The organism is Skermanella mucosa (assembly GCF_016765655.2).
In the GTDB taxonomy this organism is placed as follows: Bacteria; Pseudomonadota; Alphaproteobacteria; order Azospirillales; family Azospirillaceae; genus Skermanella; species Skermanella mucosa.
On the sequence record NZ_CP086108.1, the window covers coordinates 282,501 to 338,322 of the forward strand.

Annotated in this window: 56 protein-coding genes (2 of these 56 only partly in view); 37 read left to right on the plus strand and 19 right to left on the minus strand. The window is 67.4% G+C overall.

Features of this window, described 5'->3' with window-relative positions:
* The 3 genes in view from JL100_RS34260 to JL100_RS34270 are tightly spaced (at most 58 nt apart) and all read left to right on the plus strand, a layout consistent with a single transcriptional unit that may run on beyond the window.
* Positions 1 to 906, plus strand: the 3' portion of a protein-coding gene (locus JL100_RS34260; RefSeq protein ID WP_202683222.1) for a ring-cleaving dioxygenase. The gene continues 39 nt to the left of window position 1, outside the view; only the last 906 of its 945 coding nucleotides appear in the window; its start codon lies beyond the left edge, outside the window; the stop codon is at positions 904 to 906.
* 58 nt (positions 907 to 964) lie between these two features.
* Positions 965 to 1,597, plus strand: coding sequence for an alpha/beta hydrolase (locus JL100_RS34265; protein ID WP_202683223.1), 633 nt, complete (start codon positions 965 to 967; stop codon positions 1,595 to 1,597).
* A gap of 32 nt (positions 1,598 to 1,629) precedes the next feature.
* On the plus strand, positions 1,630 to 2,574 hold the full coding sequence (locus JL100_RS34270) for a ring-cleaving dioxygenase (RefSeq protein WP_202683224.1): 945 nt from the start codon (positions 1,630 to 1,632) through the stop codon (positions 2,572 to 2,574).
* A 21-nt stretch (positions 2,575 to 2,595) separates the two neighbouring features.
* On the opposite strand, the gene JL100_RS34275 is transcribed toward JL100_RS34270, so the two are convergent.
* A complete protein-coding gene (locus tag JL100_RS34275) occupies positions 2,596 to 2,784 on the minus strand; it encodes a hypothetical protein (protein ID WP_202683225.1) in 189 nt (62 codons plus the stop codon).
* Positions 2,785 to 2,853: 69 nt separating this feature from the next.
* On the opposite strand from JL100_RS34275, the gene JL100_RS34280 reads away from it, so the two are divergent.
* The gene (locus JL100_RS34280; protein ID WP_202683226.1) at positions 2,854 to 3,123 is read left to right on the plus strand and encodes a hypothetical protein; all 270 of its coding nucleotides are present in this window, start codon (positions 2,854 to 2,856) and stop codon (positions 3,121 to 3,123) included.
* Between the two features lie 152 nt (positions 3,124 to 3,275).
* Complete coding sequence (locus JL100_RS34285) at positions 3,276 to 3,473, plus strand: hypothetical protein (RefSeq protein ID WP_202683227.1); 198 nt, start codon at positions 3,276 to 3,278, stop codon at positions 3,471 to 3,473.
* A gap of 54 nt (positions 3,474 to 3,527) precedes the next feature.
* On the opposite strand, the gene JL100_RS34290 is transcribed toward JL100_RS34285, so the two are convergent.
* Entirely contained in the window at positions 3,528 to 4,934 is a 1,407-nt protein-coding gene (locus JL100_RS34290; protein ID WP_202683228.1) for an Nramp family divalent metal transporter, read from the minus strand.
* Positions 4,935 to 5,325: 391 nt separating this feature from the next.
* On the opposite strand from JL100_RS34290, the gene JL100_RS34295 reads away from it, so the two are divergent.
* Complete coding sequence (locus JL100_RS34295) at positions 5,326 to 6,222, plus strand: ParA family protein (protein ID WP_202683229.1); 897 nt, start codon at positions 5,326 to 5,328, stop codon at positions 6,220 to 6,222.
* A 3-nt stretch (positions 6,223 to 6,225) separates the two neighbouring features.
* Positions 6,226 to 7,119: a ParB/RepB/Spo0J family partition protein gene (locus JL100_RS34300; RefSeq protein ID WP_202683230.1), complete on the plus strand. Its 894-nt coding sequence runs from the start codon at positions 6,226 to 6,228 to the stop codon at positions 7,117 to 7,119.
* Between the two features lie 84 nt (positions 7,120 to 7,203).
* Here JL100_RS34300 and JL100_RS34305 read toward each other — a convergent pair whose 3' ends face one another.
* The 4 genes from JL100_RS34305 to JL100_RS34320 form a co-directional block, all read right to left on the minus strand.
* Entirely contained in the window at positions 7,204 to 8,799 is a 1,596-nt protein-coding gene (locus JL100_RS34305) for a GMC oxidoreductase (protein WP_202683231.1), read from the minus strand.
* An 8-nt stretch (positions 8,800 to 8,807) separates the two neighbouring features.
* Positions 8,808 to 9,083 carry a hypothetical protein gene (locus JL100_RS34310; protein WP_202683232.1) on the minus strand — a complete coding sequence of 92 codons (276 nt, stop codon included), beginning with the start codon at positions 9,081 to 9,083 and terminating at the stop codon, positions 8,808 to 8,810.
* Between the two features lie 80 nt (positions 9,084 to 9,163).
* Positions 9,164 to 9,439, minus strand: a complete 276-nt coding sequence (locus tag JL100_RS34315) for a hypothetical protein (RefSeq protein ID WP_202683233.1) — start codon at positions 9,437 to 9,439, stop codon at positions 9,164 to 9,166.
* A gap of 31 nt (positions 9,440 to 9,470) precedes the next feature.
* Complete coding sequence (locus tag JL100_RS34320; RefSeq protein ID WP_202683234.1) at positions 9,471 to 9,683, minus strand: hypothetical protein; 213 nt, start codon at positions 9,681 to 9,683, stop codon at positions 9,471 to 9,473.
* 232 nt (positions 9,684 to 9,915) lie between these two features.
* Between JL100_RS34320 and JL100_RS34325 the strand changes: the two genes are divergently transcribed.
* The 9 genes from JL100_RS34325 (at position 9,916) to JL100_RS34365 (ending at position 18,153) form a co-directional block, all read left to right on the plus strand.
* The gene (locus tag JL100_RS34325) at positions 9,916 to 11,004 is read left to right on the plus strand and encodes an NAD(P)H-dependent flavin oxidoreductase (protein WP_202683235.1); all 1,089 of its coding nucleotides are present in this window, start codon (positions 9,916 to 9,918) and stop codon (positions 11,002 to 11,004) included.
* Positions 11,005 to 11,181: 177 nt separating this feature from the next.
* Positions 11,182 to 12,030: an ABC transporter permease gene (locus JL100_RS34330; RefSeq protein ID WP_202683236.1), complete on the plus strand. Its 849-nt coding sequence runs from the start codon at positions 11,182 to 11,184 to the stop codon at positions 12,028 to 12,030.
* Positions 12,031 to 12,032: 2 nt separating this feature from the next.
* The gene (locus tag JL100_RS34335; protein ID WP_202683237.1) at positions 12,033 to 12,953 is read left to right on the plus strand and encodes an ABC transporter permease; all 921 of its coding nucleotides are present in this window, start codon (positions 12,033 to 12,035) and stop codon (positions 12,951 to 12,953) included.
* Positions 12,954 to 13,010: 57 nt separating this feature from the next.
* Entirely contained in the window at positions 13,011 to 14,639 is a 1,629-nt protein-coding gene (locus JL100_RS34340) for an ABC transporter substrate-binding protein (RefSeq protein ID WP_202683238.1), read from the plus strand.
* A complete protein-coding gene (locus tag JL100_RS34345; protein WP_202683239.1) occupies positions 14,629 to 15,597 on the plus strand; it encodes an acetamidase/formamidase family protein in 969 nt (322 codons plus the stop codon). Before JL100_RS34340 ends, JL100_RS34345 begins: the two co-directional genes overlap by 11 nt.
* Positions 15,598 to 15,599: 2 nt before the next feature.
* Entirely contained in the window at positions 15,600 to 16,598 is a 999-nt protein-coding gene (locus tag JL100_RS34350) for an ABC transporter ATP-binding protein (RefSeq protein ID WP_202683240.1), read from the plus strand.
* Positions 16,598 to 17,581, plus strand: coding sequence for an ABC transporter ATP-binding protein (locus tag JL100_RS34355; RefSeq protein WP_202683241.1), 984 nt, complete (start codon positions 16,598 to 16,600; stop codon positions 17,579 to 17,581). The genes JL100_RS34350 and JL100_RS34355 overlap by 1 nt, the downstream gene beginning before the upstream one ends.
* A 76-nt stretch (positions 17,582 to 17,657) precedes the next feature.
* On the plus strand, positions 17,658 to 17,930 hold the full coding sequence (locus JL100_RS34360; RefSeq protein ID WP_202683340.1) for a ribbon-helix-helix domain-containing protein: 273 nt from the start codon (positions 17,658 to 17,660) through the stop codon (positions 17,928 to 17,930).
* A complete protein-coding gene (locus JL100_RS34365; protein ID WP_202683242.1) occupies positions 17,917 to 18,153 on the plus strand; it encodes a hypothetical protein in 237 nt (78 codons plus the stop codon). Before JL100_RS34360 ends, JL100_RS34365 begins: the two co-directional genes overlap by 14 nt.
* Before the next feature lie 127 nt (positions 18,154 to 18,280).
* Here JL100_RS34365 and JL100_RS34370 read toward each other — a convergent pair whose 3' ends face one another.
* The gene (locus tag JL100_RS34370; RefSeq protein WP_202683243.1) at positions 18,281 to 19,360 is read right to left on the minus strand and encodes an FUSC family protein; all 1,080 of its coding nucleotides are present in this window, start codon (positions 19,358 to 19,360) and stop codon (positions 18,281 to 18,283) included.
* A gap of 151 nt (positions 19,361 to 19,511) precedes the next feature.
* Here JL100_RS34370 and JL100_RS34375 point away from each other — a divergent pair, with 151 nt between their 5' ends.
* The gene (locus JL100_RS34375; protein WP_202683244.1) at positions 19,512 to 20,279 is read left to right on the plus strand and encodes an HAD family hydrolase; all 768 of its coding nucleotides are present in this window, start codon (positions 19,512 to 19,514) and stop codon (positions 20,277 to 20,279) included.
* Here JL100_RS34375 and JL100_RS34380 read toward each other — a convergent pair.
* The gene (locus tag JL100_RS34380; RefSeq protein WP_202683245.1) at positions 20,246 to 21,742 is read right to left on the minus strand and encodes an FGGY-family carbohydrate kinase; all 1,497 of its coding nucleotides are present in this window, start codon (positions 21,740 to 21,742) and stop codon (positions 20,246 to 20,248) included. The genes JL100_RS34375 and JL100_RS34380 overlap by 34 nt on opposite strands.
* Before the next feature lie 43 nt (positions 21,743 to 21,785).
* Positions 21,786 to 22,898: an ABC transporter ATP-binding protein gene (locus JL100_RS34385; protein WP_202683246.1), complete on the minus strand. Its 1,113-nt coding sequence runs from the start codon at positions 22,896 to 22,898 to the stop codon at positions 21,786 to 21,788.
* A gap of 165 nt (positions 22,899 to 23,063) precedes the next feature.
* Here JL100_RS34385 and JL100_RS34390 point away from each other — a divergent pair, with 165 nt between their 5' ends.
* From JL100_RS34390 to JL100_RS34415, 6 genes are read left to right on the plus strand one after another with little or no spacing between them, the layout of a single operon-like run.
* Positions 23,064 to 24,095, plus strand: a complete 1,032-nt coding sequence (locus JL100_RS34390) for a zinc-dependent alcohol dehydrogenase (protein WP_202683247.1) — start codon at positions 23,064 to 23,066, stop codon at positions 24,093 to 24,095.
* A gap of 48 nt (positions 24,096 to 24,143) precedes the next feature.
* Positions 24,144 to 25,481, plus strand: a complete 1,338-nt coding sequence (locus tag JL100_RS34395; RefSeq protein ID WP_202683248.1) for an ABC transporter substrate-binding protein — start codon at positions 24,144 to 24,146, stop codon at positions 25,479 to 25,481.
* A gap of 57 nt (positions 25,482 to 25,538) precedes the next feature.
* Entirely contained in the window at positions 25,539 to 26,447 is a 909-nt protein-coding gene (locus JL100_RS34400; RefSeq protein WP_202683249.1) for a carbohydrate ABC transporter permease, read from the plus strand.
* Positions 26,448 to 26,450: 3 nt separating this feature from the next.
* Entirely contained in the window at positions 26,451 to 27,320 is an 870-nt protein-coding gene (locus JL100_RS34405; protein WP_202683250.1) for a carbohydrate ABC transporter permease, read from the plus strand.
* Positions 27,321 to 27,362: 42 nt separating this feature from the next.
* A complete protein-coding gene (locus JL100_RS34410) occupies positions 27,363 to 28,340 on the plus strand; it encodes a sugar-binding transcriptional regulator (protein ID WP_201083333.1) in 978 nt (325 codons plus the stop codon).
* Between the two features lie 37 nt (positions 28,341 to 28,377).
* Complete coding sequence (locus JL100_RS34415; RefSeq protein ID WP_202683251.1) at positions 28,378 to 28,944, plus strand: SIS domain-containing protein; 567 nt, start codon at positions 28,378 to 28,380, stop codon at positions 28,942 to 28,944.
* 278 nt (positions 28,945 to 29,222) lie between these two features.
* Here JL100_RS34415 and JL100_RS34420 read toward each other — a convergent pair whose 3' ends face one another.
* Positions 29,223 to 29,855 carry a terminase small subunit gene (locus JL100_RS34420; RefSeq protein WP_202683252.1) on the minus strand — a complete coding sequence of 211 codons (633 nt, stop codon included), beginning with the start codon at positions 29,853 to 29,855 and terminating at the stop codon, positions 29,223 to 29,225.
* A 227-nt stretch (positions 29,856 to 30,082) separates the two neighbouring features.
* Positions 30,083 to 31,054, minus strand: coding sequence for a DMT family transporter (locus JL100_RS34425; RefSeq protein WP_202683253.1), 972 nt, complete (start codon positions 31,052 to 31,054; stop codon positions 30,083 to 30,085).
* A 96-nt stretch (positions 31,055 to 31,150) separates the two neighbouring features.
* Here JL100_RS34425 and JL100_RS34430 point away from each other — a divergent pair, with 96 nt between their 5' ends.
* Together JL100_RS34430 and JL100_RS34435 are read left to right on the plus strand one after the other, a co-directional pair.
* On the plus strand, positions 31,151 to 32,014 hold the full coding sequence (locus JL100_RS34430) for a LysR substrate-binding domain-containing protein (protein ID WP_202683254.1): 864 nt from the start codon (positions 31,151 to 31,153) through the stop codon (positions 32,012 to 32,014).
* A gap of 294 nt (positions 32,015 to 32,308) precedes the next feature.
* Complete coding sequence (locus JL100_RS34435; protein ID WP_202683255.1) at positions 32,309 to 32,692, plus strand: nuclear transport factor 2 family protein; 384 nt, start codon at positions 32,309 to 32,311, stop codon at positions 32,690 to 32,692.
* Positions 32,693 to 32,877: 185 nt separating this feature from the next.
* Here JL100_RS34435 and JL100_RS34440 read toward each other — a convergent pair whose 3' ends face one another.
* A complete protein-coding gene (locus JL100_RS34440; RefSeq protein ID WP_202683256.1) occupies positions 32,878 to 33,315 on the minus strand; it encodes a hypothetical protein in 438 nt (145 codons plus the stop codon).
* A 1-nt stretch (position 33,316) separates the two neighbouring features.
* Entirely contained in the window at positions 33,317 to 33,580 is a 264-nt protein-coding gene (locus JL100_RS34445) for a type II toxin-antitoxin system Phd/YefM family antitoxin (protein ID WP_202683257.1), read from the minus strand.
* Between the two features lie 401 nt (positions 33,581 to 33,981).
* Between JL100_RS34445 and JL100_RS34450 the strand changes: the two genes are divergently transcribed.
* A complete protein-coding gene (locus tag JL100_RS34450) occupies positions 33,982 to 34,425 on the plus strand; it encodes a DUF29 domain-containing protein (protein ID WP_202683258.1) in 444 nt (147 codons plus the stop codon).
* A 163-nt stretch (positions 34,426 to 34,588) separates the two neighbouring features.
* Here the strand turns inward: JL100_RS34450 and JL100_RS34455 are convergent, their stop codons facing one another.
* Positions 34,589 to 34,822, minus strand: a complete 234-nt coding sequence (locus tag JL100_RS34455) for a hypothetical protein (protein WP_202683259.1) — start codon at positions 34,820 to 34,822, stop codon at positions 34,589 to 34,591.
* A 729-nt stretch (positions 34,823 to 35,551) separates the two neighbouring features.
* Here JL100_RS34455 and JL100_RS34460 point away from each other — a divergent pair.
* The 4 genes from JL100_RS34460 (at position 35,552) to JL100_RS34475 (ending at position 38,154) form a co-directional block, all read left to right on the plus strand.
* The gene (locus JL100_RS34460) at positions 35,552 to 36,223 is read left to right on the plus strand and encodes a hypothetical protein (RefSeq protein WP_202683260.1); all 672 of its coding nucleotides are present in this window, start codon (positions 35,552 to 35,554) and stop codon (positions 36,221 to 36,223) included.
* A gap of 389 nt (positions 36,224 to 36,612) precedes the next feature.
* On the plus strand, positions 36,613 to 37,074 hold the full coding sequence (locus tag JL100_RS34465; protein ID WP_202683261.1) for a hypothetical protein: 462 nt from the start codon (positions 36,613 to 36,615) through the stop codon (positions 37,072 to 37,074).
* Positions 37,064 to 37,225 carry a hypothetical protein gene (locus tag JL100_RS34470; protein WP_202683262.1) on the plus strand — a complete coding sequence of 54 codons (162 nt, stop codon included), beginning with the start codon at positions 37,064 to 37,066 and terminating at the stop codon, positions 37,223 to 37,225. The genes JL100_RS34465 and JL100_RS34470 overlap by 11 nt, the downstream gene beginning before the upstream one ends.
* Before the next feature lie 209 nt (positions 37,226 to 37,434).
* Positions 37,435 to 38,154: an SDR family oxidoreductase gene (locus JL100_RS34475; RefSeq protein ID WP_202683263.1), complete on the plus strand. Its 720-nt coding sequence runs from the start codon at positions 37,435 to 37,437 to the stop codon at positions 38,152 to 38,154.
* Here JL100_RS34475 and JL100_RS34480 read toward each other — a convergent pair.
* The 3 genes from JL100_RS34480 to JL100_RS34490 form a co-directional block, all read right to left on the minus strand.
* Entirely contained in the window at positions 38,141 to 39,661 is a 1,521-nt protein-coding gene (locus tag JL100_RS34480; protein ID WP_202683264.1) for a xylulokinase, read from the minus strand. The genes JL100_RS34475 and JL100_RS34480 overlap by 14 nt on opposite strands.
* A gap of 82 nt (positions 39,662 to 39,743) precedes the next feature.
* Positions 39,744 to 41,345, minus strand: a complete 1,602-nt coding sequence (locus tag JL100_RS34485) for an acyl-CoA synthetase (protein ID WP_228421710.1) — start codon at positions 41,343 to 41,345, stop codon at positions 39,744 to 39,746.
* The gene (locus JL100_RS34490) at positions 41,342 to 42,514 is read right to left on the minus strand and encodes an acetyl-CoA acetyltransferase (RefSeq protein ID WP_201083317.1); all 1,173 of its coding nucleotides are present in this window, start codon (positions 42,512 to 42,514) and stop codon (positions 41,342 to 41,344) included. The genes JL100_RS34485 and JL100_RS34490 overlap by 4 nt, the downstream gene beginning before the upstream one ends.
* Positions 42,515 to 42,685: 171 nt before the next feature.
* Between JL100_RS34490 and JL100_RS34495 the strand changes: the two genes are divergently transcribed.
* The 6 genes from JL100_RS34495 (at position 42,686) to JL100_RS34520 (ending at position 50,656) form a co-directional block, all read left to right on the plus strand.
* Positions 42,686 to 43,180, plus strand: a complete 495-nt coding sequence (locus JL100_RS34495; protein WP_202683265.1) for a TRAP transporter small permease — start codon at positions 42,686 to 42,688, stop codon at positions 43,178 to 43,180.
* Positions 43,173 to 44,504 (plus strand): TRAP transporter large permease, encoded by a 1,332-nt coding sequence (locus JL100_RS34500; RefSeq protein WP_202683266.1) that lies wholly within the window; start codon positions 43,173 to 43,175, stop codon positions 44,502 to 44,504. The genes JL100_RS34495 and JL100_RS34500 overlap by 8 nt, the downstream gene beginning before the upstream one ends.
* 29 nt (positions 44,505 to 44,533) lie before the next feature.
* On the plus strand, positions 44,534 to 45,538 hold the full coding sequence (locus tag JL100_RS34505) for a DctP family TRAP transporter solute-binding subunit (protein ID WP_202683267.1): 1,005 nt from the start codon (positions 44,534 to 44,536) through the stop codon (positions 45,536 to 45,538).
* 154 nt (positions 45,539 to 45,692) lie between these two features.
* Positions 45,693 to 47,318 carry a sensor histidine kinase gene (locus JL100_RS34510; RefSeq protein ID WP_202683268.1) on the plus strand — a complete coding sequence of 542 codons (1,626 nt, stop codon included), beginning with the start codon at positions 45,693 to 45,695 and terminating at the stop codon, positions 47,316 to 47,318.
* Positions 47,319 to 47,490: 172 nt separating this feature from the next.
* Entirely contained in the window at positions 47,491 to 48,870 is a 1,380-nt protein-coding gene (locus JL100_RS34515; RefSeq protein WP_202683269.1) for a tetratricopeptide repeat protein, read from the plus strand.
* A 34-nt stretch (positions 48,871 to 48,904) separates the two neighbouring features.
* The gene (locus tag JL100_RS34520) at positions 48,905 to 50,656 is read left to right on the plus strand and encodes a tetratricopeptide repeat protein (RefSeq protein ID WP_202683270.1); all 1,752 of its coding nucleotides are present in this window, start codon (positions 48,905 to 48,907) and stop codon (positions 50,654 to 50,656) included.
* An 87-nt stretch (positions 50,657 to 50,743) separates the two neighbouring features.
* On the opposite strand, the gene JL100_RS34525 is transcribed toward JL100_RS34520, so the two are convergent.
* The gene (locus JL100_RS34525) at positions 50,744 to 54,526 is read right to left on the minus strand and encodes a BTAD domain-containing putative transcriptional regulator (RefSeq protein WP_202683271.1); all 3,783 of its coding nucleotides are present in this window, start codon (positions 54,524 to 54,526) and stop codon (positions 50,744 to 50,746) included.
* Between the two features lie 148 nt (positions 54,527 to 54,674).
* Between JL100_RS34525 and JL100_RS34530 the strand changes: the two genes are divergently transcribed.
* Entirely contained in the window at positions 54,675 to 54,872 is a 198-nt protein-coding gene (locus JL100_RS34530) for a hypothetical protein (RefSeq protein ID WP_202683272.1), read from the plus strand.
* Positions 54,873 to 55,598: 726 nt separating this feature from the next.
* On the opposite strand, the gene JL100_RS34535 is transcribed toward JL100_RS34530, so the two are convergent.
* Positions 55,599 to 55,822, minus strand: the 3' portion of a protein-coding gene (locus JL100_RS34535) for a hypothetical protein (RefSeq protein ID WP_202683273.1). It continues 4 nt past the right edge of the window; the window shows 224 of its 228 coding nt (coding positions 5-228); its start codon lies beyond the right edge, outside the window; its stop codon occupies positions 55,599 to 55,601.

Sequence of the window (55,822 nt, forward strand, 5' to 3'; positions counted from 1 at the left end):
ACGGCGATCGCGGGATCGACGCATCGCAACCTGGACTTCTACGGCCGTACTCTCGGGCTGCGGCTGGTCAAGAAGACGGTCAACTTCGACGACCCGGGAACCTATCACTTCTATTACGGCGACGAGGTCGGCCAACCCGGATCGATACTGACCTTCTTCCCATGGGACCATGCGGCGCCCGGCCGGCTGGGCATCGGGGAAACCCAGGAGACCGTGTTCCGGGTTCCCGAGCAGTCCCTGGGCTTCTGGACCCATAGGCTGATCGAACGCGGCGTGCGCCACGAGGCCCCGGAGAAGCGCTTCGGCGAGACGGTGCTGCCGTTCCGCGATCCCGACGGCATGCGCCTGGCGCTGGCCGCCGTTCCCGGAATCGTCACCGAGGCCGCCTGGGCCGGCGGGGAAGTCCCGGCGGAGCACGCGATCCGCGGCTTCCACGGCGTCAGCCTGCTGCTGAAGGAGGAGGCGCCGACCGGCGCGATCCTGACCGACGTGCTCGGTTTCGACCGGGTCGGGCAGGAAGGATCGGTCGTCCGCTTCAAGGCCGAGGGCACTCCCGTCGGCGGCATCGTGGACATCCGGGTGGCGGGAGGCTTCCTGCCGGCACGGATGGGGGCCGGGTCGGTGCATCACGTCGCTTTCCGGGCCACCGACGATGCGGCGCAGGCCGCGATGGTCTCGCAGCTGGCGGGCAACCACGGCATCTGCACGACGGAGCAGAAGGACCGCAACTATTTCCGCTCGGTCTATTTCCGCGAGCCGGGCGGCGTGCTGTTCGAGATCGCGACCGACGAGCCGGGCTTCGCCGTCGACGAGCCGGCAACGGAGCTGGGCCGCTCGCTGAAGCTGCCGGACTTCCTGGAGCCGCGCCGGGCCTCGATCGAGGCCGTCCTGCCGGAAGTCGCCTGACGTATTTTCGACCGTCGATGTCACCGGAAGCCGGACCGGCTTCCCGAAGAGGTTCGCCATGACCACCGCCTTGTCCTTCATCCACCGGTTCGAACCCGCCACCGCGCCGGGGAAGCCGCCGATCCTGCTGCTCCACGGCACCGGCGGCGACGAGAACGACCTGATGCCCCTGGGCGGCATGATCGCTCCCGGCTCGGCCCTGCTGTCCCCGCGCGGCAAGGTGCTGGAGGGCGGCATGCCCCGGTTCTTCCGCCGCCTGGCGGAAGGCGTGTTCGACGAGGCGGACGTCCGGCACCGCGCCCATGAGCTTGCCGATTTCGTCGCCGCCGCGCGGGAGGCCCACGGTCTGGCGGCGCCGGTGGCGGTGGGCTTCTCCAACGGGGCGAACATCGCCGCCGCCATGCTGATGCTGCGGCCGGAGGCATTGGCCGGGGCCGTGCTGCTGCGGGCCATGGTGCCGCTGAGCGACGCACCGGCGGCGGGCGGGCTGGGGGGCAAACCGGTGCTTCTGCTCTCCGGCGCGATGGACCCGATCGTCCCGGCCGATAACGCCGCGCGTCTCGCGGCGCTGCTGGGCGCTGCCGGCGCCGAAGTCGAGCAGAAGGTCCTGCCGGCGGGGCACGGGCTGTCGCAGGCGGACGTCAACCTGGCCAGGGACTGGATCGGCCGGCTCGCCCCGGCCTCCGCCTAGTCCATCCATTCAAATCGCAAGAGAGAACCACCATGCAGCTCACCGGAATCCATCACCTGACCGCCGTCTCGGCCGACGCGCCGGGCAACCATGCCTTCTATACGCGGACTTTGGGCATGCGGTTGGTCAAGAAGACTGTCAACCAGGACGACGTCAGCGCGTACCACCTGTTCTACGCGGACGCCCTCGCCTCCCCCGGCTCTGACATCACCTTTTTCGACTGGCCGGTCCGGCGCGAGCGGCGCGGCAACCACAGCATCACCCGCACCGGCCTTCGGGTCGCCGGTCAGGACACGCTGGCCTGGTGGAAGCGGCACTTCGCCGAAACCGGCGTCTCGCATGGGGAGATCACCGAGCGGGACGGCCGCCCGACCCTGGATTTCGAGGATTTCGAAGGACAGCGGCTGAGCCTGATCGATGACGGCGGAGCCGGTGCCGCCCATCCCTGGGACCGCAGCCCGGTCCCCGCGGAACATCAGATCCGGGGTCTGGGGCCGATCACGATGACCGTGCCGGACCTGAAGCCCACCGACCTGGTGCTGACCCGGGTGCTGAACATGGCGCAGGTCCGCGACTATGCGGCACCGGATGCGCCGTCGTCCCGCGTTCATGTCTATAGCATGGGCGACGGCGGGGCGGCTGCCGAACTCCACGTGGCGGTGCGGCCCGACCTCCCGGCGGCCCAGCCGGGCGCCGGGAGTGTCCACCACGTGGCGTTCCGCATCCCGGACGCGGATTATGAAGCCTGGGCCGACCGGTTGGACCGGGTGCGGATGCCGTCGAGCGGGCCGGTCGACCGCTTCTATTTCCGCAGCCTGTATTTCCGGGAGCCCAACGGCGTGCTGTTCGAGATCGCGACCGACGGTCCGGGCTTTGCGACCGACGAGGCGCTGGATGCGCTCGGCGAGAAGCTCTCCCTGCCTCCCTTCCTGGAAGGCCGGCGCAGGGAGATCGAAGCCAACCTGAAGCCGCTCTGACGCGGCTTCGGTGAACGAAAGCTAACGGTCGGACTTCTTGTCCTTCGGGTCCGGCTTGCCGTCGCCGCCGGCAACCGCCCCGCCGGGCATTTCGTCGGCGCCCATCCCGGGTGCGCCCATATCCGGGAGACCCGCAGGGGGATCCCGAGTATCGGTGACGGCGGCGTCCTTTTCCTTCGCCCGGTCACCCGGCTTGTTGTTCTGGGTCATCGGATCGCTCCCATTGTTTGATTTCCGAAGATACCAACAGCGGGCCGCGTTACCTGTCTCGCGCCGAAGATGCCGGACCAAAAAGAAGGGCCGCCCAGCTGCGGCGGCCCCAGTCACACGGAATGTGAAGCCGATGCAAGCAACTCCACGGCGTCTATTTTTCTGCGAGACATCAAGATTCAAGTGCTTGGATCAACGACTTTCGAAAAACTCGGCAGCAACTTGATTGCTGCTGAACCTGCGAAGCATAGTCCTCCTCAAGGCAAAGGTGTATCCTCGCCTTTCCCGGACATCCATGAACATGCGCCGGGAGAGCTTCCCGGCGTGCAGGTGAACTGAGACGCGGATCGGCGGACGCGGATCGGGGGGCACGGCAACCCGCCCTGTGCAATCCAGGGCTACGTATCTGGCATACCAAATACCATGATCGGATCTTGCGTCGCGGGATACCGCCCTTATCTTGGTTGCAACGCACCAAAGGAGATCGAAACATGCTGACCGACGCCCCGATCGAATTCGCCCTTCTGGTCGTCGTGGCGACCCTGGCCGCGACCGTCTTCGCCTCCGTGATGAATGCCGTCCTCGTGAAGGCCTCCGCACCCGAGTTCGCGCCGGCCGCCAACAGCAACAATCCGTCCGGCAAGGCCCCTTACGGCACCCGCCAGCCCAAGCTGAAGGTCGTAGCCTGATCCGTCGTACCGACCGGCGGTCCGGGCCGGCCGGTACGATCGGTCACGGCAGGATCAGGCCAGGAACTGCAGGTAGAGCACGTAGGCGCTGATCATGGCCAGGGCGGCGACGCCGCTCCAGGCCCATGCCATCATGGCCTTGTTCGGCAGGTACTCACGCTCCCAACCGGTGAAATCGTTCTTCAGCGACTGGATCGTGAGCCAGAACAGGAGCGGCGAGAACAGCAGCGCCACGACCGAGGCCACCTGGACGACGAGGATCGGCCGGGGCAAGCCGTAGATGATGGCGGTTCCGGTGACCAGCCACAGGATCTGGAAGCCGCGATACAGGATCTGGCGGATCTGCGGCGTATCCCAGCTCCGCCGGAGCCTGACGCAGCTTTCCTCGAAAATGCGCGCCTGGCCGTCGAAATAGGTGAACACGGTCGAGAACAAGGCCGCCGTGGCACCCGCGATGATGACGGGGAACACCCAGGCGCCGAAGGTCTCCGTATAGATGCGAGCGATGGTCAGCCCCATCTCGGCCCCCTTCGGCACCAGGCCGATCGGGTTCAGCACGACCGCGCCGATGATCAGGAACGTCATGCCGGTGATCATCGAGATGATGTAGCTGATGTTCATGTCCCGGTGGAACAGCTTCATGTAGTTCTTCATGTAGTCCGGCGCGAGGATCACTTTGTAGCCCTGCGCCCTCAGGCGCTTGACCTCGACCATGCCGGTCCGCTTGTCCACGGCCCAGTTGGACTGCATCGGGGCGACCTCGACCGTCGTCGGGAAGTATCCCCACATGGCACCGAACAGGAGCGCCGCCCCCGCCGGTGCCGCGACCGGCGCCAGGTTGGACAGGTACTCGCCTGGGGGCGGCATCTGCAACAGGAAGGCGGTCAGGGCGGCGACGGCAAAGATGACGATCGCGATCTTCACGAACAACTCGACGGCGGCATATCTGCCCAGCCAGATGATTCCGACCGTCGCCACCAGGATCGCGACAGCCCACATCTCCAGCGGCAGGATCGGGAAAGCCGCCCAGATCAACGCCGCGCAGCCGAGCGTTCGCCCGGCGATGCCGAACGTGTTCGCCAAGGATTGGAACAGCAGGTACCAGAGCGGCCAGTTCCCCCTGCCCTTCCCGATCCGCTCATAACCTTCCATGATGCTTTCGCCCCGCACCAGCGTATAGCGGTGGGCGAACTCGAACGCGCAATATTTGAAGAAGTACGCGAACGGGATGATCCAGAGCAGCGCGTAACCGAACTGCGCGCCGGCGGTCGGGGCATGCATGATGTGGCTGGCGCCGATGCCGGTCATCGCCGCCGCGATGCCCGGACCCATGGCGCGCCACGTATCGCGCACACCCGTCCCGGGTGCCTCCAGCCGAATGGTCTTCAGATCGTCGTCCGCTTCCCGGGGCGCTTGCCTGAGGTTGGTCGCCGGGATTTCCGGCAAAGGACTGGTGGCCATTTTTCCTCCCTTTCTTATCGTGTCCTGGCTCTCCTCCCAGAGCTCTTGCAGGTGCACTTTGGCATACCAGATGCAATATACCGAACCCCTCAAGACGCTGGATCACCTCGCTTTCTCGGATTATGGAAAGACAGCCCGCATGACGGGCAAGTGGCTTTTCTTCGGTCGACAACCCGCGTTACCCTCTGGCGGGAGCCGATTTATGGCCTGCTCCCGCCCACGCCTCCCGATCGCGACACGCTCGACTTCGAACAGGTCCGCATCATCCTCAGTGTGCGGTTCCGCACACACATCGCCGGAAGATGCACGGTGCTCGGTACACCGGCGTTGACATTGAGTCCGTGCGGTCCGAAACATCTGCCGCACAGACCCAATGATATAGAGGCTGGAGATGGCGCGAACCGTCAAGACGACAAGCACAAGTTCCGGAACGCTTGTCGAGGATCGAGGCGCCGCCGTAACGGCGTCCCCTGTAAGCAAACGCACCTTCCATCTCGCGGTCACCAACCTGAAAGGTGGAGTCGCCAAGACCACCACGGCTGTCAATGTAGCCTGGGGGCTGGTCGATGCCGGCATGAGCTGCTTGGTGGTCGATCTGGACATGCAGGCCAACGCCACGTCGGACCTGGGGTTCGATATCAGCGAAGTGCGCGACAACGGGCTGAACATGGCATCCGTCCTGCGCGGGCAATGCGATATCGAGAGCATCCTTCTCCAATATGGCGACACGGGGCTCTGGGTGGCGCCGAGTTCCAAAGCCTTGACCGATGCCGAGCGCATGCTGAGCAGCGAGATCGGCGGGGAGAAGCGGCTGAGCCAGAAGCTGTCGGCGGTCCAGGGCCGGTTCGACGTCATCATCTTCGACTGCGGCCCCAACCTGAACCTGCTCACGATCAACGCTCTCAGCATCGCCGACTACCTGATCATCCCGGTCCAGACCGAGTATCTGGCGGCTCACGGGACCCTGAGCCTCCTGGATACCGTCGCCCAGGTCCGGGACAATTACAATCCGGGCCTGACCATACTCCCGATCCTGCCGACCATGTACACGGCGAAGAACAGCCAGGAACAGGCGACGCTGGGCGAGTTGAACAGGCTGGTGTCGGACTTGGTCCCGATCTTCGAGCCGGTCCCCCGCGCCACCGTCTTCAGCAAGGCTTCGGCAGCCGGCCACCCTGCCCTTCGCGCCAGCGCGCGGTCGAAGGCGGTCGCGACCTACCGCGACTATGTGAAGCTCATCCTCAAGCACATCAGAGCGGCCCAGGCGGCTCAAGCAAAGGCTGGTTGACCCATGGCTAATCTTCTCGCCCGCCGCTCCTCCGACAACATCCAGCGCCAGGTCAAGGAGCTTGCCGCCAAGGGCGGCGAAGCCGATCCCAACGGCCGTCAGCAGCGCATCCCCGTCTCCAGCGTCAGGCCGAATCCGAACCAGCCCCGCAAGAATGTCGATCCCGGCAAGATAGCGGCCCTGGCGGAGAATATCCGGAAGGTCGGCCTGATCAATCCCATCACCGTCGTCTGGCTCGCCGAGGGCGAGTACGAGTTGCGCGCCGGACAGCGGCGCCTGCTCGCCCACGAGCATCTGGGCGAGACGACGATCCTGGCGCGCGTCTTCCTGAAGAGCGATCCCGCCGTCGCGATCGCGGAGAACCTGATGCGCGAGGATCTGGACGTGGTCGAGACCGCGCTGGCATTCCGCAGCTTGATGGAGCAGCTCGGCATCACCGACCAGACGGCGGTCGCCGATCTCGTCGGGATGGAGAGGTCACGCATCAGCCGCTTTCTCGGCGTCCTCCGGATGCCGCAGGATATCCTGGACGAGTATCAGGACATGGCCGACCAAATCTCCGCGGCGCGGCTTTTCGAAGTCGCCTCGGCCGGGACGGAAGACCGTCAGCGCCAGCTCTGGCACTTGGCCAAGGCGGGCCTGACCGAACGCGAGTTGCGCGACGCCAAGCGCAGCGACGCTCCCATCGAGGTCGTCACCAAGCAGCCATCCCGGGAGAGCGTCGCAGGGGACCGGGAAGCCAGACCGATGAAGCCGGGTAAACAGGTTCTCGGCATCATCGACCGGCTGTCGGCGACCATGGACGACTGGGAGAGCCGGCAGACGCAGATGGACGAGGATCATCGGACACGGCTCGAAAGCCTGCGGGACCAGATCGACCGTCTGCTGAAATCCTGAAGGCTTTGAACGGGCGGGCGCTCGTGTGCGGTTCCGCACACGCCTTCTCTCACCAAGGCCCGTGCGGAACCGCACGGGCTTTTTCTATGCCGACGTGGCTGCGCGCTGCTTCAGATGGTCGGCCAACCTCAAGGCGAGCGCCACGATGGTAAGCGTCGGATTGATGTTGCTGCCGGTCGGGAACACCGAGCTTCCTGTCACATAGAGATTGTCCATGCCATGGACCCTGCATTGGCGGTCGACGACCCCTCGCCGCTCGTCGTCGGCCATGCGCGTCGTTCCCATATGGTGATAGCCGATCACCACGTCGGGGCTCCAGCTGTTCCCACCCTCAGCAAGCCAGGGCTCCATCCGGAACAGGCCCAGACCCAGCCGGGCCAGCTCGATCCCCAGCAGCTTGGTCTGGACGTAAAGCGATCGCTTGTCCAGTTCGGACAAGCGCCAATCCAGGACCAACTGCCGGCTGCCCAGGGCATTCCGCTTGTCGGAAAGCGTGATCCTGCTGTCCGGGTTCGGAGCCTGCTCCGCCTGGAAAGTGAACAGAACTTCCGTGACGCTGGCCGGCTTCGGTACGATGGGCAGGTCCGCGATGGTGCGGCGATAGAGATTGTAAGCCACGATATCCGCACTCAGCAGGAGTTCGCCGACCGTCTCCATCGGTCGCGACGGGACCTGCCCCGCCGCCACCGCCCTGCCCACCCGCTGGAGCATCTGGAGCGTATTCTCGGTGGTCGTGAACCGAAGCTGGATCCTGCTGTTCAGGACCCGCTCCTTCTCCATGGCGGCATCCGACAGCACGATGGCCGGGAAATAGAAATGCTTGCCGCGCCGGCTGGTCCGAAGCGCGTCGATCAGCTTCATGGGATCGTCGGTGACGATGCTGCCTACGCGATCGAGCGGATGATCCATGAAGTAGCGGCCGACAAGGTCGTGCCGATTGCCGACGCCGTTCGGCTGGAAGCGGTCGAAATCGAGCATCAGCCGAGCATTCTCCATACCGCCGCAAGCCAGGACTATGAAGCGGCCCCGGGCTTCCATACGCCGTCCCTTCAGCGAGCGGATCTCGACCGAGTTGACCATGGTGCCGGTCTCGTCGGTCTTCAGCTCGGTGGCGTTGGCGTTGAAGACGACCCGAATGTTGGGAGCGTCGCGCAGTTCCAGCCCATAGGCCTCGCCGAAACGGATCGGCGGCCCGGCGACTTCCCAAAAATGATATTTCAGCCGGGAAGCGTCGAAAGCGAGAGGCGGCACCCCCATCCTTTCCTGGATCCACTCGGTCGAGCGGCGCGGTGGCAGGCCGCAGATCGGGCGTGCGCGGTCGTAATAGGGAAGAAGCTCCTCCAGGCCGAACGGCCACCCGCTGTCGGGAACCCAGGACCGCTGCCGGAAATCGATTGGCTCGAACTCTCCGCACCAGTTGTCCCAGTGGTTCGATGATCCGCCGAAATAGCGCAGACGGCTCTGGTCCAGCGCGAAGTAGGGTATCCCGACACTATCGCTGGCGTAGAGCTCCTGGGTGTCCCCGTCGAACTCTATGTCGCCGCTTTCGAGCAGGAGAACCCGCACCGGCGTCCCGATGAAATCGCGGGCCATGCTGATGGCGGCCGGGCCGGCACCGATGATGCAGATATCGGCCTCGAGCCCGGTCCGCTCGTCCAGGCTGTTGATGTCGATGAACATTGCCGTCCCTAGGCCAATGACAGGGCTGAACAGGTGAGGGCGATGGAGCGGGGCAGCACCCAGCCGTCCACCACCACGACGTCACCGTCGTTCAGATCCTGCTGAATTCTCCGCGCGGTGTGGCTGAGCATGTCATCCTGTCCGGTGCCCTTCAGGACCGCCAGCCAGGATCGGGCAGCTGCCGTTTCGTCCGGATGCAGATCCAGGAAACGCCGTCCGAGGACGCGCACGGCCTCGACGTTCCCGAAAGCCGACGAGAACGGGTCCGGGAACAACGCGGTCACGGAGTTTGCAGGTGCCAAGTGCATTCCCGCGGCGCAAAAGGGCAGGGGGAGCAGGTACAGAAGGAAGGACCGGCGGCGCATCATACGGCTCCTGCGCGATGCCGGCGGCCGGCCGGCTCCGGCAAGGCGGCGCGGCTGCCTGCAGCTTCCTTGGAACAGGTCGACGGCTTGCGGGGGCGCGACAGCACGAACCAGTAGACAGCGACCACGTTGAGGACCGGAACGAGCAGCAAAAGGGAAAACCAGCCGGACCGTCCCGTTCTTCGGCACAGTTTCCAGCAGGCAGTCAGAGGCACCGCGATGAGTCCGGAAAGCACGACGAGGAGAATAACCTGAAAGGCTTCGAACGACAGCATCAAGAACCCCTCCGGGATGACTTTTCTTCGTCTAACCCGATCCGGCTGAGCCGGCCGAGGGACGAGGGTGCAGGAGGATGACGAGGAGTGCCACGAAGCCGATATAGGGTACGACCAGCCACAGGGACAGTGCCGGCGGATATCCCCAGCGCCGGCAAAGCAGCCAGCACGGAGGGATGATGAGCGGTGTCATCAGCAGCCATCCGAGAAGGACGACGAGCATCAATGCGATCAGAGCAGACATGCCAAACATTCTGGAACAAGGATTGGTTTATTTCCATAACTGTCAACACCATAACGCTTTCGCCTCATGCTGCATAGCAGCATCGCGCAGCCGGGCAGGCCGACGATCCGGCAACTGGATCCCCGCCCCGGAACCGGCGTATCAATGAATTTCGGACCGCTGACTCGGGAACCGCGGAACGCGGCTCCGGGCGCCTGCCGTCCGGAACCATCATTCCCAGGGGAGGATCGTCATGAACACTTGGCCGGACCGCCGCATCCTTGATCTTTTCAAGATCGACGTACCGATCATCCAGGCTCCCATGGCCGGAGCGACCACGCCCGAAATGGTCATCGCGGTCAGCGAGGCCGGCGGGCTGGGCTCTCTGCCCTGCGCACTGTACAGCGCCGCCCAGGCCCGAGACGCGCTGGACACGATCCGCGGGGCCACGTCCCGTCCGATCAACCTCAACTTCTTCTGCCACGAACCGCCGACGTTCGACGGCGCGCGCGCCATGGCATGGCGCGCGCGTCTGGCGCCCTACTATGTCGAGCATGGACTGGACCCGGAAGCGCCGGTTCCGGTTTCCAACCGCGCGCCGTTCGACGGGGAGTTCTGCTCCCTGGTCGAGGAATACAGGCCCGAAATCGTCAGCTTCCATTTCGGCCTTCCCGAAAGGACGCTGCTGGAGAGGGTCAAGGCGACGGGTGCCCGGATCATCTCCTCCGCGACCACCGTCGCCGAGGCCCGGTGGCTGGAGACGCGGGGCTGCGACGCCATCATTGCCATGGGCATGGAAGCCGGCGGGCACCGCGGGACCTTCCTTGGAGAGGATGTCCTGGCAGACATGGAGCGTCAGGTCGGCACCTTCGCTCTGGTGCCGCAGGTCGCCGATGCCGTCCGGGTCCCGGTGATCGCGGCCGGGGGGATCATGGACGCGCGCGGGATCGTCGCCGCCTTCGCACTGGGCGCCTCCGCCGTGCAGATCGGTACGGCCTACCTGTTCACGCCGGAAGCGAAGATCTCCACCATGCACCGCGAGGCGCTCAAGACGGCAGCCGCCGACGATACCGTCGTCACCAACGTCTTCACCGGGCGCCCGGCGCGCGGGATCGTCAACCGCATCATCGCCGAGGTCGGGCCGCTGTCGCCGCACGCCCCGGACTTCCCACTGGCCGGCGGGGCCCTGGTGCCCTTGAGGGGCCTGACCGAGCCGGCGGGCTCGCCGGACTTCACCAACATGTGGGCGGGGCAGGGGGCGCCGCTGGGCCGCGAGATGTCGTCCGGCGACCTGACGCGTCATCTCGCGGCGGAAGCCCTGAAGAAAGCGGGCAGGGGCTGACGGCCTCACGAAGGGATTAACTCTCTGGGAGCCTTGCGGTGGAGGCTTAAGCAGTTTCAATTGGTTAGAAACCAGTTGCCCGAAGCGAGCGGGTCTCCACCATGCACGGAACATCCCACAGTGATTGCAGCGCCATCAGGCCGGGCGGCTGTCCGCCTTCAGCACCCCGTATCATGAATGTCTGATGCCCTGAGGCGTTTCGCCGGCAACCGCATCGCCATGGCGGGGCTGGCCCTGATCACCATTATCGTCGGGGCTGCGCTGACGGCGCCCCTGCTGGCCCCGTTCGATCCCAACGAGCAATTCTTCGAAGGCCTGACCCTGGAAGGGGCGCCGCTGCCGCCCAACGGAACCTTCTGGCTGGGGACCGACCAGCTCGGCCGCGACCTGCTGTCCCGCTTGATCTACGGCGCCCGGACCTCCCTGGTGGTCGGCGTGCTGGCGAACGGCGTTGCCGTCCTGGTCGGGACGGTGCTCGGCGTCATCGCCGGCTATGCCCGGGGCGTGATCGGTGCCGCGATCATGCGCTTCACCGACCTGATGATGGCGTTCCCCGCGCTCCTCCTGGCGATCGCGCTGGCGGCGATCTTCAGCCCGTCGCTGCTGATCGTGGCCCTGGTCATCGCCATGGTGAACTGGGTGCAGATCGCCCGCGTCGTCTATACCGAGACGACGGCGCTGGCCGAGCGGGACTATATCGAGGCGTGCCGGGCGCTGGGCGCCGGCTGGCCGAGGATCCTGTTCCGCCACATCGTGCCGCATCTGGTGCCGACCGTGCTGGTCTATGCCACGCTCGGCATCGCCACGACGGTCCTGCTGGAGGCGACCCTGTCGTTCCTCGGCATCGGCGTCCGGCCGCCCGAGCCGTCCTGGGGCAACATCATCTACGAGAACCAGACCTATTTCGCCAATGCGCCCTGGCTTGTGTTCATCCCAGGCGCCGCGATCCTGCTGCTGGCGCTGGCCTTCAACCTTGTCGGCGACGGGCTGCGCGACGCGCTCGACCCGACCCAGCGGGGCCGGTGACCATGGCTGGATACCTTGCCCGGCGTGTCGTCCAGGCGGTGCTCATCCTCCTGGGCGTAACCTTCATCACCTTCATCCTGCTTTATCTGCTGCCGGCCGACCCGGCGCGCCAGATCGCGGGCCGGTCGGCTACGGCGGCGACGGTGCAGTCGATCCGCCAGCAGCTCGGGCTCGACCTGCCGCTGTGGCAGCAATATCTGCGCTATCTCGGCAATCTGGCCCAGGGCGACATGGGGCGTTCCTACATCCAGCGGACGGAGGTCGCCTCCCTGGTCTGGAGCCGGCTGCCCGCGACCCTGCTGCTGATGGCCGGCGCCATCGTCTGCGAACTGGCGATCGGGCTGGGGGCGGGCATCCTGGCGGCGGTCAGGCGGGGACGGCCGACCGACACGGCGATCATGGTGGCCTCCTTCCTGGGGGTGTCGGCGCCGCAGTTCGTGGTCGGCATCCTGCTGCTCTACGTATTCGCGGTCCAGCTCGGCTGGTTCCCGATCGGCGGCTACGGCACCTTCGCCCATCTGGTGCTTCCGTCGCTGACCCTGGGCATCCTGGGCGGCGGCTGGTACAGCAGGATGGCCCGAAGCTCCATGGTGGACGTGCTGCGCCAGGACTATATCCGGACCGCACGCGCCAAGGGGGCGGGCAGCAGCCGCATCGTCCTCATCCATGCGCTCCGCAACGCCGTGCTGCCGCTGATCGCCATGATCGGCCTCGACATCGGCATCTTCATGAGCGGCGCCGTGGTGGTGGAGTCCGTGTTCGGCTGGCCCGGCATCGGGCAATTGACCTGGCAGGCAATCCAGCAGGTGGACATCCCCGTGATCATGGGCGTCACGCTGACCGCGGCCGTCTTCATCGTGCTCGGCAACCTGTTGGCGGACCTGATCGCGCCGCTCGCCGACCCGCGCATCAAGCTGCGCTGAAGCCATGGCTCGAATGAAAAAACCACAAGACGAACAGCTACAGGAGGCTTTACGGACATGCGTACCCTGATGCTTGCCGGCGCCCTCGCGTCGGCCCTGCTGTGCGGAACCGCACTCACCGAGGCAGCCGGTGCCGCCGACATAAAGAACGGCGGCTCCATGATCGTGACCTACAAGGACGACGTCGCCACCCTGGACCCGGCGATCGGCTACGACTGGCAGAACTGGTCGATGATCAAGGCGCTGTTCGACGGCCTGATGGACTACGAGCCCGGCACCACGACCCTGCGGCCGAACCTGGCCGAGAGCTACGAGATGTCGGCCGACGGCATGACCTACACCTTCAAGCTCCGGCCGGGGGTCAAGTTCCACAACGGGCGGGCGCTCACCGCCGAGGACATCAAGTATTCGATCGAGCGCACCGTCAACCCCGCGACCCAGAGCCCCGGCGCCGGCTTCTTCGGCTCGATCAAGGGCTTCGAGGCGGCGACGGCCGGCGACGGCAGCCTGTCCGGCATCACGGTGGTCGATCCGCGGACCGTCAGGATCGAGCTGTCGCGCCCCGACGCGACGTTCCTGCACGTGATGGCGATCAACTTCTCCTTCGCCGTCCCCAAGGAGGAGGTCGAGAAGTCCGGCGCCGATTTCGGCAAGCAGCCGGTCGGCACGGGCGCCTTCAAGCTGGCGGAATGGGTGCTGGGCCAGCGCGTCGTGTTCGAACGCAATCCCGACTACTTCGAACAGGGGCTGCCGCACCTGGACCAGATCACCTTCGAGATCGGGCAGGAGCCGACCGTGGCCCTGCTCCGGCTGGAGCGGGGAGAGGTCGACGTGCTGGGCGACGGCATCCCGCCGGCCCGTTTCCTGGAGGTCCGCGGCAACGCGAAGAACAAGGGCCTGATCGCGGAGGGCGGCCAGCTCCATACCGGCTACGTCACGATGAACGTGACGATGGAGCCGTTCGACGACGTCCGCGTCCGCCGGGCCGTCAACATGGCGATCAACAAGGACCGCATCGTCCGAATCATCAACGGCCGCGCCGTTCCGGCGACCCAGCCGCTGCCGCCGACCATGCCGGGCTATGCCAAGGACTACAAGGGCTACGGTTTCGACCAGAACAAGGCCAAGGCGCTGCTGGCCGAGGCCGGGTTCCCCGACGGCTTCGATACCGAGATCCTGGCCAACAACACCGACCCCAACCCCCGCATCGTCCAGGCGATCCAGCAGGACTTGGCCGCGGTCGGCATCCGGGCGGCGGTCAAGACGCTGGCCCAGGCCAACGTGATCGCCGCCGGCGGGGAGCAGCAGGGCGCCCCGATGATCTGGTCCGGCGGCATGGCCTGGATCGCGGACTTCCCCGACCCGTCCAACTTCTACGGCCCGATCCTGGGCTGCGCCGGCGCGGTGCCGGGCGGCTGGAACTGGTCCTGGTACTGCAACAAGGACCTGGACGCCAAGGCTGCGGCGGCCGACGCCATGGTCGATCCCGCGAAGAAGGAGGAGCGCACCGCCGCCTGGCGCGACATCTACCTGAGGATCATGGAGGACGCCCCCTGGGCTCCCGTGTTCAACGAGCAGCGCTTCACCATGCACAGCGCCCGCATGGGCGGTCCCGACGCGATCTTCGTCGATCCCGTCCATATCCCGGTCAACTACGAGCAAGTGTACGCAACCGATGTCCAGTAATCACACCCACGCGCCCGGCCAGGGGCACGGCCACACCATCCACCGCCACTGCCACCACCATGGCTGGGACAATTCCAACGCCCCGGTCCTGACCATCGCCCCGGGCGAGACCGTGGAGTTCGAGACGGTGGACAGCTCGGGCGGGCAGCTCGGCCCCGGCAGCGTGCTGGACGACCTGCTCCGGCTCGATTTCGGCAAGGTCAACCCGGTGACCGGCCCGGTCCATATCGACGGGGCGGAGCCGGGCGACGCGCTGAAGGTGACCCTGGTCTCCTTCAAGCCGTCGGGCTGGGGCTGGACCGCCAACATTCCCGGGTTCGGGCTGCTGGCCGACCAGTTCACCGAAGCCGCGCTGCACATCTGGAAGTACGATTCCGCCAGCATGGCGCCGGCCCTCTACGGGCCCGGCGGCCGGGTTCCCCTCAAGCCCTTCACCGGCACGATCGGGCTGGCACCGGCCGAGCCGGGGCTGCACAGCGTGGTTCCGCCGCGCAGGGTAGGGGGCAACCTGGACGTCCGCGACCTGTGCGCCGGCACCGAGCTGTACCTGCCGGTCGAGGTGGCGGGAGCCCTGTTCTCCGTCGGCGACACCCACGCGGCCCAGGGCGACGGCGAGGTCTGCGGCACCGCGATCGAGAGCCCGATGGACGTCACGCTGAAGTTCGAGCTGGTCAAGGGCGCCAACTTGGCCTTCCCGCGCTTTCGCACCCGCGGCCCGGTGACCCGCCACCTGGACGCGGAAGGATACGAGGTGACCACCGGCGTCGGCCCCGACCTGATGGAAGGGGCGCGGGCTGCCGTGTCGGGCATGATCGACCTGCTGACCGCCCGGCACGGCATGTCGGCGGTGGAGGCCTACATGCTGTGCAGCGTCTGCGGCGACCTGCGCGTCAGCGAGATCGTGGACATGCCGAACTGGGTGGTCAGCTTCTACTTCCCGCGGGTGGTGCTGTCCTGACCATGTCCGAAACCAGGCCGCTGCTGGAGGTCCCGCTGCTGGAAGTTCAGGACCTGACCGTCAGCTTCGGCGGGCGGGACCGGGGCGACGCCCGCGCCACCGTGCTGGACGGGGTCGGCTTCACCCTGAACGCCGGCTCGGTGGTCGGGCTGGTCGGCGAGTCCGGCTGCGGCAAGAGCGTCACCGCCATGTCGATCCTGCGCCTGCTGCCGTCTCCGCCGAGCCGGGTGGAGCGGGGCAGCGTGCGGTTCGACGGCACCGACCTGCTGGCCCTGGACGAAGGCGCCATGCGCGACATGCGGGGCAACCGCATCGGCATGATCTTCCAGGAGCCCATGACCAGCCTGAACCCGACCTTCACGGTCGGCTGGCAGATCGACGAGGCGCTGCGCCTTCACACCGCCCTGGACCGGGCGGAGCGGCACCGGCGCTGCCTGGAGCTGCTCCGCCTCGTCGGGATCGGGGCGCCGGAGCGGCGGCTCGCGCAGTACCCGCACGAGCTGTCCGGCGGCCTGCGCCAGCGTATCATGATCGCCATGGCGCTGGCCTGCGAGCCGCGCCTGCTGGTGGCCGACGAGCCGACCACCGCGCTCGACGTGACGATCCAGGCGCAGATCCTGGACCTTCTCTCGGGCCTGCGCGAGCGGCTCGGCATGGCGATCCTGCTGATCACCCACGACCTGGGCGTGGTCGCGGAATATTGCGACGAGGTCGTGGTGATGTATGCCGGCCGGGTGGTCGAGACGGCGCCGGTCCGACCGCTGTTCGCCCATCCGCGCCACCCCTACACCGCGGGGCTGCTCGCCTCCATGCCCAGGCTCGACGGCGGCCGGGGCGTCCTGCCGACCATCCCCGGCATGGTGCCCAGTCCCGGCAAACGCCCGCCGGGGTGCCCCTTCGCCGACCGCTGCCCCAACGTCCTGGACCGCTGCCGGGCCGAGATGCCTCCGCTGGCGGGTGGCCCGGACCGCCATGCCTTCGCCTGCTGGAACCCCGCGTGATGACTTCGGCCCCTGAAGCGACGGCGCCCGACGACCTGCTGACGGTCGAGAACCTGACCAAGCATTTCCCGATCAAGGGCGGCGGCGTGATCCATGCCGTCAACGGCGTCAGCCTGAGCCAGCGCCGCGGCGAGACGATCGGCATCGTCGGCGAGTCCGGCTGCGGCAAGTCCACCCTGGCGCGGCTGTGCCTGCGGCTGGTCGAGCCGACCTCCGGCGCGATCCGGTTCGATGGCGAGGACATCAGGGCCTTGCCGGCGCGTGCGCTCCGCGCCCGCCGCCGCGACATGCAGATCATCTTCCAGGACCCCTACGCCTCGCTCGACCCCCGGATGAGCGTCGGCGACATCATCCGGGAGCCGCTGGACATCCATAGCATCGGCAACCGGGCCGAGCGGCGGGTCCAGGTCGCCCAGCTTCTGGAGAAGGTCGGGCTTCCCGCCGATGCCGCCCGGCGCTATCCGCACGAGTTCTCCGGCGGGCAGCGCCAGCGGATCGGCATCGCCCGGGCGATCGCGCTGAAGCCCAAGCTGGTCGTCGCGGACGAGCCGGTCTCCGCCCTGGATCTGTCGATCCAGTCCCAGGTGCTGAACCTGCTGGTGGCGCTGCGGGTGGAGATGAACCTGTCCTACCTGTTCATCTCCCACGATCTCGCAGTGATCCGCTATATCAGCGACCGGGTCGCGGTGATGTATCTGGGCCGGATCGTCGAGCTGGCGGACGTGGACACGCTCTACGCCGACCCCGCCCACCCCTACACCCGGGCACTGCTGTCGGCGATCCCGCAGCCCGACCCGGAACGCCGTCGCGCCCGCACCGTTCTGGCCGGCGATCTGCCCAACCCGGAATCACCGCCGCCCGGCTGCCCCTTCCATCCCCGCTGCCCCGCCGCCATGGACCATTGCCGCACCGTCGAACCGGCGGAGCGGAACATCGGCACACCGGACAGGCCGCATCTGGTGAGCTGCCATCTTTACGGTTGATGCCAAGGGCTTTGAAGGCGGTGCTACCGGGTGGTAGCATATGAACGACACGGACATCGGCTTTCGGGATTTTGACATGACGGTCAAGACATCGATTTTCTTGACGGATGAGCAGGAAGCATATGCCCGAAGCCTTGTGACCGCCGGTCGGTATTCCAGTCTCAGCGCGGTGCTTCAGCAGGGACTCGAACTGCTCAGGCGCGACAACGAGGCGCGCGATGCGGAAATCACCGGCCTGCGGGCACTGATCGAGCGGCGCCATTCGGAAGGCTTCGTCTCTCTCGAGGATAGCGAGCGGGACATCGACGCGATGCTCGAGAACAGAAGACAAGATCGTGCGGATTTATGACGTCCGTCCGGCCAGGGGCGTCGTCCGCGACTTGGCGCTGATTGAAAGCTTCCTCTTCAAAACATTCCGGAACCTGGGGGATAGCCCCGAGGATGCCGGCGACCGTGCCGCCGCCCGCGTCAAAGCTGCCGCCGCCTATATGCGGACATTCGACAGAAACCCGCATCTGGGTACCGAGCATCCCGGAATATGGCCGGGCCTGCGCACTGTGACCAAAGAATAGTTCATCTTCTACTTCGAGATCGACGAGCTCAGGTTCGAAGTCAGGATTCTCGCCGTCTTCTTCGGAGGAGAAGATCACACGCAGAGGATCATGGACCGGCTCCAATACTGAAGCGATGCGCCTTCGTCTATCGCCGTTCCTGCGGCGGCCGGACCAGCTTGGTCAGGGAGTCAAGGTTGCTGACCAGATGGTCCATGGCGAGCGACAGGGCGAACACCCGTTCCGCCTCGTCCGCCGGGAGGCTGCGGGTGGCGCCCTGCCGGCGGACCTCGGCCAGGGCGATTTCCAGCGCATGCCTCGCGTCCCGGACGGCGTCGATCCGGGGCAGGGGATCGCCCGACCGGATCGCTTGGGAGAGCTCCAGGAGATGGGCGCGGGCGGCTTCGGATAAACGGTACAGGGGGTCCGCCAGCGGTTCGCGCGGCCCGGAAGCCAGCGGCCCTCCACTGGTCCGCTGCGCAAAGACGATGGTATGCCACAGATGCTGGGCGCACCTCACGATCGTGACAGGATCGATGATCCGGTCGTGACTCCGTCGGCGGCGCTCGATCGGCCGGCGCGACTGCGACGCCGAACTCTCGGCCGCCTGCAAGGCTCCCAGGATTTGGTCGTCCAGTTCCGCGATCCTCGACGGCTCCTTTTGCCGGCCGAGAAGCTCGTCGGTCACCTCCGCCAGCAGGTCGGCGCACAGGTCGAGGGCGCGCGAGACCTGCCGCGCCGACTGGCGATGGGCCGAGATTGGAAACAGCAGGCGCGACGTAACGGTCGCGATCAAGGCTCCCAGCACGATCTGGGCAGCCCGCCCCGCCGCGGTCGCCAGCACGTCGGCCTCGTCGGGAGGCGGCGCCAGGATCAGGATCGCCGCGGCGATCGCGCCGAACCTCAGCCCGGGCCAGATCCCGGCGATGAAGACCAGCGCCGTCCCGACGACGAAGAGCGCCGCGGCCTGGGGAAGGGGGGTGGCCGGGACGATCAGCACGGCCGCGATCCCGGCCCCCGTGCCCAGCGCGGTCCCGATGATCCTGTTGATCGCCGTTCCGATGGTGCCGCCGACGCTCAGCTGGATCACGAACAGGGCGGAGATCACGCCCCAGGTGAGCTGCTGAAAGCCCAACAGCCGGCACAGTTCCAAGGTGACCACGGCCGCGACGCCGGTCTGGATCGCCATCCGCGTTGGGTCCCGGTAGCGCCCCAGCTTCTCCCGCATCGTCCGTCCGGTCTTGGTCCGAGTGTCGGGCGGATCAACCCGAAAGTCGTGGAATCGTTGCGGGACGGAAGGGGAGAAACGTCTTCAAGGCGGGGCTGGGGCACTGCATACTGAAGGCTCGGACAACGGCAGTAATCGAAGAGGCACGGCGATGACCCTCCAGGCGATCATCTTCGACGTCGACGGCACCCTCGCGGAAACCGAGGAGGAGCATCGCCGGGCTTTCAACGAGACCTTCGGCAGCTTCGGCCTGGACTGGCACTGGGACCGCCGGCTCTATGCCGAGCTGCTCAGGGTGACCGGTGGCAAGGAGCGCATCCGCGATTATGTCAGCCGCCACCGCCCGGCGGAGGCGGGCAGGGTGGAGCCGATCGTCGGCGAGATCCACAGGGCCAAGACGGACCGCTACGTCTCGAACCTTGCGGAGGGCGGCGTAGCACTCCGCCCCGGCGTGGCGCGGCTGATCCGGGAAGCAGGGGACGCCGGCCTGCGGCTCGCCATCGCGACCACCACCAGCCTGCCCAACGTGAAGATCCTGCTGAAGCAGGCGCTGGGGCCGGACGCCCTGGGCCTGTTCGAGGTAATCGCCGCCGGCGACATGGTCGAGGCCAAGAAGCCGGCGCCGGACGTCTACCTGCTGGCGCTCGACCGATTAGGGCTTCCGGGCCAAGCCTGCGTCGCGATCGAGGATTCCTACAACGGCGTCATGGCGGCGCGGCGCGCCGGCATCCCGACGCTCGCCACCACCAGCGACTATACCCGCTTCGAGGACCTGCGCTACGCCATGGGCGTGCTGTCGGACCTGGGCGAGCCCGACGCGCCGTTCCTGCATCTGGGCGGCATCGGCGCGGGCGAGCGCTGCGTCACCGTCGAGATGCTGAGACGCTACGGCCGAAGCACCACCTTGAGCGCCGGGTAGAGCGCCTTGTAGGAATCATAGACCGGCCGGTACGCCTCGTAGCGCTTCATGTCGGGCTCGACCGTCCGGACCACCTGGACCATGCGGCCCGCCGCCGTCGCGATGTCGTTGTAGTGGCCGGCGCCGACCGCGGCCAGCACGGCGCTGCCCAGCATGGGCGCGTTGGCGATGCGGGTCAGCTTGAGCGGCAGGCCGGACACGTCGGCATGGATCTGGATCCACAGGTCCGAGTTGGTCGCCCCGCCGCAGACTACCACGTCCTCCGGCTTGAAGCCGGCGGCGCCCATGGTCTCCAGGATCAGCTCGGTGCCGAAGGCGACGCTCTCCATCATGGCGCGGAAGATGTGCGCCGGCCCGTGGCGCAGGGTCAGGCCGGTGATCGCCCCGCGCGAGGCGGAGTCCGTGTAGGGCGTCCGGTTGCCCTGGAAATGGTCGAGCACGACCAGCCCCTCCGAGCCGGGCGGCAACTCGGCCGCCTCGGCGTTCAGTCGCTCGTAGGTGATGCCGGAATCGATCAGCCGCTTGAACCAGGCGATCACCGACCCGGTGGAGGTCTGGCCGCCCTCGATCGCGTGCAGGCCGGGGATCACCGCGTCGGGGTAGGTGCCCCAGAAGCCGGCGCCATGGACCTCCTCTCCCACGAATCCCAGGTGGTTGTGGGACGAGCCGGTGATCATGGCGAGCCGGTTCGGCTGCACCACGCCCAGCCCGATCATCCCGATGAAGGCGTCCGATCCGCCCTGGGCGACCGGAAGGCCGGCGGGAAGTCCCAGATGCTCGGCGGCGGCGGAGGTCAGGCCGCCGATCACCTCGCCCAGCGGCAGCACCTCGCGCGGCCAGCGGTCGAGCAGGGCGGTCAGGTCCAGTTTCGAGAGCAGGCCGGCGGCGTAGCCGGTCCGGCTGTCATAGTGCCAGCGGGTGGACGCGCTGGTGATGTTGGCGACCATGCGGCCGGTCAGGTGAAAATTGATGTAGTCCTGGCAGTCGCAGACATAGTCGGCCCGCTCGAACAGGTCCGGCTGGTTCTCCGCCATCCAGAGGGACTTGGGAATCATCCACTCGGCCGAGACGGGGCCGCGGCCGGCGTTGTTCACCTTCAGCGCCGGGTCGTCCAGCGCCGCGATGCGGGCGGCCTGGGGGGCTGCCCGCATGTCCATCCAGATGATCGCGGGACGGAGCGACCGGCCCTGGTCGTCCATCGCCACCACGGTGCAGCAGGTGGTGTCGGCGGCGAGGCCGACGATCTGGTCGGGACGGATGCCGGCCTTGCCGACCGCCTGGCGGACCGAGGCGCCGAGCGCCCGCCACCACTCCTCCGGGCTCTGCTCGGCCCATCCGGCCTGGGGGAACCGGGTCTCGATCGGCGTCACGCCCTCGGCGACCAGGCCGCCGTCCAGGTCGAAGACGCCCGCCCGCATGCTCTCGGTGCCTGCGTCGATGCCGATCACGTAGATGTCTGCCATCACGCACCTGATCTCGGGAAAAGGGGAGGGGAGACGGGAAGCCTCACGCCGCGACCGCGGAGTGCCGCGCCAGGTGCGGCAGCGCCATGCCGGCCTCGTCGAACAGGTGGCAGCAGCGGCCGGAGACGCCGATGCTCAGCTGTTCCCCCGCCTTCACCGGGGAATTGCCGTCGCCCTTGACCATCAGCTCGCTGCCCTCGGCCGTCCTGGTATAGGCGAAGGTCTCGCCGCCCAGATGTTCCACCACCAGGGTCTGGCCGACGATCCGGGCCTCGCCGTGGCCTTGGTCGGACAGGTCTTCCGGCCGCATGCCGAGGGTCAGCCTGGCACCGGGCGACACGCCGTCGGGCCTGACCGGCACCGTCAACCGGTCGCCGCCGGGCAGGGTGACGGTCACGCCGCCGGCCGCGACGCCGGCCGCCTGGACCGGCAGGAAGTTCATCTGGGGCGACCCGATGAAGCCGGCGACGAAGCGGTTGACCGGGTGGCGGTACAGTTCCAGCGGGCTGCCGACCTGCTCGATCCGGCCCTTGTTCAGCACCACGATCTTGTCGGCCAGGGTCATGGCCTCGACCTGGTCGTGGGTCACGTAGATCATGGTCGCCTTGAGGTCGGCGTGCAGCTTGGCGATCTCGATCCGCATCTGCACCCGCAGCGAGGCGTCCAGGTTGGACAGCGGCTCGTCGAACAGGAAGACGTCGGGCTGGTGGACGATGGCGCGGCCGATGGCGACCCGCTGGCGCTGGCCGCCCGACAGGGCCTTGGGCTTGCGGTCGAGCAGCGGTTCGAGCTGGAGGATACGGGCGGCGTTGCGCACCCGGCCCTCGATCTCCGCCTTGGGCGCCTTCTGCATCTTCAGGCCGAAGGCGATGTTGTCGTAGACCGTCATGTGCGGGTAGAGCGCGTAGGACTGGAACACCATCGCGACGCCGCGGTCCGCCGGCTCCAGGTAGGTCACGTCCCGGCCACCGATGGAGATCCGCCCCCGGGTGATGCTCTCCAGCCCCGCGATGGTCCGCAGCAGCGTCGACTTCCCGCAGCCGGACGGCCCGACGAACACCACGAACTCCCGGTTCTCGATGTCCAGATCGATGTCGTGCAGGACCTTCACATCGCCGTACGCCTTCTCGACGCCGCTCAGCTTGACCTCGGTCACTTGCTCTCCCCTTCCCAAGTTTCTCGTTCTCGCACCGGTGCTTACTCAACCCTCGTTACGCCGAATAAATGTATTGTCCGAATTACAAAAGCTTGACACCCTTAGTTTCCTGACAATACGATATTTGTAAATTCATTCTTACAAAAGTCAAGGAGGAGACCCAGCATGCGCGCCGCGTACATCCACGGGATCCGGGATATCCGGGTGGGCGACAAGCCGACCCCCCAGCCCGCGGCCAACGAGGTTCTCCTGAGCGTCAGCGCCGTCGGCGTATGCGGCAGCGACCTGCATTACTACAAGGAAGGGGCGATCGGCTCCGCCCGGATCAGCCAACCCTTCGTGCCGGGGCACGAGTTCGCCGCTCATGTGATCGAAGACCGGCCCGAGCTGGGCCTGAAGGCCGGCCAGCTGGTCGCGGTCGATCCGGCGAAGCCCTGCGGCCATTGCGAATGGTGCGAGCGCGGCCACGTCAACCTGTGCCCGAACGTGGAGTTCATGGGCGCGCCGCCGACGACCCACGGCGCCATGACCGAGCTGATCTCCGCCGCCCCCAGCCAGATCTTCCCGGTGCCGGACAATTTCACCGACATCCAGGCGGTCATGCTGGAGCCGCTGGGCGTCGCGATCCACGCCATGGACCTGGCCAAGATGAAGCGGGTGCTGGAGACGGTCGCGATCATCGGCAGCGGCCCGATCGGCCTGTGCCTGCTCCAGCTCGCCAAGCTGATGTGCAAGGACAAGGTCTACGCGATCGACCCCGTGGGCTACCGCGCCAGCCTGGCGAAGAAGCTGGGCGCCGACGAAGTCGCCGACAGCCATACCGCCATCGCGGACTGGACCGGCGGCCGGGGCGTGGATCTGGTGCTGGAGGCGACCAATTCGCCCATGGGCTTCCAGATCGCGGCGGAATCCGCCCGGATCGGCGGCCGGGTCGTGCTGGTCGGCATCCCCGACGGCGACCAGTATGTCCCGCTCAGCGCGTCGCTGCTGCGGCGCAAGGGTCTGGACATCAAGATGTCGCGGCGCATGGGCCATGTCTACGAACGCGCCATCAAGCTGGTCGCCGGTGGCAGGGTGGACGTGGATACCATGGTGACCCATCGCTTCGCGCTCGACAAGGCCGACGACGCCTTCAGCTACCCGGCTGAATTCCACGACGGCGCGGTGAAGACCATCATCCTGCCGAACCAGGCCTGACCTGCAGATCAAACAGCATTTCATCAAAAACATCCTGGAGGGAACGTGATGAGGAAAAAGCTTGCGTGCGCCATCGCCTTCGCGGCGGCGCTCGTATCTTCCACCAGCGCCATGGCCTGGACGCTGGAACAGGCGGCGGAGCCCTACAAGGGCACCAGCATCAAGGCGATCTTCCTTGACCGGCCCGGCTACGCCGCCGCGATCAAGCTGCTGCCGGAGTTCGAGAAGAAGACCGGCATCAAGGTTGATTACGAGATCGTTCCCTACGAGAACAGCCGCGAGCGGCAGGTGCTCGACTTCACCGCGGGCGGCGAGATCGACGTGGTGCTGACCGACGTGGTCTGGATCGGCGAGTTCGCCGGCAACGGCTGGCTGGAGCCGATCAAGACCTTCACCGACGACGAGGACCTGGCCGACCCGAACCTGAAGCTGGACGGCTTTTTCCCGATCCTGCTGGAGTCCTTCGGCACCTGGGGCGACGAGGTCTACGGCCTGCCGTTCGACAATTACTCCGGCCTGCTCTACTACAACAGGTGCATGCTCCAGGAGGCCGGCTTCGACAAGCCGCCCGCCACCTGGGACGAGCTGCTTAACGTCTACGGTCCCAAGCTGACCGACCAGGCGAACCGGAAATACGCCTTCGCGCTCCAGTCGCGCCGGGGCGAGACCCAGTCGGCCGACAGCTTCATGCGCGTGCTGTGGCCGTTCGGCGGCTCGCTGCTGGACGACAAGTTCAAGTCGAACCTGAACTCCCAGGAATCCCAGGCCGGCCTGAAGTTCCGCCAGGACTTGATGAAGATCATGCCGCCGGGCATCGTCGACTATGACCACGCCGAGGCGGTCAACGCCCTGGCGCAGGGCAACGTCGCGATGATCACGGAATGGTCGGCCTTCTACAGCACGCTGGCCGACCCGTCCAAGTCGCGGATCACCGACTGCCTCGCGGTCGCGACCGAGCCCGAAGGACCGGCCGGACTGAAGCCGGCGCTGGGCGGCTTCTCGCTGGGCGTCAACGCGCAGTCGTCGGACGACAAGAAGGCCGCCGCCTGGCTGTTCATCCAGTGGGTGACGTCCGAGGAGATGGCGAAGCCCTATGTGGAGGCCGGTGGCGTCAGCGGACGCACCTCGGTCTACAAGGATGCCGACATCCAGAAGCGCTATCCCTTCGTCCAGCCCATGGTCGCGTCCTGGGACGGCGGCGTTCCCGACTTCCGCCCCCGCTTCGCCGAGTGGCCGGAAATCTCCGAGGTGGTAGCCGAGTGGGGCACCCGGATGATGCTGGGCAATGTCAGCGTCGAGGAAGGTGCCCGGTCGATCGGCACCCGGGTCGAGGAGATCCTGGGCCAGGCCGGCTACTATGACGGCAGCAAGCCGCTCCGGAAGTAACAGGGTGGGGCGGCGGACCGCCGCCCCATCACCACGTAGCAGGGGAGATCCGCGTCCATGCCCAGCGGAACCAAGCCGGCCGTGTTTCCCACGCTCTGGAACAACGGGCGGGCGGCCTTCGCCTTCCTGGCACCGGCGGTGGTGGCGCTGGCGCTGATCGGGATCTTCCCGACGGTGTTCGCGCTGGTCAACTCGTTCCGGCGCTACAACCTGGCCCGTCCGCGCGACCCCATCTCCTTCGTCGGGTTCGAGAACTACCTGACGGTGCTCTACGACCCGTCCTTCTGGGGCGCGCTGGGAAGGACCTTCACCTTCCTGATCACCGTCGTGCCGATCCAGATCGCCCTGGGCCTGGCGATCGCCCTGCTGCTGCACAAGCCGGGGCTGTCCGGCTTCAAGCTGCTGGCGCGGCTGAGCCTGGTGATCCCGCTGGCGACCGCGCCGGCCGTGGTCGGGCTGATCGGAAGGCTGATCTTCAACCGCGACTTCGGCGTCGCCAACGCCATCCTGACCCTGGTCGGGAGCGGCCCGATCGAGTGGCTGGGCGACACGACCAACGCCTTCATCGCGGTGGCGCTGATGGACATCTGGCAGTGGACGCCGTTCTGCGCCCTTGTCCTGCTGGCCGGCCTGACCATGGTCCCGACCGAGATAGAGGAGGCGGCGAGGCTGGAGACCCGCAGCCGCTGGCAGATCGTCCGCTATGTGCAGCTGCCTTTCCTGCTGCCCAGCATCACGGTGATCCTGATCCTGCGGACGGCCGACATCCTGAAGATGTTCGACACCGTCTTCACCATGACGCGCGGCGGCCCGGGGGCCGCGACCGAGCTGGTCAGCGTCTATATCCAGCGCGTGGGCTTCCGGGTGTTCGACCAGGGGGTGGCCTCGGCCCAGGCGATCCTGCTGCTGATCCTTACCATCATCCTCGCCCGCCTGTACATCAAGTTCGTCTACCGGGAGATCTGACCCATGGCCGTGGCAACCGCCGACAGCGCCGTCCCGGCGACATCCCGCCAGACCAGGCCGAAGCGGCTGGTGACCGCCTGGCATCTGGTCGGGCTGCTCGCGATCTTCCTGTTCGCCGTGTTCCCGTTCTACTGGATGGTCGCGACCAGCCTGAAGACCCAGGCGGAGGCGCTGGCGTCGCCGCCGATCTGGGTCTTCACGCCCCGGCTGGACAATTACTTCGAGGTGCTGTTCAACCGCGACGTCCTGTCCAGCCTGATCAACTCGATCATAATAGCGGTCTCCACGACGGTGCTGGCGGTGGGGCTGGGCACGCCGGCGGCCTATGCGCTGGCCCGGTTCGAGTTCAAGGCGAAGGAGGAGCTGTGGTTCTGGTTCATCACCAACCGCATGCTCAGCCCGATCGTCGTGGCGCTGCCGATCTTCCTGATGGCCCGGACCTTCGGCCTGATCGACACCCATATCGTGCTGATCCTGGTCTACCTGACCTTCAACCTGCCGATCGTGGTGTGGATCTGCACCGACCAGTTCCGCGGCGTTCCGAAGGACCTGGACGAGGCGGCGCGGCTGGCGGGCGCCTCGCGCTTCACGATCTTCTGGCGGATCGCCCTGCCGCTCGCCATGCCCGGCGTCGCGGTGTCGGCGATCTTCTCCTTCATCTTCTCGTGGAACGAACTGCTCTATGCCCTGGTCCTGACGCGCAACGCGGCGCGGACGGCCCCGGTGGCGGCGACCAGCTTCATGAGCGGCTACGACCTGCCATGGGGCGAGATCATGGCGACCGGCACGCTGATCGTCCTGCCGGTGATCATTTTCGCCCTGATGGTGTCCAAGCACCTCGTCCAGGGATTGACCATGGGAGCGGTGAAATAGGACTGTTGCAGTTGCAGTCCGACGATGCGGGAAGGAAAAGCCGTGCAGACCAGGAGCCTGGACGACGATGTGGCCACCAGCTCGGACGAGCAGCTGAACATCCGCATCGCGTGGTATTACTATATCACCGACATGACCCAGCAGCAGATCGCCGACCGCTTCGGTATCACGCGGGTGCGGGTCAACAAGGCCCTGGCGACCAGCCGGGAGACCGGCGTCGTCCAGATCCGGATCAATTCCAAGCTGGCCTCCTGCATCAAGCTGGAATACGAGCTGGAACAGCTCTACGGCCTGTCGCGGGTGACGGTCGTCCCGACGCCGGAGGACGACCGCTTCATCTTCCGCGTCCTGGGCGTCGGCGTGGCGCCCTATATCCACGACCAGGTGTTCGACGGCTGCACCCTGGCGGTCGGCTGGGGGCGGACGCTGCGGCAGGCGGTGCGCGAGACGCGGGGCCGGTCGCTGCCCAACATGACGGTGCTGTCGCTGCTGGGCGGCCTGCATTACGGCTCGGCCAACAACACGGCGGAGATCGCGTCGAGCTTCGCCAGCCTGTTCGGCGGCTCGTATTATTACCTGGCGGCCCCGGTCTATGCGAGCTCGGACGAGTACCGCGACATGATCCTGGCCGAAGCCTCGGTCCAGGACGTGCTGGGCAAGGCCCGCACCGCCGACATCGCCCTGGTCACGGTCGGCGACCTGACCAAGCGGTCGCTGATGATCGAGCTGGGGCTGGTCAGCCCGGAGGACGCCAAGACCCTGAAGGCCGCGGGTGCTGTCGGCGACCTGTTGGGCCACTACCTGAACAAGGACGGCGAGGAGGTCGACCACCCGCTGAACCGCCGGGTGATCGCGCTGGACCTGGAGGACCTGAAGCGGGTCAGGAAGGTCGTCCTGGTGTCCGGCGGGCCGTACAAGGCCGACATCATCCGCGCCGTCCTGCTGCGCAACTTCGTCCACGAGCTCGTGATCGACGAGGCGACCGCCGAACGGCTGGTCAGCCGCCAACCCAGGAAATGACCCCGGAATTGGCCCAGGAATTGACCCAGGAAACGACATGACCGAGAGCGTTGCAGCGCTGGCATCCCAAGCCTGCGCCGAGATCGCCGCGACCTTCCGGACGATCGACGAAACGGCGGTGGCGGAACTGGTCGAGGCGATCGCCGCCGCCCGGCGGGTCGTCCTGCACGGCGTCGGCCGGGAAGGGCTGATGATGCGGGCGCTGACCATGCGCCTGTTCCACATGGGCCTGGACGCCCATCCCGTGGGCGACATGACGACGCCGGCGGTCGGCCCCGGCGACCTGCTGGTGGTCAGCGCCGGACCGGGGGAGTTCGCTACGGTCAATGCCCTGATGGGCGTGGCGAAGGCCGCGGGCGCCCGGGTCGCCGTCGTCACCGCCCAGCCCGGAGGCGGTGCCGCCCGCGCCGCCGACCTGGTGATGTGCCTGCCGGCCCAGACCATGGCGAGTGATTCCGGCCCCGCGGCCAGCGCGGTCCTGTCCATGGGAAGCGCCTTCGAGGGCGCGCAATACGTCTTCTTCGAGGTGCTGGTCCTGCTGCTGCGCCAAAGGCTGGGCATCGGCGCGGAGGACATGCGCGCCCGGCACACCAACTTGGAGTGACGGGATTGGTATAGGCGGGGCGGAGTGGCTTGTCCGGGTCCACGGCTGTCCGGCACGATACCGGCTGATCAACCATCGAGAACATGCCTGGCGACTGTTTTCTCCTTCGGTTCGTCATCCGCGGGCTTGACCCGCGGATCTCAAGGCACGGAGGCTTCGATGCTTCCTGCGAACGATGGCCGGATCAAGTCCGGCCATGACGAAAACGGAGTGCTTCTCCCCGCGATCAACCCTTTCGCGGAATAGGCAATCACCGTGCCGGACAGCCGTGGGCCAGGTCAGCCCATCGCGGCGAGCGCCCCCGCCTTGAAGACGGGCAGGGCGTTTGCCGGAAGCGGCTGGGTCAACGAGGTCGAGGTCATCAAGGCGGGTGCCCGGCGCGGGGCGAAGGGCGCCGGCTTAGGGGCCGGCCTGCCGGCCGTCTTCGATCGCGGCCCCGGGTCACTATCCGAGGTCACTATTTCAACGCTGGCACCGGCGAGGCGGCCGTCGTTCTCCTCGGCCGGGTCGGGGTCGTGCGTCTCCAGGTCGGCATCGGGGTGCGGAGCGGCCGTGAAGAGATGGGGGATGCGCTTGTCCAACATGATGCCGCACAGCTTCAGGCGCAGCTCGACGGCGCGCAGCGCCAGGGCGCATTGCTTCTTCTCCATCGCGTCGGCGATGATCGCCTTGACCGTCTCCGCCGCCTCCTTCAGCTCGGCCTCGATCCCGGCGGAGCGGGCCGCCCGAAGCTGATCGACGCGGATGCGGGTTTCCGGCCGGGCCATCAGGTACACCCCGCGCTGCTTGGCGCCCTTGGGCGAATAGCCGGCCCGGCGCGCGGCCTCGGCCCCGCCGACATTGGCGGCCATGGCTTGGCAGAAAGCCTCGTGCCGAGCGGTGAGGCGGATCACGGGAGTTGCATCGGACATGGCGGTGGCCCTCGGCGGTAGATGGTGCCGGGGAGTTTACAGGAGATGTGAGAACAAATAAAGAACAATGCGTGTTTCCTGTTTGTTGGAGGGGAGCTGACGGGCCGAGCCCTTGCTGCGCCATATCGATTTCGTGGCCGCTTATCTGATTGCGAAGGGTGAGAAGCCGCAATGATTCTCCCGCTCCATGTTTTGCGATGCGTTGGCCCGGGGTCCGGAAGATCGGTCTACTTCGAGGCGTCACGGCTCACCCCGCGATTGATGGAGAACAGACCGATCAGCGAAAGGCACATGCCGACGGCCATCATGATCGACAGGGGCTCGTCGAAGACGGCATAAGCCCAGATCATCGTCACGGGCGGGCTGAGATACAGGGCGCCGCTCGCACTCTCGGCCGAACCGAGGCGGAGGCAAATCCAATACAGCCCATATCCCCCCAACGTCGGGACCAGCACGAGCCACAGGAGGCTCAATCCGAATTCCGGACTCATCACGGGGGCGATGCCGCCTTCGAGCAGAGCCAGGACACCGAAGACAGGCACGCTGACGCAGACCTGGATGAAGAGTGTCGCCATGATCGGCAGCGACAGGTCGGTACCGCCGGTCTTCTCCTGGATCAGCGTCGCGACGGCCAGGGACAGCATGCCGATCACCGGCAAGCCGTAAGCCCAAGCCGGCGCGGAGCCCAACCGGAAGCTTTCGCCCGCCACGAGCAGGGCGCCGACAGCGCCGATGCCGACGCCGAACCATCGCAGCCCACCCATCCGCCGCCCGGGCAGGATCACCGACACTCCCGCGACCGCCAGGGGCAGGAGGTCGGCGGCCAAGGCGGCCAGACCCGCCGGAACTCCGTACTCGATCGACTTCGCGATCGGCGCCAGATAGCCGCAGATGGCGAAGACGCCGATCAGCGCCTGGCGCCCCATTGCCGCCGACGGTGCCGCGCGGAGAGCCGGCAAGGCGAAGGGCAGCAGGAGCGGGGCCGCCAGCGCGAAACGCCAGAACGAGATCAGGAACGTCGGCGCATGCTCGGCCGCATAGCGGTAGCCGACGAAACCCGCGCTCCAGGCCACGACCATGGCCGCCTGAAGCGCGAAGAGCATGAGTGCCGAGGGAGCGGCGCGACCCGCGCCGCCTCTCCCGCGCTTCGCGGTCCCAGCGGTCCCGCATGCGGTCGCCTTTTCCATCACCTTGTCCATGGCCGTATTCCTTCCGTCGATGTGCTTGACAATCGAGCGGGAAGGACGTGCAATCAAACGAAACTATCAGCACCAGTAATGCGGAATTCGTGAACCATGGCGCCGCCTCTCGATATCGAGCTTCTTCGCACTTTCCACGCCATCGCCCGCTTCGGTCAGTTCCGCGCGGCGTCGCTGCATCTCAACCGCAGCCCTTCGGCGGTCAGCACCCATGTCCGCCGCCTTGAGGAGCTTTCCGGCCGGCGCCTGTTCGACCGCGACAACCAGGGCGTGACGCTGACTCCCGCCGGACGGAGCCTGCTGATCCAGACCAACGATTTCCTTCAGGCGCATGACCGGATCGTCGCGAGCTTCGACACATCCGCAGCGACGGGGCGCGTGCGGTTCGGCGTCTCCGAGGAATATACCCGCAGGCTGCTGCGCGATGCCTTGCCCCTCTTCTCGGCGGAACACCCCGGCGTCGAGCTCGAAGTGGAGACGGGGTCGAGCGGCGATCTGGCGAGCCGGCTGGAGCGCGGCAGCCTCGACCTCGCCCTTGTCGTGCAGCCCACGGGCCAGCCACGCGAACCCGGCCGCCGGCACTTCGGCACGACGCAACCGGTGTGGGTCGCGGGTTTCGGATTCGTCCTCCCCGCGGACATGCCGGTGCCGCTCGCCCTGCACGGGTCCGGCTGCCCTTACCGGAGTGCCGCGGTCGATGCCCTGGCGGCGATCGGCCGATCCTGGCGGACGGTCGTGACAAGCTCGGGGTCGGCCGCCATCGAGGCGGCGATCGAGGGTGGTTTCGCGGTCGGCATCCTTGACCGTGCCCGTGTCACCGATGCCATGAGGATCCTCGGCCAGGACGAAGGACTGCCGGCCTTGCCCGCCTATGATCTGGTCATCGCCCAGGCTGCCGGGTCCGCCAGCAAGGCGCAGGATCTCCTCGCCCAGACGATCATCCGCCACTTTCGCCTTTAGGGAAACCACCGTTGGACCAAGGCGCCGACTTATGCGGAGGGGCGGCGTCCCGCCGCCCAAGGTGCGCGGGACGCGCACCCTCCCAGGTAGCATCGTTCAGGATCGGCCTGCTCAAGGGAAGGCTCGGCACTGGCCATGACCCTTTCGGACCGATGGACGAGAGCGATCTTGATCTCTGGGAAGGAGGAGGTTGACGGTGACGCAGGGTGAACTGCATTTCCTGGATTCCGATATGACCGCTCCTCTTCCGGGAAAGTCCGAGCACGGGAGCGATCCATGCAGAAGAGGGACAACATGACCGATCCCGTGCAGAATAAGGCGAACGTGATCGCCTTCTATGAGCTGATGTTCAATGACTGCCAGCCGCGCGAGGCAATCGAGCGCTATGCTGGCGACGAGTACATCCAGCACAACCCGCATGTCGCGACCGGCAAGGATGGCTTCGTCGCTTATTTCGAGCGCATGGCACGGGAGTGGCCGGGGAAGCGGGTCGAGGTGAAGCGGGCGATCGCCGAGGGCGATCTCGTGGTGCTGCATTGTTTGCAGCACTGGCCGGGCGACCACGACTATGCGTGCATGGACATCTTCCGGCTCGACGGCAGCGGCAAGATCGTCGAGCACTGGGACGTGCAGCAGATCCTGCCCGAAACTTCCGCCAATCCGAACGGGATGTTCTAAGGGCCTGTCCTGGTGGCGCAGCCCTCCCCGCAGCCGTGATGGCACATGCGACCTGGAGCATGGCGGGACGGTTTTCCGGCAAAGGTTCAGCGCCGGGTTAAGGGAGCAACTTCCAGCGCCCGACCGGTACGATGTCGAGCGTTGCCTCAGGTATTGTATGGTTGGACATGTTGGCGCCCGCAGCGCTACGTCGTACGCGGCACGAGTCTGGCACGGCGGGCCTTGAGGAGGGCGAGGAACTTCTGCCGGATCTCCTCCATGAGCCCGTAGGGCAGGAGACCGTAAACCATGCTCGCCGTGTCGCCCGCGCGCGCCGGTCGAAGGTCCGGCCCCGGCCAAAGAAAGCGGTTGGCCTCGGTGAGGACGACCCAGGAGCGCGCTGAGTCAAGGCCGAGACGCGCCTTGGTCGCGGCCGGGATCTCGACTGCCGCCGAGGTCTCGACCGGCAGTGTATGGGTGACGGGCAGGACGGTGACGACCGACTCACCGGCGGCGGTCGTTGTGACCAGCACTACGGCACAGGGACGGTCCTTGACCCCTTCTTCCCGACCCTGCCGCTGCTCGGCCTGCCAAAGATAGCTGTACCGCACTACCAAGCCCGGCACCGGTTCGGGAAACGGCATCTCAAGCCTTCAACTCGGCATCGAAGGCGCGGGCCTCTGCTGGCGGTCGCGCCTCCTCAAGGGCGGCAATGTCTGCTTCGGTGAAGTCGTCAAGGCCCAGCACCTGCCGATCGCGACGCTTGAGGCGTTCGTACTCCTCGCTTGAAATCAGAACTGTGCTTTCCCGGCCGTTGCGGGTGACCGCAACCGGTCGGGAAAGCGCTAAATCCTGATAACGGCCGATGTTGCGCTGGAATTCCGCAGCCGAGACTTTGAGCGTGTCCATAGGCCGAATCCTTATGCAAGTCATGCAAGCCATGTAAATTTAATCGGGTTGTGCTTTTTTTCAAGCATATTTCCTTACGTGTAGGTGCGCCAAGCTCGTGGGCGGTCCTACTCCTTTGGTTCTCGGGCTCTTCTTCCGGCGAAGGAGCAGTCGTCGGAAGCCGTTGATCCAGGAGTGTCCGAGTTCGACCGCCCAACGCCACGATCTGGGGTTGGGATTTGCAGGCGCCGTCTTTCTTCGCTGCGGCACGCTCGATCAGATCTCGGCTCCGGACAAGCCGATCCTCAGGAGCAAGGCTCCCAATAGCTTCACCGTGGAGCGCTCGATCGCCGGGCTTGCTCCGCGGCAGGAATAGGGTGAGCGTGCCGTTACCTGCGATCATCGCTTTGGAGACCGGACACATGCCGAGCCGCACGCTTTACGAGATCGACTTCGCGGCCTGGACCGAACAGCAGGTAGCGCTGCTCCGCGCCGGACAGCTCGACGCAGCGGACATAGACCACATCGCCGAAGAGATCGAGAGCTTGGGGCGGAGGGAACTGCGGGCGATGGAAGACGCCGTGATGCGGATCCTCGGGCACCTGCTCAAGCTTGCCTGTGCGCCCGCATCCGATTTCCGTGACCGCTGGCGAGAGTCTGTGACGATCCAGCGCCTCGCATTCGAGGCTCTTGCCGACGACAATCCCGGCTTGGTCGGGCGGGTGCGCCTGCCGACCGTCTATGATCGCGCCCGGCGACTGGCCGGTGTCAGTTTGGCGCAGCATGATGGCCTGCCCATGTCGATCCTGCCGGCCACCTGTCCCTGGACCCTGGCCGAGATTGCCGATACGGGTTTCTGGCCTTGAGCCGTGCAGTCACTCGAGCCCTTTGGAGCGGATGCAAGGAGCGTCCGCGAGGAAATCATCCGTCTCGGCTTCGTCAGGCAACGGGTTGGCTTGGCCGGTTCTCCCATTTACCACGCCCTGACATGACCCGCCCCGGCGGGAAATCCACCAAGCGGTGACATGCCTACCGCCTTCCGGCCCAACCGATGGCGTTGATGGACAGCCCGATGCCGACGATGATCAGCCCGGCGACGATCACGGAGTCGTAATCCACCTCCTCGCCGAACATGTAGGCTTGGTAGTCGAGCCGGAGATTCAGGACCGCGACCTTCTGGCTGATCCTGTCGGCGGTGGTGGGCAGGATCAGGAGCGGCAACAGCGCGCCCCAGATAACCAGCAGCTTCCCGAGAGTGCGCATTCATCGCCTCCGTTCAGGCCGGGGCAACCGGGCGGGAGCGACGTTCGAGCAATGCCGAGCTTTTTCAATGCATGGGCTTTCCAGACATGGGAGATCGCTCCGCGCATCCGGCCGCAGGGGCGGGGAGGGCGCAGTGCTGAAAGGAGCGAGTTGCAGGACGGCACCGAGCCATCCCGGGCGGGATCAGGTCAGGGCCGAGCGGGTCGGCGTCGCGACGGCGGACGCGGTGGTCAGGTGGCGGGGCGCAACCGACGACGTGACGTTCCGCCTATCAGGACGCCGCGGAAAACCGCGACGCCCCCCTTCAACCCAGCCGCGGCAGTGGGAACCACCGCGGCCCATGACGGGAAATTTCGGCGCGGCAACGCGCCGGGCGTTGTGCTATGGAGTGCATTAGCCATTGATACTCATCCTTAAGCTGGACTATCGATGGTCAGGCCGGATCGAGAACTTGGACCTTCTCGGTTCGGCCGCCCTGCGGGTGCATGGGTGTGGCGAGACTGAGGGGATTACCCCGAAATGTCAAGAGTGTGTTCTTGCGCCCGATTTGGCCAAGATAGGGTGAGTAGATTCACCGGATTGGCTACGCAGAACGTTCATCCGGATTCGTTTTGGATTCATGATACTGTACTTAATGTATACTTAACAGAACTTGATTTGAACGCGCCCGAGATTGACTATTGTGAGTGTTCTGCCATCAAGAACACAGGTAGTTAAGGGCGGAGTATCATGATCCAGGCTGTCGATGATTATTTCGATTCTGATGCCTCAGAGTTCTTAGAGTATTCCTGGCCACGAGGGAAAAATTCCCGCAATTACGACCAGACAATTGTTTGGAAGAATGAGAAATCAGCGGAGTGGAGGCTAGGCGATCGCAATAAAAGAATATCCATAGCTCACGATATTGTCGTAAAATGGGGCGGCATACCGGGGAATAAGCCTGAAAATCTCGAACGATACGTTGATCTTGCTGGCTTGGATGATCCGCCTTTACCAATCGAGAGAGTCACAACCTATTCAAAAATCTTCGCGATTGCCAATCCTGATAAGTATGCGATTTATGACTCTCGCGTCGCGGCGGCACTTAATGCCATACAAATAATCTTCAGCAAGCCGCACGGACCGGGAGTATTCTTCAATTATCCCGAAGGCCGGAACACAAAAATCTACGGGCAGGGTGGATTTGCCGAAATATTTAGGAAAAAGTTTCTCGTGGATAAGGGAGGCTGGCAGTCTTTGGAGTGCGACAATACTTATCGAGAGTACCTTAAACTTATTAACGGTTTAAGCGAGAGGCGGGGTCACCCGCTTGTCCATTTTGAAATGACCCTTTTTGCTAATGCCGAGAAGCTGTGCGGGAAGGCCCTTGAACAATACAAAGGTGGCCGTTATCAGATTTGAAAAGATACTGCGGCCCGACAGCACTACTCATTATAGGTTTCATGTATTGATAAGAGTTTTATTTGCATTTTGGAGAGCGTTTACCACAGTATTTCATCATGAATTGAACTGATTCCTGAACGGGCCTTCAATAACCAATCTATTCAGGGATTGACACTGCATCACATAACGGATGTTTCTTTCTTCGAGTATTGGAAATGCAGACATTCAAGCCGTCCAGTCGATTCGTTTAGTATCACGCCTAAGTATCGCGAACGAGATCAGTGAAAATATTGCTGATCGGCGTCGCCATTGTTGCGTCGAGCCGTGCCAATACGCTAGAATGCAATAGCCAATGAATATGCATTGGTTTGAGGGGTAAGATTAATTCCGATTTTTGGCGTAATACGATGAAAATCAGTGAAAGCAAACGAGAGGCACGAATTACGTTCTATGTTGGCTGTTTATTGGGCCTGCTTCCCCTATTAGCCCATCTACTTGTTGCAGCTTCCGTTGCGATTGAGGTCATAAAATTTGAAAATGCGATTGCGTTTGAGAATCAAAACTGGCTCGGCCACTTGATCTTCCTTGCCCTTGCTCTAGGATCCGGGTCGCTCTTGAACGTTTCCAAGATTGAACGAAAATGGACAACGCACCTTAAGGTGAGCTTCTATCACCTCTTATCAGTAACGATCTTCCTATGGTTGCTCTTTGGCCTGATGGCGGTGTCTGGCGCTTCACAACACTGGGCTGCATGGTTAGCGGTTTGCACACTTGTTGTCGCGGGAACCATTTTTGCCTATAATGTTGATATGGCAATCGCCACTTTGAGTTCGGACGTGGACAAGGGAGACGGGAGCAATGGAGCCTGATGTGTTGCTGGCCCTCGTGCCCGCCTTCTACTTTCTTGCCATGGCACTGTGGCAGGCTGCCAAGGTCCGGGAGGACATGCAGCGCAGAACCGGCAGTGGCGACAGGCTTCTGGACATAATCAGCTGGCCCGCCCGGCTTCTGCGTCGCTGAAGTCCCGATCCCCGTCTGTTTCAAGTTGCCACAGGCTGGCAGTGCGAAGTAGCAGCAGGCTTCGACGCGCCGGACTGTCGGCTGCCGCTTCGCTGTAGCCGACCTACGGGCTGACAGGGCGGATTGGTGGCCGACCCATCCGAAGCCTTGCCATCCCGCCCGCCGCCCCCGACACTCGGCGCCCTGTAAACTGAACGGGAGCCAACACCATGGTCCGCTACGACTTCACCGGCAAGCGCGCGCTGGTGACCGGGGCCGGGAAGGGGATCGGGCGGGAGGTGGCATTGCTGCTCGCCGGGTGCGGGGCGGAGGTCATCGCGCTTGGCCGCACCGCCGCCGACCTGGAAGGGTTGGGCGTGCCGGTCGTGGTCGATCTGGCCGACGCGGAGGCGACGCGGGCCGCGGTTCGGGCGGTGTTGCCGGTGGACCTGCTGGTCAACTGCGCCGGGATCGTCGAGCTGGAAAGCTTCCTCGAAACCAGCACCGAGACGTTCGACCGAACCATCGCCGTCAATACCCGCGCGCCGCTGGTCGTGGCGCAGGAGGTCGCGCGCGACCTTGTCCGGCGCGGGGTGCCGGGGGCGATCGTCAATGTGTCCAGCCTCGCCGCCGATGTCGGCACGCGCGACCACACGGCCTATTGTGCGTCCAAGGCCGCGCTCGACGCGGTCACGCGGGTGATGGCGCTGGAGCTGGGGCCGCACGGCATCCGGGTGAACAGCCTGAACCCGATCGTGACGCTAACCCCGATGGCGGACAAGGCGTGGAGCGATCCGGCCAAGTCGGGGCCGATGCTGGCCCGCATCCCGCTGGGGCGGTTCGCCCGGCCGGCGGAGGTGGCGGCCTCCGTCGCTTTCCTGCTGAGCGATGCCGCCGCCATGATCCACGGCACCTGCCTGACGGTGGATGGCGGGTTCAGCGCCGGTTGAGCCGGGCGAGGCGCGGGTAGAGGTCGCGCAGCCTCGGGTACAGGTCGGCGTAGAGGCCGAGCAGGTCGGCGTGGAAGCCGGCCTCGGCGGGGTCGGGATGGAACGCCGCGCCGGTGCGGGTCATGGCGGCGGCGGCTTCCTCGAAGCCGGGGTACCAGCCGGCCCCGACGGCGGCGGCGATGCCGGCGCCCAGGCTCGACGCCTCCGCCGTCTCGGCGCGGACGACGGGGCGGCCGGTGATGTCGGCGATGATCCGGCACCAGGGATCGCTGGCGGAGCCGCCGCCGATCGCGACGAAGCTGTCCACCGGCTGGCCGGTCGCGGCCACGACGCGGTCGGTGGCGAAGGCCTGTTCCAGGGCGATGCCTTCCAGCAGCGCGCGGTAGATCTCCGCCCGGCCGTGGTCGGGGGAGAGGCCCAGCAGGCAGCCCCGGGCGTCCTGGTCCCAATAGGGGTTCATCACGCCGTTCCAGTAGGGCAGCAGCAGCAGGCCGCGGCTGCCGGGGGGGACGGAGGCGGCCTCGGCCTCCAGCCGGCGGAAGATGCCGGGATCGGCGTCGGGGTCGAGGCCGAACATCTGCCGGATCAGGGAGTTCACCAGCAGCGTGCCGGAGCGGAGCGAGGTCTCCAGGATATAACCCTGGCGGTCGATCGCGCACAGCGTCCGGAACGCGGGGTCGATCCGCGGCTCCCGGTCGTAGACGCCGGACACGATCGCCGTGCCGAGGTTGAGATAGGCCGTGCCGGCCCCGGCCACTCCCGTGCCGAGCCCTCCGGCCTGGCCGTCGCCGCCGCCGGCGACGACCGGGGTGCCGGCGAGCAGGCCGGTCAGGGCGGCGGCCTCCGGGGTGATCCGGCCGATGACGGTGCCGGGGGCCGCAGCCTGCGGGAAACGGCCGGGGTCGAGGGCGATCGGCAGGGCGCCGATCACCTCGTCCGCCCAGACGTGGGAGGATATGTCGAAGGCGCCGAGCGGGTCGGCGCTGGCCCAGCTCGTCGCGAACTCGCCGGTCAGGCGGCGGACCAGCCAAGCATGGGGATCGTAGACGTGGCGGACGCGGGCGAACAGGCCGGGCTCGGCCCGCGCCATCCAGGCGAGGCTGTAGACCGCCGGGGCGAAGTCCAGCGGCTTGCCGGTCAGGGCGTGCATCCGCTCGACGCCGACGCGGGTGGACAGGGCGGAGACCTCCGCCTTGCGGCGCTCGTCCAGCCACAGGATCGCGGGGCGGAGCGGCACGTCGTCGGTGCCGGTGACCGCGACCGTCTCCCGCTGGTTGACCACGGCGACGGCGGCGACCGACGCAGCGGGGACGGTGGCGAGGGCCTGACGGAGGGCGGTTTGCGCTGCCCGCCACCAGGCGTCGGGGTGCTGCTCGTAGGCGTTGGGTTCCGGGCGCTCCAGGCTCAGCGGGGCGCGGCCCTCGGCGACCGCGCGGCCGTCGCGGTCCCAGGCGATCGCCTTGCAGGTGGTGGTGCTGAGGTCTATGCCGATGACGGTGTCTTGCATGGTGCCTGGATGCCCGGTCGGGGGAGATCATTTCGGAGGGGCGGCGTCCCGCCGCCCGAGGTGCGCGGGACGCGCACCCTCCTCAGCCGTTCGGCATGGGAGCGGATGCCATCCGGCGTTCCAGCTCCTCGCGGATCAGCTTCTTGGTGATCTTGCCGTAGCCGGACTTCGGCAGTTCCTCCCAGAAGACGACGCGCTTGGGCATCTTGTAGCGGGCGATCCTGCCGTCCAGCCAGCCCAGCAGCTCCGCCTCGCCGAGGGAGGCGCCGGGGCGGGGGACGCAGACGGCGACGCCGACCTCGCCCCATTGCGGGTCCGGCACGCCCAGCACCGCGACTTCCGCCAGGTCGGGATGCATCAGGATCTTCTCCTCGATCTCGCGCGGATAGATGTTCGACCCGCCCGAGATGTACATGTCGGACGCCCGGCCCGTGATGTAGAGGAAGCCCTGCGCGTCCATGTGCCCCAGGTCGCCGGTGCGGAACCAGCCGTCGCGGAAAGCCTTGGCGTTGGCCTCGGGATTGTCGTGGTAGCCGGCGAAGACGGCGGGGCCGCAGACGCAGATCTCTCCCGTCTCGCCGGGGGCGAGCTCGCGGCCCGCGTCGTCCTGGATGGAGACCTGCATGCCCGTCCGCTCGAAGCCGCAGGTGCCGATCCGGGCGCCCTCGCCCTCCTCCAGGCTGTGCAGGCGGGGCGGCAGGACGGTGATGTTGCCGGTCACCTCGCCCAGCCCGAAATACTGGACCAGCACCGGGCCGAGCCTGTCCAGCGCGTGCTTCTGGTCGGCGCGGTACATCGGAGCGCCGGCATAGATCACGTAGCGCAGGCTGGAATGGTCGAACCGGTCCACCGACGGGTGCTCGGCCAGCATCTTCAGGATGGTCGGCACCGTGAACATGTTGGTGATCCGCCACCGCTCCACCATCGCCCAGGCCTGCTCGACGTCCAGCCGTTCGGAGGCCGGCAGCACCGTCTTGGCGGCCCTCGCGACCTGGACGAGCTGGTGGATGCCGGCGCCGTGGGACAGCGGGGCGACCACCAGCGAGGCGTCGCGCTCGGTCGTTCCCGGCATCAGGTCGCACAGGTGGTTGGTCACCACGAAGGCCATCTGGCCGTGGGTCAGCACGGCGGCCTTGGGCCGCCCGGTGGTGCCGGAGGTGAAGAAGAACCAGCAGGGGTCGTCGCGGTCCACGGCGGCCACGGCGGGCTTCTCGCCGTCGTGGCGGGCTACCAGCGCGTCGTAGTCGTCGCCGAAGTCGGACGGGCCGATCGAGACGACGCTCCGCAGGCCCGGCTGGGCCGCCCGGCAGGCCGCCGCGTGCTCCGGGAACGCGGCGTGGCAGATCATCGCGGCCGCGCCGCCCGCCTTGGCCAGCCAGGCGACCTCGTCCGGGGTCTGGCGGTAGTTGGCCGGGACCCAGACGGCGCCGATCCGGAAGCAGGCGAACATGGACTCGAACATCTGGTTGCAGTTCTTCGACTGCACCAGCACCCGGTCGCCCTTGGCGACGCCCCGGTGGAGCAGGGCGGAGGCCATGGCGTCGACCCGCCGCTCCATCTCGCTCCAGGTCCAGGTGCGCTCGCCCCAGACGAAGCCCACTTCCGCCCCGTGGCGGCGCGCCGCCTGGGTCAGGAAGTGGGCGAGGTTCATCACCCGCGTGGTGACGGGTTTGGTCTCCGTCACTTCACCCGCTCCAGGATCGACACGTAGTTGGCGACGGCGGCGCCGCCCATGTTGAACACGCCGGCCAGGTCGGTGCCGGGGATCTGCATGCCTTCGGCCTCCCCCATGACCTGGAGGGCGGCCATCACGTGCATGGAGACGCCGGTGGCGCCGATCGGGTGGCCCTTGGCCTTCAGCCCGCCCGAGGGGTTGACCGGCAGCCTGCCGCCCTTGGCCGTGGTGCCGTCGCGGACCACGCGGTAGCCCTGGCCCGGCTCGGCGAGGCCCATGGCCTCGTACTCGATCATCTCGGCGATGGTGAAGCAGTCGTGGGTCTCGACCAGGCTGAGGTCGGACAGGGTCAGGCCGGCGTCCTCCAGCGCGCCGCGCCAGGCCCGGCGGGCGCCTTCGAAGGCGGTCGGGTCGCGGCGGCTGAGCGGCAGCATGTCGTTGACGTGGCGGCGCGCCCGGAAGGCGATCGCGCGCTCCAGCGTCTCGGCCGTCTCCGCGTCGGCGATCACCAGGGCGGCGGCGCCATCGGACACCAGGGAGCAGTCGGTCCGGCGCAGCGGTGCGGCCACATAGGGGTTCTTCTCCGACACGGCGTTGCAGAACTCGAACCCGAAATCCTTCCGCATGTGGGCGTAGGGGTTGGCCATGCCGTTGGAATGGTTCTTGGCCGCGATGCGGGCCAGCTCCTCCGACCGGTCGCCGTAGCGCTGGAAATAACCCTGGGTGATCCGGCCGAAGATCCCGGCGAAGCCGCCTTCGATGTCGGCTTCCTCCTTGTGGTAGCTGGCGCCCAGCAGGATGTCGCCGATCTTAGTGCCGGGGGTGGCGGTCATCTTCTCCGCGCCGACCACCAATGCTACGCGGCCCCGGCCGGACTCCACGAAATCCAGGGCGGCGTAGAGGGCGGCGGAGCCGGTGGCGCAGGCGTTCTCCAGCCGGGTCGCCGGCACGTGGGCCAGCCGCTCGTCGGAGAGGGCGACCAGCGAGGCCTGGAAGTCCTGCTTGGAGAAGCCGTTGTTCATCACGCCGACATAGATGCCGTCCACGGACTCGGCCGGGACGCCGGCATGGTCGAGCGCCGCCCCCGCGACCTGGGCCATCAGCGCCTCGGTGTCCGGGGCTTCCGCCTTGCCGAACACGGTGTGCGCCCAGCCTACGATCCTGCCGTTTCCTGCCATTGTCCCGTTTCCTCATTCCTGCGGCGCCTGGGTTATCGGGGCGCCGGTGCCGAAGCTTATTGAATTCAATACGCACTTCAATATTCTTCGCGCCGGTAATGCAAATGGAAATCAGATCCGGCGCGGGCCCGAGGGCTTCGGGCGACTGGGGGGAGAATCCTAAGGAATGACATGCGCGCGGTGATCGACTATTTCGAGGAAGGGCTGTGCGCCCTGATCTTCCTGGCCATGACCGGCCTGGGATTCGCCAACATCCTGGTCCGTTACCTGAGCAGCCGGTCGCTGGCCTCGACCGAGGAGCTGCTGATCAACGGCTTCCTGCTGCTGACCGTCCTGGGGGCGGCGATCGCCGCCAAGCGGGGCGACCATCTGGCGGTGACGGTCGTCCACGACTTGCTGCCGCGCGGCGGCAAGGTCGCGCTGACCATCCTGGCGACCGCGCTGGGCTGCGTGCTGCTGGCGGCGGCGGCCTGGTTCACGGCGGAGCTGGTGGCGAACCAGATGGCCACCGGCGTGCTGTCCTACGCGCTCCAGATCCCGGCCTGGTACTACACCGCCGCCGTCCCGGCCGCCTTCCTGCTGGTGATGGCGCGCTTCGTGCAGCAAGCGGCCAGGGCGGTGCGGGACCTGCGGTCGGAGGGTGCCCCGAGGGGTGGTCATGGGTGAGTTCCTTGGACTGGGCGTCGGCACGCAGATGGTGATCGTCTTCTTCGTGCTGCTGTTCCTGAGGCTGCCGGTCGCCTTCGCGCTGGGCCTTTCCGCCATGTTCGCCATGTGGCAGCTGGGCTTCGGCCTGGACCTGGCGGGCGACCTGATCACCACAGGCATCACGAAATACTCGCTGCTGGCGGTGCCGTTCTTCATCCTGGCCGGCTCGCTGATGGGCGTGGTCGGCATCGCGGAGCGGATGATCCGGTTCTTCCGCGTGCTGATCGGCGGGCTGCCGGGCGGCATGGGGGTGGTCGGGACGGTGGTCTGCCTGTTCTGGGGGGCGGTCAGCGGATCGGGGCCGGCCTCGGTCGCGGCGATCGGCCCGCTGATCATCAAGAGCATGGCGGAGGACGGCTATCCCCGGCCCTTCGCCGCCGCCCTGGTCTGCACCGGCGCCGCCCTGTCGATCGTGATCCCGCCGTCGATCGGGCTGGTGATCTACGGAGTGATCGCCGAGACCTCGATCTCCGACCTGTTCCTGGCCGCCATCGTCCCGGGCCTGCTGATGGGCGTGCTGATGCTGGCCGCCCTGCCGTTCGCGTCGCGCGGGCGGCCCCAGGACGGTCCGGGGCGGGAGGGCGGCACCGTGGCGCTGCTGGAGCAGCCCTATGCCGGCCTGCCTTACTTCACGCGGCTGGGGCGGGCCTTCGTGGACGCCTTCTGGGGGCTGCTGACGCCGGTGGTGATCCTGGGCGGCATCTATGGCGGCGTCTTCACGCCGACCGAGGCGGCGATCGTCGCGACCGTCTACGCCATGTTCGTGGGCGTCGCGATCTATCGCACGCTGACGCCCCGGGTGCTGTTCTCGGCCCTGGCGGAGGCCAGCGCCTCCTCCGCGGTGGTGATGCTGGTGGTGGCCTTCGCCAGCCTGTTCGGCTGGGTGGTCACGGTGGACGACATGGTCGGCCAGTATTCCTCCGTGCTGCTCGGGCTCAGCCATAATGAATGGGTGATCCTGTTCGTCATCGCGGTGATCCTGCTGATCGCCGGGATGTTCATGGACGCGATCACGATCATGTTCATCACCCTGCCGATATTCCTGCCGGTGGTGAGGGAGCTGGGCTGGGACCCGGTCTGGTTCGGCGTGATCCTGATGGTCAACCTGTCGATCGGCCTGTTCACCCCGCCGGTCGGAATCAACCTGTTCGTCGCCGCCAACATCACCCGCCTGTCGCTGGAGCGCATCGCGATCGGCGCCATCCCGTTCCTGATCACCAGCCTGATCGGGCTGGCGATCCTGTCGATGTTCCCGTGGATCTCGCTGTTCGCCCTGCGGTGACCAAACCTATTCTAAGGAGGAAACACACCATGAAGATCGCAACCGCCCTGAAGGGCATCGCCGTCGCCGCGGCCCTGGGGCTCGCCGCGATCGGGAGCGCGGAAGCCGACACCTTCCGCCTGTCGCACAACACGTCGGACGCCACCACCTGGCACAAGGGCGGCGAGCGCTTCGCCGAGCTTCTGAAGGACAAGACCGGCGGCAAGCACACGGTCCGGCTGTTCGCCAACGCGACGCTGACCGGCGGCGACCAGATGAAGCAGGCCGAGATGGTCGGGCGCGGCGCCATCGACTTCGTCATGACCTCGGCGATCAACGTGACGCCGCTGGTGCCCGAGATGGCGGCCTTCTCGCTGCCCTACCTGTTCACCTCCTACGATCAGGTGGACGCGGCCACCAGCGGCGAGCCGGGCGAGCGAATGACCGAGATCCTGGACAAGCACGGCATCGTCGTCCTGGCCTGGGGCGAGAACGGCTTCCGCGAGGTGACCAACAACGTCCGCCCGATCAAGTCGCCCGACGACATGAAGGGGCTGAAGATGCGGGTCGCCGGCCCGATGTACATCGACGTGATGAACGCGCTGGGCGCCAACCCCCAGCAGATGCAGTGGGTCGAGACCTTCTCCGCCCTCCAGCAGGGCGTGGTGGACGGGCAGGAGAACCCGATCGGCGCGGTGATCATCCCGCAGCGGGTGTACGAGGTGCAGAAGTACCTGACCACCTGGCACTATTCCTACGACCCGATCTTCCTGGGCGTGTCGCGCAAGCGCTGGGATTCGTGGGATGCCGACACCAAGGCGAGCGTGAAGGCCGCCGCCGAGGAGGCCATGGCGTTCCAGCGGAACCTGACGCGCGAGCAGACCGCCCAGGGCATCGAGATGCTGCGCCAGAAGGGGATGGAGGTCTACGAGCCGACCGAGGCTGAGCTGGCGGCCTTCAAGGCGGCGACTCGCCCGGCCTTCGAGACCTGGGCTGCCAAGGTCGGCCCCGACCTCGCCAAGCTGTTCGAGACGACGGCGGCGAGTGCCAACTGACCCCGCTCCCTGGAAATCCGGGATAATCCGGAGCGGAAACCCGAAAAATCCGCACAATCATCGGGGCGGGTCACGTAAGCTGAGGCGCGAAGGCGCTTCAGCCGACGCGAGAGCCGCTCCGATGAAACTCGGGACCCTGGAGTGAGATAGCCGGATGCCCGCGGACCGACCCCGAACCGACCAGGACGCGGCGGCGGCGCCGAGGCAGCGGGCAAGCCGGTCGGTCACCGCGGCGCTCGCCCTGACGGCGTTGCTGCTGGTCCTGGTGCTGTCGCTGGCGGCCCAGTTCATCTGGCGCAGCCAGAGCGACGCGAGGGCGGCGGCGGAAGCGCGGGCCGCCAGCGCCGCCTACGTCGCGTCCACCCATGCAAGATGGCTGATCGAGGCCAACCTCCAGGCGCTGCGGCGGATCGACGAGTCGCTGGGGGACCGGCCGGACCTGCACGGCACCGACAGGGCGCGCGACCTGGACACGGCGGTCGCGGCCCTGCCGGGAGCGGTCCATGTCTGGGTGTTCGACGCCGACGGCAATTCGGTGCTGACCGACGAGCCGGAGCTGGGACCGGCGCGCATCGGCGACCGGGACTATTTCCTGGCTCTCAAGACCGGCACCGAATGGCACATCGGCGCCCTGGTCAACGGCCGCCGCACCACCCGGAAGGTGTTCCCGATCGGGCGCAGGATCGAGCGCGGCGGGGAATTCCTGGGGGCGGCCGTCATCTACGTCCCGGCCGATTTGCTGGCGCAGTTCTGGCGATCGATGGATCTCGGCCCCGGCTCCACGGTCGGGCTGCTGCGCGACGACGGCTGGCTGGTGGCGCGCTTCCCGGTGCCGGAGAGTTCCCTGAACCTGGCCAACTACGTCCTGTTCACCGAGCATCTGCCCAAGGCTCCGGAAGGGTCCTACGAGGCCGAGGCGTCCCCCGCGGACGGGCGGGCGCGGATCGTCGGATACCGCAGGGTCGACGGGCTGCCGCTGGTCACGGTGGTCGGCATTCCGTCCAGCGCCCTGGCCGAGGGCTTCCGGGGCCGGCTGGGCGAGATAGCGCTGGTGGCGGCACCCATCGGAGCGGCGCTGCTGCTGGTCTCGCTGTGGGTGGTGAGGCTGCTGCGGCAGGAGGAACGCGCGCGCGACGCGCTGGCGGCCGCGCTGGAGGACAACCGCATGCTGCTGCGCGAGGTCCATCACCGCGTGAAGAACAATCTCCAGACCGTCTCGTCCCTGATCCAGCTCCAGCCCGGCGACCGGGAGGGCAAGGACGACCTGATGCGCCGGATCGCGGCCATGTCGGCCGTCCACGAGCATATCTACGGGTCGGACCAGTTCGGCCATCTCGACATCGCCGACTATATCCGCAGGCTGGTCGGGGGCCTGCGCGACGGCTACGGGTCGGCGGTCAGGGTCCAGTGCGACCTGGAGCCGGTGAAGGTAAGCCCCGACCAGGCGCTGCCGCTGGGGCTGATCGTCAACGAGGTGGTCTCCAACGCCTTCAAGCATGCCTTTCCCGACGGGCGGCCGGGCCTGATCACGGTGACCCTCAAGGCGGAGGACGACGGCCGTGCCCTCCTCCGGGTCCGGGACGACGGCGTCGGCTACCAGCCCGGCCGGGCGACCGGCATGGGAAGCCGCCTGATCCGGGGGCTGGTGCATCAGATCGAGGGGAACTGCGAGTTCCAGGACGACCACGGCACGGTATTCGTCCTGGACTTCCCTCTGGCCGACCTGCAGGCCGGCCGCGCCGGCCGGCGGGTCCCGGGCGCCGCCGAACGGGCGGCCTGATCGGGGCGAGCCGGACGGTGTGATCCCGACGGGGCACCACCGAAGAGAGCGGCGGCCGGGGGCTGAGCGGCGTTTTTCACGATCGATTCACGCTCCCCGTGACGGGGCGATGACAGGCGGCGGGTAGCGTCGGTCCAGGAATACGGACCGACCACCACATGGATGCCCCATCATGAGCCTCAAGGACCTGCGCGGCGAGCCCGTGTCCGCTTCGGACCGCCGCTCGCTCGACCGTTTCGAACATGCCCTCGGGCTGCTGAACGGCTATTTCGCCGACCCGCTGGCCGCCATCGACGAGGCGCTGGAGGAGAACCCCGGCTTCGTCATGGGCCACTGCCTGCGCGGAGCCCTGATGCTGATGGCGGCGGAGAAGTCGGCCGAACCGGAACTCCGCCGCAGCGTCGAGGCGGCCGAGGCGCTGGCCGGCTCTGCCAACGGCCGGGAGCGCGGCCATGTCGCGGCGCTGCGGTCCTGGCTGGACGGGGATTTCCACCGGGCGGGCGAGCTGTACGGCGAGGTGCTGCTGGAGCATCCTCGCGACCTGCTGGCGCTCCAGGTCGCCCATCAGGTGGATTTCTTCGTCGGCAACACCGCCCTGCTGCGCGACCGGCCGGCCCGCGTGCTGCCGCAGTGGGACGCCGCCACGCCGGGCTACGGCTACGTGCTCGGCATGCACGCCTTCGGGCTGGAGGAGAACAACATGTTCCGCCGGGCGGAGGAGGCGGGCCGCCACGCGGTGGAGCTGACGCCGCGCGACCCCTGGGCGATCCATGCCGTGGCCCACGTAATGGAGATGGAGGGCCGGCTGGGCGACGGCATCCGCTGGATGACCAAGCGGGTGGACGACTGGGCGCCCGACAACATGCTGGCGGTCCACAACTGGTGGCACCTGGCGCTCTACCACCTGGACCACGGGCAGCCGGACAGGACCCTGGCAATCTATGACGAGCATATCCGGCCCCGGCCGGGCGGCGCCGCGATCGAGCTGGTGGACGCCACGTCCATGCTGTGGCGCATGCACCTGCGCGGGATCGACGTGGGCGATCGCTGGGAGCCGGTGGCCGACGCCTGGGAGCCGATGGCGGAAGACGGCTACTACGCCTTCAACGACATGCACGCCATGATGGCCTTCGTCGGCGCCGGCCGCGACCATGTCGCCCGCCGCCTGCTGGTGGTGCTGAACCGGCGCGCCGCCGGGACCGGCAGCAACGCCGCCATGACCCGCGAGGTCGGGCTGAAGGTGTGCTCGGCGATCCGGGCCTTCGCCGACGGCTTCCACGACATCGCGATCGATCTGCTGACCCAGGCGCGCGCGGTGTCCCACCGGTTCGGCGGCAGCAACGCCCAGCGCGACGTGATCACGCTGACCCTGATCGAGGCGGCGCTGCGCGGCGGCAGGTCGAAGCTCGCCCGGGCGCTGGCGGCCGAGCGGACCGACCTGAAGCCGTCGAGCCCGTTCAACTGGGCGCTCGCCGCCCGCGCCCTGGACGGGGCCGGCGACGCCGCGGCGGCCGGACGCGCCCGCCAGCGCATGGTCCGGCTGCATTCCTGAGAATGATCGCGACGTTTGGAAACGGAGAGGAAACATGACCCGTTCGACCCTGCGGACCTCGCTCCATGCCGGCCTGGTGACGGCCGCGATGCTGGCTTTGGTCCACCCCGCCGGAGCCCAGACGGGCACCCAGCACCAGGGCATGCACCACCAGCCTATGAAGGTGGAGACTAAGCCCTTCGTCCCGCCCGCGGGCGGCATGTCGCCGGAGGTCTATGACGACCTTTCCGACGTGCCGCTGTGGCAGAACCTGGGCACGGTCACCTATCCGGTCACGACGGCGTCGCCCCTGGCGCAGCGCTATTTCGACCAGGGGCTCCGGCTGGCCTACGGCTTCAACCATGCCGAGGCGCGGCGCGCCTTCCGCAAGGCCCAGCAGATCGACCCGACCTGCGCCCTGTGCTTCTGGGGCGAGGCGCTGGTGCTGGGGCCGAACATCAACGCGCCGATGGATGCCGGCGCCATGGCACCCGCCCTGGCCGCCCTGGCCCGGGCGGAGCGGCTCGCCGCCAACGCCCGGCCCCATGAACAGGCGCTGATCCAGGCGCTGTCACGGCGCTATGCCGCCGGGGGCACGACCGACAGGGCCGCCCTCGACAAGGCCTATGCCGACGCCATGACGGAGGTCGCCCTGCGCTACCCCGAGGACACCGAGATCGCCGTCCTGACCGCCGAGGCGCTGATGAACCTGTCGCCGTGGGACTATTGGCAGGCCGGCGGCGCGCAGCCCAAGGGCCGCACGGCCGAGATCATCGGGATGCTGGAATCCGTGATGGCGCGGAACCCCGACCATATCGGGGCGATCCACTTTTACATCCACATGGTGGAGGCGTCGGACCGGCCGGAGCGGGCGGTGCCGGGGGCGGACCGGCTGGCGTCGTTCGACCTGGGCGCGGGGCACCTGGTGCATATGCCGTCGCACATCTATTACCGCATCGGCCGCTACCGGGACTCGCTGGAGGCGAACCGGCGCGCCGTCGCCGCCGACGAGGCTTATCTGGAAAGCATCGGCACCGCCGGCATCTACCCCTCGGCCTATTATCCGCACAACATCCATTTCCTGCTGGTCTCCGCCCAGATGGCCGGCGACGGCCCGACGGCGGTGAGCGCCGCCGAGAAGCTTCGGGCGACCGTGACGGACGAGGCGGCGCGCACGATCCCGTGGGTCCAGCCGATCATGGCCGCGCCGTACTTCGCCCATGCCCAGTTCAGCACCCCGGAAACGGTGATGGCGGTGCCGGCGCCCACGGACGAGTTCCCGTTCGTCAAGGCCATGTGGCACTACGCCCGCGGCGTGGCCCTGGCGGCATCCGGCGACGCGGCGGGTGCGGCGGGCGAGGCCGACGCCATAGCCGCGCTGGAGAAGACGGCCGGGATCGCCGGGCTGGCATCCGCCGGGATTCCGGCATCCACCGTCCTGGAAATCTCGCGCCACGTGGTGCGGGCGCGGATCGCCCAGGCCCGCGGCGACCTGGACGGCGCGATCGCCGAGTTCGGCAGCGCGGCGGCGCTGGAGGGGCAGCTTCCCTATATGGAACCGCCGTTCTGGTACTATCCGGTCCAGCAGTCCCTGGGGGCCGCCCTGCTCCGGGCCGGCCGCGTCGACGAGGCCGAGCAGGCCTTCGCGGCGAGCCTGACGCGGTCGCGCAACAACGGCTGGGCCCTGTACGGCATGATGAAGGTCCACGAGGCGCGCGGCGACCAGGAGGCCGCGAAGCAGTCCGCCGAGGTCCTCGGGCACGCCTGGGCGGGCGACCGCGCGCTCCTGGACCTGGAGCGGATGTAGGTCGGCCTCGGCCGAAGGCCGACGCCGACGCCATGGCCGGAGCGTCGGCATGTGGTGTCGGCGTTGGCCCTGCGGGCCAAGGCCGACCTACGAAAATTGGAATTTTTTCAATGCCTTCTCGATGCGGGGGGTGTGGCGGTCGAGGGCGGCGGCGCGGCAGGTTTTCAGGACGCGGGTGAGGTCCTGGCGCAGGTCGCAGCCGCGCTCGCCCCGGCCGAAACGGGCGAGCAGGCGGCCGCGGGTGGTGAACAGGCTGCTCCAGGGCAGCGGTTCGGGGCTGGCATAGTCCTCCAGCCCGTCGGCGTAGCGCTCGGCTGCCTCCCAGTCACCCATGTCGAGCGCCGTCTCGATCGCCTCGCGGTGGAAATAGAGGTGGTTGTGGCTGACGCTGCCCCGCGCCAGCATGGCCGCACCCTCGTCCAGCAGGCGGCGGCGCTCGTCCGGGTCGTCGCCGGCCAGGGCCATCAGCGCCAGGATGCTGGGACCGAGATATCCCTCCCCCGTGCGCAGCGCGATCTCCAGGGCCTGCCGCAGCAGGTCGAGGCTCTCCTCCCGCCGGCCGGCATGGAGCGCCATCCGGCCGAGGCCCAGCAGGTTCTCGGCCTCGAACCGCCAGGCGCCGAGCTGGGCGGCCAGGGCCTGGGCGCGGGCGAAGTGGGGGCGGCCGGCCTCCTCGTCGCCCAGCTCTCCCAGCATCTCGTTGGCGACGATATGGCTGAGCAGTTCGGCCCGCCGGTGGCCGATCCGGACGGCGACATCGATCGACTCCCGCGCCGTGGCGAGGGCGGCGCCCGGGTCGTTCATGAAGAACCGGGTGACCGCGTCCATGTAGAGGTTTTCCGCCTCGATCCGGGGCAGCGACCGCTCGCGCGCCCGGCGGACGCAGCGGGAGAAATAGCCGTGGGCGGTGATCATCCGGCCGCGCAGGTAATAGGCGTCGCCGAGCCCGCTCATGGCATGAAGCTCAAGGTCGGGCTCGTTCGACCGCCGCGCCCAGTCCAGGGCGGCCTCGTGCTCGCGCAGGCAGCCGTCGAGGTCGCCGCGGGGGAAGCACAGGTTGCCGCGCAGGTGGTGGATGCGGAACCGCTCCGCCGCGAGGCCGGCGCGCATGGCCGCCGCCTCGGCATGCTCCAGCGCGTCCATCGCGCCGGAGAGGTCGTCCACCACGCGCATGCCCGACGCCAGCCCGAGCCAGGCGCGGCAGCGTTCCGCGTCGGTCTCCGCCAGGTCGCGGGCCTGCCCGTAGGACCGGATCGACGGGGCGACGGACCCCAGCGCGTCCAGCACCTCGCCGTGCAGGCAGGCCAGCTCGAACCGGTCGGCGCGTCCGCAGTCCAGCGCCAGGCCGCGCTCCACCAGCGACAGCGCGCGCTCGAACCTGAAGCCGGCGGCGTGGAACCGGGCGGCTTCCAGGAAGGCCGCGGCGGCCCCCGGGTCCTCCGCCTGGGCCAGGTGCTCGGCATGCAAGGCCGGGTCGCGCCCGGCGTACCACGCGGCGGCGCGGCGGTGCAGCTCGCACCGGCGGGAGCGGAGCAGGCCGGAATGGACCGCTTCCTGGACCAGGGCATGGGCGAACAGGTAGCCGCCGCCATTTCCGCCATCGGGGGCCGCCGGGCGGACCAGCGCCTGGTCGAGCAGCGCCGCCATTCCATAGTCCGGGTCGTCCAGCAGCGTGCGCAGGGCGTCCAGGTCGAAGCGCTGGCCCAGCACCGAGGCGGCCTGGAGCGCCCGGCGGTCGGCAGCGGGCAGCGCGTCGGTGCGCGCCAGCACGATGGCGTGGATGGTATCCGGCACGGTGCCGCCGGTGCCCCGGCTGCGCAGGAGCTGTTCCAGGAACAGGGGATTGCCGCCGGACCGGGTGACGCAGCTTTCGGCGAAGGACCGGTCGTCCGCCGCCACCGCGTGCGTCAAGGTCTGGGCCAGGCTCTGGGCCTCCGCCGGGCGGAGGGGGCCGAGGTCGATGGTCATGATCGGCACCCCGCCGGCGGCGGCCCGCCAGGCGGCGTCGAGCGGGTCGCCCTGGACCCGGGTCGTCAGCACCAGGATCAGCGGGCAGTCGGCCACCAGCCCGGCGAGCATCGCGACGTAGGGTTGGACCTGGGCATCGGCCCAGTGGACGTCCTCGATCGTGAGGACCAGCGGCCGGTCGCCGGCCACCGCCCGGACCAGCGCCGAGATGACGGCGCGGCGGCCCAGGTCGCGGGTGCCGTGGTCCAGCGCGTCGTAGACGGAGCGCTGGTCGGGCGGCAGGGGCCGGTCGAGCAGGGGGGCGAGGTGGATCCCATGCTCCGGGCCGAGCGTGCCGGCGGCCGGCAGGTCCGCAAGCGCCCGGACAACCGCCTTGATCGCGTCCTGGCCCCGGCCGACGCCGAAATCGAGCACGCAGCCGGTGACGCAGCGCAGTCCCTGGGCGCCGGCCAGGGCCTGGAACTCCTCCACCAGCCGGGTCTTGCCGATGCCGGGTTCGCCCCGGATATGGATCACGGTGCCGCTGCCGGTCTCGCGGCAGGCGGCGAGCAGGCCGTTGAACTGGTGCAGCTCCGCCCGCCGCCCCACGAAGGGGCGGGAGGCCGCCGCCTTGCCGGTGCCGGCCGTGCGAAGCCCCCGCAATCGCCAGGGCGGCCCGCCGCCACCCTCCAGGTCGAGGAACCCGTCCATCGCCTCCCGCACCCCGGGGGAGATCAGGATGTCGCCGGGGCCGGCCAGGGTGGCGAGCCGGTTCCCCTCCTGCATGGCGGTGCCGGTCAGCACGAAGTCCGGCCCGCCGTCCACGACGACCAGCCCGCAGGAAACGCCGATGCCGGGAGGCTCCGCGGTGCCGTCCACCCCGGCGCGCAGGTCGAGCGCCGCGCGCAGCGCCCGCTCCGGATCGTTGCCGTGGGACCGGCGCGCGCCGAACGCCGCGATCACCGTGTTGCCGGCGTGGCGGTAGAGGTCGCCGCCATAGCTCCGGGCGATGCGCTCCACATGGCCGACCGCGTCGGCGGTCTGCCTGTGCATGTCCTCCGGATCGGCGGTATCGGACCCGGACAGGGCCGCGCAGAGGATGGCGGCGACGCGCAGCTCGGGGGCGGAGGGGAAGGGGCGGGGCGGCGCCTCGCCGGCTTCCGGGAGGGGTGCCGCGGCGGGGTCGGGCGGGTCGGCCCGGCTGTTGCGGCGGCGCTCCCGGATCTCCCGCAGGAGCGCTTCGGTCTCCGGTTCGGGCCGCACGCCCAGCTCGCGCTCCAGGACGGAGCGGCAGGTCTGGTACTGCTTCAGGGCGGCGGCGTGGCGGCCCTGGCGGGCATAGAGCCTCATCAGGGCGCGGTGGGCCGGTTCGCGCAGGGGATCGAGCGCCAGCAGCCGCAGCGCGTGGCGGACCCCGGCCTCGGCGTCGCCGGTTTCCAGGGCGTGGTCGAGCAGCCGGCCCAGCACGCCCTGGATCTGCTCGCGCAGGTGCCGGCGCTCGACCTGGAGCCAGTCCTCGAAGGCAGGCGACCGGGACGGGGCGCCGTCGAACAGGTCGCCGCGATAGAGCTCCGCCGCCCGCGCGAGGTGCGCGGGGGAGCCGTCGGCGACGGCCGCCCGGAATTCCGCGACGTCGGTGGCGAGGGTCCCGGCCGGGACGGCGACGCCGTCGCCCTCCGCGCTCAGGACGGGCAGGCAGCGGCGGAGCAGGGCCAGCGCCTGGCGGAGGCTGCTGCGGGCGAGGGCGTCGGGGCTGTCCTCCCACAGCAGCGTCGCGAGCTTCTCGCGCGGGTGGGACTGGCCGGGGCGCAGGGCCAGGTACGCCAGCAGGGCCATCGGCTTGCGGGCGGTCAGGGGGATCGACGATCCGGCTGGCGATAGAAGGTCGAACCCGCCGAGAAGATTGAGGCGATGGGTGCCCACGGGCTCCTCCTCGCGCACGATCATGAGGGACGACGATGAACGATCTTGCCACCCCGGCCCGGCGGCGACCAGGAAAAACGCCATCGGGAACCGCCCCGGCGCCCTCCTGTTGAGGTCGGTCCGAGCATCTGAACCAAGGAGTGGCCCCATGGCCGAGCAGCAAGACAAGTTCCACCGGGTCGGCGGCAACACGGACCCCAAGGCCAACCCGCCGAGCCCCGACGGCCCCGACGCCGTCCACAACCCGCCCGAGACCAACCGCGGCAACAAGCCGGGCCAGGTCTCCCAGGAAGCCGGCAAAACCGAGAAGCCCGAGCCCAGCACCGAGTCCGGCGCGCCGGGCTGAGGGGTCGCCATGGCCGGGCGTGATCCATGGCCGTCCGGCACGGCAGTTCCGCCCCGCTCAAACGGTCTGCATGGCGACGGCAGCACCCTCCTTTTCGTCATACCCGGACTTGATCCGGGTATCTCCCCGCACGGCGTCGCTGATGGAGTCTGCAAGCGATGACCGGGTCAAGCCCACGGCTATCCGGCACGGTACTTGCGGTTTTCTCAAAAGAGTTGATCAGGGGAAAAAGCACCCCCTTGTCGTCATGCCCGGACTTGATCCGGGCATCTCCGGCCACGGAGCCGTGGTGAGACCTGCGATACGATGGCCGGATCAAGTCCGGCCATGACGAAAAGGGAATATTTCTGCCTACGGCTAATACTTTTCCTCTTTGAGCAAATACCGTGCCGGACAGCCGTGGGTCAAGCCCGGTCATGACGGCAAAGGGAGGAACGCTCTGCCGAAATCCGACCATCCCCTTGCAGACCTAATCAAGCAGCCGACAAAGCCGGCGCGGACGGGGCTGAAAGAAAGGGATTTGGCCACAGATGCACGCAGATGGACGCAGATAAGAAATCGATAAGTATCTGCGTCCATCTGCGTGCATCTGTGGCTAAGTAATGATCCCTGCCTTGGACGGTGCTGGGCCGGGAGGAAGGGATTTGGCCACAGATTACGGCGATATCCTCAGATGATCCGGGCCGTATCTTTGTCCATCGCCGTAATCTGTGGCAAGAGCCTGGATTACGTTTGCGCCCCTCCCGCTATCCCGGACGGCGCCCGGCGGTCGATGGTGAAACGGGCGGTTTCCGGGTCGAAGCCTCGGCGGTCCATCTCGTCCACCGCTTCGCCCAGCATGTTGACGAGGTAGACCGCATCGTCGTCGGCCAGCGGCGCGCCGTCCGCGTCGAACACGCGCATGTCCTTCAGCCCGGCGTCGAACCGGGCTTCGTACCTTCCTGCTTGTG

Bases quoted from the DNA above. Each gene is read 5' to 3' on its own strand.
- JL100_RS34465 (WP_202683261.1), top strand. From the start codon at position 36,613: ATGAAAATCAGTGAAAGCAAACGAGAGGCACGAATTACGTTCTATGTT.
- JL100_RS34495 (WP_202683265.1), top strand. From the start codon at position 42,686: ATGCGCGCGGTGATCGACTATTTCGAGGAAGGGCTGTGCGCCCTGATC.
- JL100_RS34530 (WP_202683272.1), top strand. From the start codon at position 54,675: ATGGCCGAGCAGCAAGACAAGTTCCACCGGGTCGGCGGCAACACGGAC.
- JL100_RS34435 (WP_202683255.1), top strand. From the start codon at position 32,309: ATGACCGATCCCGTGCAGAATAAGGCGAACGTGATCGCCTTCTATGAG.
- JL100_RS34415 (WP_202683251.1), top strand. From the start codon at position 28,378: ATGACCGAGAGCGTTGCAGCGCTGGCATCCCAAGCCTGCGCCGAGATC.
- JL100_RS34335 (WP_202683237.1), top strand. From the start codon at position 12,033: ATGGCTGGATACCTTGCCCGGCGTGTCGTCCAGGCGGTGCTCATCCTC.
- JL100_RS34340 (WP_202683238.1), top strand. From the start codon at position 13,011: ATGCGTACCCTGATGCTTGCCGGCGCCCTCGCGTCGGCCCTGCTGTGC.
- JL100_RS34500 (WP_202683266.1), top strand. From the start codon at position 43,173: ATGGGTGAGTTCCTTGGACTGGGCGTCGGCACGCAGATGGTGATCGTC.
- JL100_RS34345 (WP_202683239.1), top strand. From the start codon at position 14,629: ATGTCCAGTAATCACACCCACGCGCCCGGCCAGGGGCACGGCCACACC.
- JL100_RS34490 (WP_201083317.1), bottom strand. From the start codon at position 42,514: ATGGCAGGAAACGGCAGGATCGTAGGCTGGGCGCACACCGTGTTCGGC.
- JL100_RS34370 (WP_202683243.1), bottom strand. From the start codon at position 19,360: ATGCGGGAGAAGCTGGGGCGCTACCGGGACCCAACGCGGATGGCGATC.
- JL100_RS34295 (WP_202683229.1), top strand. From the start codon at position 5,326: ATGGCGCGAACCGTCAAGACGACAAGCACAAGTTCCGGAACGCTTGTC.
- JL100_RS34285 (WP_202683227.1), top strand. From the start codon at position 3,276: ATGCTGACCGACGCCCCGATCGAATTCGCCCTTCTGGTCGTCGTGGCG.
- JL100_RS34460 (WP_202683260.1), top strand. From the start codon at position 35,552: ATGATCCAGGCTGTCGATGATTATTTCGATTCTGATGCCTCAGAGTTC.
- JL100_RS34300 (WP_202683230.1), top strand. From the start codon at position 6,226: ATGGCTAATCTTCTCGCCCGCCGCTCCTCCGACAACATCCAGCGCCAG.
- JL100_RS34425 (WP_202683253.1), bottom strand. From the start codon at position 31,054: ATGGACAAGGTGATGGAAAAGGCGACCGCATGCGGGACCGCTGGGACC.
- JL100_RS34440 (WP_202683256.1), bottom strand. From the start codon at position 33,315: ATGCCGTTTCCCGAACCGGTGCCGGGCTTGGTAGTGCGGTACAGCTAT.
- JL100_RS34455 (WP_202683259.1), bottom strand. From the start codon at position 34,822: ATGCGCACTCTCGGGAAGCTGCTGGTTATCTGGGGCGCGCTGTTGCCG.
- JL100_RS34330 (WP_202683236.1), top strand. From the start codon at position 11,182: ATGTCTGATGCCCTGAGGCGTTTCGCCGGCAACCGCATCGCCATGGCG.
- JL100_RS34275 (WP_202683225.1), bottom strand. From the start codon at position 2,784: ATGACCCAGAACAACAAGCCGGGTGACCGGGCGAAGGAAAAGGACGCC.
- JL100_RS34305 (WP_202683231.1), bottom strand. From the start codon at position 8,799: ATGTTCATCGACATCAACAGCCTGGACGAGCGGACCGGGCTCGAGGCC.
- JL100_RS34390 (WP_202683247.1), top strand. From the start codon at position 23,064: ATGCGCGCCGCGTACATCCACGGGATCCGGGATATCCGGGTGGGCGAC.
- JL100_RS34375 (WP_202683244.1), top strand. From the start codon at position 19,512: ATGACCCTCCAGGCGATCATCTTCGACGTCGACGGCACCCTCGCGGAA.
- JL100_RS34405 (WP_202683250.1), top strand. From the start codon at position 26,451: ATGGCCGTGGCAACCGCCGACAGCGCCGTCCCGGCGACATCCCGCCAG.
- JL100_RS34280 (WP_202683226.1), top strand. From the start codon at position 2,854: ATGCCGGACCAAAAAGAAGGGCCGCCCAGCTGCGGCGGCCCCAGTCAC.
- JL100_RS34320 (WP_202683234.1), bottom strand. From the start codon at position 9,683: ATGTCTGCTCTGATCGCATTGATGCTCGTCGTCCTTCTCGGATGGCTG.
- JL100_RS34420 (WP_202683252.1), bottom strand. From the start codon at position 29,855: ATGTCCGATGCAACTCCCGTGATCCGCCTCACCGCTCGGCACGAGGCT.
- JL100_RS34515 (WP_202683269.1), top strand. From the start codon at position 47,491: ATGAGCCTCAAGGACCTGCGCGGCGAGCCCGTGTCCGCTTCGGACCGC.
- JL100_RS34315 (WP_202683233.1), bottom strand. From the start codon at position 9,439: ATGCTGTCGTTCGAAGCCTTTCAGGTTATTCTCCTCGTCGTGCTTTCC.
- JL100_RS34270 (WP_202683224.1), top strand. From the start codon at position 1,630: ATGCAGCTCACCGGAATCCATCACCTGACCGCCGTCTCGGCCGACGCG.
- JL100_RS34430 (WP_202683254.1), top strand. From the start codon at position 31,151: ATGGCGCCGCCTCTCGATATCGAGCTTCTTCGCACTTTCCACGCCATC.
- JL100_RS34360 (WP_202683340.1), top strand. From the start codon at position 17,658: ATGACGGTCAAGACATCGATTTTCTTGACGGATGAGCAGGAAGCATAT.
- JL100_RS34470 (WP_202683262.1), top strand. From the start codon at position 37,064: ATGGAGCCTGATGTGTTGCTGGCCCTCGTGCCCGCCTTCTACTTTCTT.
- JL100_RS34265 (WP_202683223.1), top strand. From the start codon at position 965: ATGACCACCGCCTTGTCCTTCATCCACCGGTTCGAACCCGCCACCGCG.
- JL100_RS34400 (WP_202683249.1), top strand. From the start codon at position 25,539: ATGCCCAGCGGAACCAAGCCGGCCGTGTTTCCCACGCTCTGGAACAAC.
- JL100_RS34445 (WP_202683257.1), bottom strand. From the start codon at position 33,580: ATGGACACGCTCAAAGTCTCGGCTGCGGAATTCCAGCGCAACATCGGC.
- JL100_RS34475 (WP_202683263.1), top strand. From the start codon at position 37,435: ATGGTCCGCTACGACTTCACCGGCAAGCGCGCGCTGGTGACCGGGGCC.
- JL100_RS34290 (WP_202683228.1), bottom strand. From the start codon at position 4,934: ATGGCCACCAGTCCTTTGCCGGAAATCCCGGCGACCAACCTCAGGCAA.
- JL100_RS34510 (WP_202683268.1), top strand. From the start codon at position 45,693: ATGCCCGCGGACCGACCCCGAACCGACCAGGACGCGGCGGCGGCGCCG.
- JL100_RS34355 (WP_202683241.1), top strand. From the start codon at position 16,598: ATGACTTCGGCCCCTGAAGCGACGGCGCCCGACGACCTGCTGACGGTC.
- JL100_RS34480 (WP_202683264.1), bottom strand. From the start codon at position 39,661: ATGCAAGACACCGTCATCGGCATAGACCTCAGCACCACCACCTGCAAG.
- JL100_RS34350 (WP_202683240.1), top strand. From the start codon at position 15,600: ATGTCCGAAACCAGGCCGCTGCTGGAGGTCCCGCTGCTGGAAGTTCAG.
- JL100_RS34325 (WP_202683235.1), top strand. From the start codon at position 9,916: ATGAACACTTGGCCGGACCGCCGCATCCTTGATCTTTTCAAGATCGAC.
- JL100_RS34395 (WP_202683248.1), top strand. From the start codon at position 24,144: ATGAGGAAAAAGCTTGCGTGCGCCATCGCCTTCGCGGCGGCGCTCGTA.
- JL100_RS34450 (WP_202683258.1), top strand. From the start codon at position 33,982: ATGCCGAGCCGCACGCTTTACGAGATCGACTTCGCGGCCTGGACCGAA.
- JL100_RS34505 (WP_202683267.1), top strand. From the start codon at position 44,534: ATGAAGATCGCAACCGCCCTGAAGGGCATCGCCGTCGCCGCGGCCCTG.
- JL100_RS34520 (WP_202683270.1), top strand. From the start codon at position 48,905: ATGACCCGTTCGACCCTGCGGACCTCGCTCCATGCCGGCCTGGTGACG.
- JL100_RS34380 (WP_202683245.1), bottom strand. From the start codon at position 21,742: ATGGCAGACATCTACGTGATCGGCATCGACGCAGGCACCGAGAGCATG.